Origin of the sequence: Pedobacter roseus (assembly GCF_014395225.1) — a bacterium.
In the GTDB taxonomy this organism is placed as follows: Bacteria; Bacteroidota; Bacteroidia; order Sphingobacteriales; family Sphingobacteriaceae; genus Pedobacter; species Pedobacter roseus.
The window spans coordinates 3402622-3460292 of sequence record NZ_CP060723.1 but is presented as its reverse complement, the minus strand read 5'-3'; the positions used below and the strand labels follow the sequence as shown (position 1 = coordinate 3460292).

Genomic DNA, 57671 nt, shown 5'->3' with positions numbered 1-57671 from the left:
CGAAAGCTATCCCTATAATTTTTTACAATATTAGTTTAACCTTCTCGCAAAAAAAAAGAAAAAAAGCTCTATTAGATTGAGAACTGTCGAATACATAAGTATTATAGAAACTATAAGCTTTCGTTTACATCCTCAGCATCAACTATTAAAACATCAATATCTTTCTTTATTGTTTTTCTTTTGTTTTTCTGATAATCAGTGTAGTCATGAGAAGCAAGGGTTTTCTCTTGAGAATTATAAGCTACTCGCAAGAACATTCTATCTTTTTTATTACGTATCTTTTGTTCGATATAATTCTTTGTGGATTTTGGAACTTTATTTGAAATAAAACTGAATCTTTCGTTAGAAGCTAAAAAAGATAAAAGGCTATGGCCTAACATCCCTGGAGTAAGGTGCTTTAAATATTCCAGAGCTATATAGCTGGAATGGTTCGATTCATCTAAGCTAAATCCTTCATCAACCGTAACTAAAGTTGAGTTTTCTAAAAGTTTATTTATTAAACTAATAGAATGCTCCTGATAATCTGAATCAGAATTGTTAGCATGGACTAAAGTGCATGTATCTAGAACAATATCTATCATTTTTTTCTCCTTTTAGACTGTTCTGTAGCAAGGGCAATTGATTCTTTTAATGTTTCTGCTAAAAAATCTTTTGGCCAGTCAATCGGGTTTATGTGCCCATTTTCTTGGAGTTTAATTTCTCTTATTTTAGACTCATTACCTTCTTTTTCTACAAAGTATATAGCAACATCTTCAGAATTCATTTTATCTTCAGCTATTAATCTTCTTAGTCTCAATAATAGATGCTCACTATGAGTTTCAACTATAACAGTTTGACCTTTTTTTGCCATTGAAACGAATAATTCAGCGAGGACGCACTGGATTTTTGGGTTTAGATGGATCTCCGGCTGTTCTGCTATTGTTATGCTTCTCTTAGGTGATACAAGAGCTTGTACTAGCAATGGCAATACCTGTGATGCGCCAAATCCTGCATTCGCAATACTTGTGTAGAAATCAGATTCATTATTTAAGAATCTTAATGAATAAGTGTTACTGTAGTGATGTTTTAATTCCAATTTATCTCCGAAACCAAACCTCTTAACCCATGAATTAAGTTCTTTGTCGTTATCACCAATCTTTTTTACAAGATTAGGCATATTTTCTCCTTTAGGTCCAACTGTGTTATAGGTTTCATTAGTTATTTCGTAAATCCGATGTGGATTTTCCCGAATTGGACCAATGAAACTTAAATCTCCTAAATACCTTTTAGCTCTAGAATTATTGAATGATATTGCCGAAAGAAATTGAGAGAAGCCTTTTGAAAATCTTTCATTTTTTCTTTTCTTTCTTTTTTTAACATTTTCCTCATGATCTTCTGTTGCTGTCTCTAAATCAGTTAATACAGTATTAGGAGAGAATAAAAAATTTGTGGGCTCACTATTAGTAATGGATTCTTTTTCAAATTCAGTTAGACTCTCACTGCCAATACCTGAATATTTATATTTGTTTTTAGCAGTACTAGTTAAGCTTAAAAACTTTCTTAAATGTATATCATATATGGTTTTTTCTTTAAGTTTTATCTCACTATTTTTGTCATCTACCTTGAAAGAAACTTCAAATGCTCCAGGTGGATATGAACCGATTTCTTCTAATTTTTGATCAGTTTCATGTATATGATATCTATATCCAAAATAAATATCTTTACTTACATCATAATCTTTTACTATTTCTTGAAAGTTTCCGCCATCATAAATATCTCCTTTCAGAATAAGTGGTGAAAATCTATCTCTAGAATTAATTGTTTGATTCATTAATAAAAATGGGGCCAAAAAACTTGTTTTTCCTGAGTTATTTGAGCCTAAGACAATGGTGATAGGCTTAATTTTTACCCATCCGGTATCTTTAAAACCCTTAAAATTTTTCCATCTAACTTCAATATGGTTTAAGTGCTTATCCATGCTGATTATTTTGTTTTTCTTATCATAAAAAGTTTAAACTAAAGACTTAGCTAAGATATACTTTCTATTGGTAATTGAATATACTTAAAATTAAGTATTAAAAAAGAGCATCTGTTTCCAAATGCTCTTTTATAAAATAATCCAAATCGTTTATCTACAACCCACCTTTTCTGTTCGATTTCGTTTGTACCGGCCAGGTTGATGGTTTTCCGGTACGCTCGTTAACTGGTAAATCTTTTGCTTTTTCGGTTGAGGTTTTTTCAGGATCTTCTGATGCCATATAAACCATAATAGCAGCTAAAATCACATTGCTTCTGATTTCGTCGAAAACCAGTTTATCATAACTATCGCGGTTGGTATGCCAGGTGTATGTGCCGTAATCCCAACTTGTAGAGCTTAAAGAATAACCTAATGCCCCGGCAGCTACAAACGACGCGAAATCTGATCCGCCTGCGCCCGGTGTTCCAGGGAAACTGGTTTTAATCTGATTTTTAATGGTATCAGGAACTGCAGCCAGCCAACGGGTGATGTAGTCTTTTGATTTAGCAAAACCCTGTCCGCCAATGTTAACCACACGGCCTGTTCCGTTATCCTGGTTAAACAAAGCCTGAAGATTACCAACAATCTCCGGATGATCTTCTACAAATGCCCGCGAACCATTTAAACCCTGCTCTTCACTTCCCCAATGCCCCACTAAGATGGTACGTTTTGGATTAGGATAAATTTTCTTTAAAATGCGCATGGCTTCCATCATCAAAATGGTTCCCGAACCATTATCGGTAGCACCACTTGCGCCATCCCACGAATCGAAATGTGCCGAGAGCATTACATATTCGTTTGGTTTTTGTGTGCCTTTAATTTCAGCGATGGTATTAAAAGTTGGTACAGCACCTAATTTTTTAGAATCTGCCTCTATTTTTAACTTTGGTTTGTCGCCATTTAAAGCCAAACGGTAAACCAGTCCATAATCTTCAACTGATAAATCCAAAGTCGGCACTTTTGTGGTATTTGCACCAAAAATTTTATCTACACCAAAACCCTGCGACCAGTTATTGATTACTACAGCCACGGCACCTGCATTTTCTAAAGCTACAGGAAGTGTTTTAGCGGTTAAACCCGTTTTGGCCAGACTGGCTGCCCATGTTTTTGCTGCTTCGGCTTTTTCTTTTTTAAACTTTTCGAAAAGATCTTTTGTGGCAAATTCTTCCCAGTTTTTTTCTGGCCGGCCAGAAAGCTGGTTCATGGAAATTAAAACAATTTTACCTTTTACGTTGGGTAACCATTTCTGGAAAGATACCGAATCGGTAATTTCTGGTAAGATAATCGCCTCTGCATTAATGGCTTTGCCATTGGTTGACGGACTCCAGGCCAATTGTGTGCCTTCTAATGTTCTTACCCGCGGACTAATTAAATCGATATGGGTAATGCCTCTTTCCCAACCTGCCCATTCACCCCATTTTTCATTTTTGGCAGAAATGCCCCAGTCGCTGTATTTTTTTACTGCCCAATCGTTAGCCTGTTTCATTTGTGGCGAGCCAACCAAACGCGGTCCAACAACATCAAGCAATTCGTGCGCAAGTTTCTCCAATTGAGAGTTTTCGTTTACTTCTTTAACAATATTGTCGATTACTTTCCTGTCTTGCGCAAAAGCACTGGCCGAAGCGCACAGGAATAGCGCAGAAAATAGTAGTTTTTTATTCATAATTAGTTAGGGTTGATTATTTGATGCGCTAATTTATGAAATGAGGGGTAGGATTGGGGTATGTTAATGGAAATGTTGCAAGAATAGGTGACACCAGCCCATTGTGGTGTCAGTTGTTACCAACTGACAATAGCTGAATCTTAAATGGTTAACAAAGCTAAAAGGTCAGATGGTAACATCTGACCTCACTATCATAACTTTTCCGTGTTTTCTGTGCATTCGTGGCTAAACAAACCTAAAAACTACTCTTCTGTATCTTATCATGAAATGACAGATATTCCGAAAGTGCAGCAGATCCGTACCAGTTGTATAATTCTGGTTCTAATAATTTAGCCTTAATTGCCGGGTCGCTTTCCAATAACTGTTTGGCTTCTTCGATCGATTTTGTATTTAAAATGAAAATACCACGGTAATTTTTATCGTTTTTGCCCATAGGACCAGCAACTACGAGTTTTTGCATCTCCACCATTTTACCCATGTTGGCTATATGGCCGGCAAATAAACTATCGGTTTTGGCTTTTGTTTCGGTGGTATTTGAGCCTGATTTTAAGATCACGAGCACATACATCTTCATTCCATAATTATCAGCGCCCAATTTTTTTGCCAAAACCTCATCATAAGGTGCCTTAGGCTTTTTCTCTTGTGCCTGAACAGAAATAGTGGTGGTAATTAAACAGATTAATACAAATAGCTTTTTCATCTGATTTTTAGTTTGGTTAAGCTAAAAATACGAAAAGTTGTGATATTCCCCTCCTTTGGAGGACTGCCCGCAGGACGGGGTGGTTATAACACTCGCTAGGAACTGCCATCCCAAAGAATTACAGGTCTGCAAAATATAAACCTGATTGCAGTGAAAAGCCCGTAGTGTAACGAGGACTTGAAACGAAAAGCAGGACTGAAATAACCGAAGTTCTCCAAGCCCTGCTTTTCTAAATATTATGAATCCATTTTTTTGCATCCAGCCCAATGAACCAATGCCTAATGAACTATTGAACCAATTTAATTATTCATCATTTTGATAAAAGCACCCAATTTAGCTTTCATTGCTCTTCTATCAACGATAAAATCAAGGAAACCATGTTCAAGGACGAATTCTGAAGTTTGGAAACCTTTCGGTAAATCTTTTTTAATGGTTTCTTTAATTACCCTCGGACCAGCAAAACCGATCAATGCACCTGGTTCTGCAATATTGATATCGCCAAGCATGGCATAAGATGCGGTTACACCACCGGTAGTTGGATCGGTTAATAAAGAAATGTATGGAACTTTAGCCTGAGCTAATAAAGCCAGTTTAGCCGATGTTTTAGCCATTTGCATCAATGAAAATGCGGCTTCCATCATCCTTGCGCCACCTGATTTTGAGATCATCAGGAAAGGAACTTTATGTTTGATGCTGTAATCGATTGAACGTGCAATTTTTTCGCCCACAACCGAGCCCATAGAACCGCCAATGAAAGCGAAATCCATACAGGCAATAACCAGATCCTGACCTTCAATTTTACCAATACCTGCACGGATAGCGTCTTTTAAGCCTGTTTTAGCCTGACTTTCTTTAATTCTATCGGTATAAGGTTTGTTATCGTTAAAGTTTAAGGGATCGCCTGATGTTAAATTAGGGAAAAGCTCTTTAAACTCGTTATTATCAAATAAAACCTCGAAATATTCTTTTGAGCCTACTCTCAAGTGGTAATCGCAGTAGTGGCAAACGTATTTGTTTTCCTGAAGTTCTGCCTGATGTAGCGGTTTCTTACAATTTGGACATTTATTCCACAAACCATCTGGTGCTTCTTTTTTCTCTTCAGTTGTGGTAATGATACCTTTATTCTCTCTTTTGAACCAAGCCATATAATTTTTTAAAGAATTGGATTGCAAAGAAACGAAAAATATAATTAAGATAAAGAATTACAATCATTAATAAGCAATGATCAAATCGCAATTATCAATCTCGCCTGGCGTTTACTATGGTTTGATAATTGATCATAGTGATTTGATTATTTCTCCTAGTGTGTCTTTTTTACACTAAGGATAATGTGTTTTTTACACTAAATAGGCCTTATTTTGCTGTTAGGCAAATAATTCTGTTGTTACAAAAGCTTGTAATGTTATTTTTTTTTATAACTTCGGACTTAATAAAATTAACAAGAAATGAGTTTAAAAGGCTACAAAGGCGTAATTTACGGAGATGCCGTTCAAGAATTGTTTGAGCAGGCTAAAAAACATCAGTTTGCTTTACCAGCAGTAAACGTAACCGGTACCAATACGGTTAACGCGGTATTGGAAACTGCAAAGGCAGTAAATTCGCCTGTTATGATTCAGTTATCAAATGGAGGTGCACAGTTTTATGCTGGTAAATCGTTAGATAATGAGAAATTGCAAGCATGTATCTTAGGAGCTGTATCGGCTGCTAAACATGTACATTTATTGGCAGAGCATTATGGTGTTGCCGTGGTTTTACATACCGACCACGCCGCTAAAAAATTATTGCCTTGGATTGACGGACTTTTAGACCACGGTGAAAAATTCTTCGCTGAAACCGGAAAACCTTTGTTTTCATCGCACATGCTTGATTTATCGGAAGAGCCGATTGAAGAAAACATGGAAATTTCTGCTAAATACTTAGCACGCATGGCTAAAATGAACATGACTATCGAAATCGAACTTGGTGTTACCGGTGGTGAAGAAGATGGTGTTGACAATAGCGATGTAGACAGCTCTAAATTATATACTCAGCCTAGCGAAGTGGCTTACGCTTACGAAGAATTAAGCAAAGTTTCTCCTCGTTTTACTGTTGCTGCTGCTTTTGGTAACGTACACGGTGTTTATAAACCAGGTAACGTAAAATTGCAACCGGTAATTTTGAAAAATTCTCAGGATTTCATCAAAGAAAAATTCAATTTAACTGCTGAAAAACCAATTAATTTCGTTTTCCACGGTGGTTCTGGTTCTTCTCAGGAAGAAATCAGGGAAGCAATTTCTTACGGTGCAATTAAAATGAATATTGATACTGACATGCAATGGGCATTTTGGGAAGGTATTTTAGAATATTATAAAAAGAATGAGGCTTATCTTCAAGGTCAGATCGGTAACCCTGATGGCGATGATAAACCAAACAAAAAATACTACGATCCACGCGTATGGTTACGTAAAGGTGAAGAAACTTTTGTTAAGCGTTTAACTACTGCTTTCGAAGATCTGAACTGTATTAACGTTAATGAAAAGCTTTAATTAGGTTGAAAAGTTGTAAGGTTGGAATGTTGCAACGTTGAACTTTTCAACCTTCCAACATTACAACCTCTTTAACATTACAACGAACAACAAAAGCGCCATGGGTTTAAAAACTTATGGCGTTTTTGTTTGTTTTATGGTTATATTTAAGCAAACAAATTGTGATGGCAAAATCTAAAAACGAAACCAGGAAAAATAATTTTTTTGAGAAATTCGCTAATGCGGCAACCAAGTTTACGGGCAGTTCTGTTGCATTTATTGCGGCAACCGCTATCGTAATTATTTGGGCAGTAACCGGGCCTTTGTTTAACTATTCTGAAACCTGGCAGTTGGTGATTAACACAGGGACAACAATTATTACATTTTTAATGGTTTTCCTGATCCAGAAAGCACAGAATAAAGACGGTAAGGCCATTCAGCTAAAACTGAATGAACTGATTGCAGCACAGCAGGGGGCAAGTAACCGGATGGTGGATATTGAAGACCTGAGTGAAAAAGAACTGGATCAGTTACATAAATTTTACGTTACGATTGCTACACTTGCCAAAAAAGAGGCCGATATTCATTGTTCGCATTCGATAGATGTAGCCAAAGAGCTTAACGAAATGAAATTAAAATCGAATAAACACTTTAAACACCACGATAATGAGTCTGCACGTTCAAAAAGTTAACCACCCTGAGGATTTAGATAAAGTATTTGCTATACGTAAAATTGTATTTGTAGACGAACAAAATTGTCCGCCGGAACTGGAGTGGGAGCATGAAGATGAATCCATACATTTTTTGGCCACCAATAACGGACAACCTTGTGGTGCCTGCAGATGGCGTAAAACTGATGCTGGCTATAAATTAGAGCGTTTTGCTGTTTTAAAAGATTTTAGAGGACAGGGGGTAGGTCGTGCATTAATCGCCGAAGCTTTATCCGACCTGCCTGAGGATGCGCATTATATTTACTTAAACTCGCAACTGGATGCCATGAGCTTGTACGCCAAATTTGGTTTTGTGGCTGAAGGAGATCAGTTTGAAGAAGCTGGTATACAGCATTTTAAAATGGTGAAAAAGGTGTAGTGATCAATTACATTTAGTTCCACCGTCATCTCTGCCGGAACGCAGTGGAGCGGAGAGATCTACCTTGAGATAGATTTCTCGGCTTCGTTTCACCCGATAGCTATCGGATCCGCTCGAAATGACGAACCTTAGGCAAAACAAAACTACCCAAATACCTTCCCCGATAATGCCATCGCCTCATTCCATTTACCCATATTTAAATTGAGGTTTTCGCCTTTTGCATTCAAATAGTCAATAACATCCTCAGTAGCGATGTTTCCTGTTAAATCATCAGCTGCCATAGGGCAGCCGCCAAAGCCTTTTAATGCTGAATCAATGCGTTTAACACCGGAAAGATATGCGGCTTCAATCTTTTCGAACCGCTCAGCGGGAGTGGAGTGTAAATGGATCCCAATTTCTGTATTACTAAATCTTGAAATTAGTTTAGGTAATATACTTTCAATCTTTTCTGGCGTAGAAACACCTACAGTATCAGCTAAAGATAAAATTTCTACGCCTTTGTCAACCAAAACATCCGCCCACTTCTCTACAATTTCATAATTCCACTCATCATCATAAGGGTTTCCAAAGCCCATGGATAGATAGACAACAGCCTTTTTATTGTTTTTTGCACAAACTGAAAGCATTTCTTCAACCGTATTTAATGATTGTGAGATACTCGAATTGGTATTGCGCTGTTGGAACGTCTCAGAGATCGAAAAAGGAAAACCTAAGTAATCAATCGCTCTGTGTTTAACTGCATCTTCTACGCCCCTTAAATTAGCTACAATGGCCAACAACTTAGTAGAAGTGTTGTTAAAATCCAATTGTGCTAAAACTTCTGCTGTATCGGCCATTTGCGGAATGGCTTTAGGTGAAACAAAACTTCCAAAATCAAGCGTATCAAAACCCACCTGAAGCAAAAGATTTAAATATTCGGCTTTAAGCGCTGTAGGCACAAAATCGTGTAATCCCTGCATCGCATCGCGTGGGCATTCTACTAATTTGAATTTATTATGGCTCATACTTTTGGTTTAACCGCAAAGTGCGCAAAGTTTTTCGTAAAGAAAAGAAGGATGCATTGTTTTATTGTTCGATGGTTATATTGTTGATAGTTCCTGGTGTTCATTGCCATGATGCTTAACCAGTTTGTCACTATTAACAATTAAGCAATTGAACAATTAGACATTTTACACCAATCAACCGATTAACCAATAATTCACTTCTCAATTGGCACTTTGCAGTTAACAATTGATCAATATAACAATTAAGCAATTGAACAATAGTAAGATTAGACATTTAGCATCAATTAACCGATTTAAACAATTAACCAGTTAACCATTAGAAAACGGACTAATGAACTTCATCCGGAACTTCCTCCCTGTAATCCACACTTCGGTCTTTCGCAAAGGTTCTGATAATTAAACGCGTTCCGCGGTCGTAGCTGAAATAACTCCAAAGCCAGTTTACGAAAACAATAATTTTATTACGGAAACCAACTAAGGTCATTAAATGCACAAACATCCATGTAAACCAGGCAAAAACGCCCTGAAAACGGATTTTACCAATATCTACCACTGCTTTGTTCCTGCCTACAGTAGCCATAGAGCCTTTATCGAAGTATTTAAATTTCTCTAAAGGTTTATTTTCTTTAATGTTGATCAGGTTTTTAGCAAGATGGTGTCCTTGCTGGATAGCTGCCGGCGCAACCCCAGGGTGACCGTTTGGTGTTTCTTCGTCGATGATGGCGGCCACATCACCAATTGCATAAATATTCTGATAACCTGCTACCAGATTTTGGGTATCGGTTTTTAATCTTCCTCCACGCACCACCTCAGCTTTATCTAAACCGGCTAAAACTTCACCTTTAACACCGGCACTCCAGATTACTGTTGAACTTAGAATGGCTGGTTTATCCTGTAAGTTAAGGGTGTGGCCATCATAACCAAGTACCCTGGTTTCATTCATCACCTGAACGCCCATATCAGTAAGGAAATCTTTGGCCTTTTTCTGCGCCTGTGGAGACATTACACCTAATAATTCAGGAGAATTTTCGACCAGATAAATATTCACTTTACTTAAATCCATTTCCGGATAATCATTGGGAATAACGTGTTTTTTAAGCTCTGCAATGGCCCCCGAAGTTTCAACACCTGTTGGACCGCCACCAACTACCACAAAATTTAGTAGTGCACTTTTTTTATCTGCATCTTTTTCAATCAGCGATTTTTCGAAATTTTGTAAAATCAAACTCCGTAAATCCAATGCTTCGGGGATCGATTTCATTGGCATCGAATTGGCTTCTATTTCTTTATTGCCGAAGAAATTACTGGTAGAGCCAGTGGCAATAACCAGGTAATCGTAATTAACCCTGCCTACATCGGTTTGTAAACAATTTTCTGCCGCATTTACTTCGGTAACTTTGGTTACACGGAAAATGAGATTCTTTTGTCCTTTAAAAATCTTACGTAGAGGAAAGGCGATAGAATCGGCTTCTAAACCACCCGTGGCTACCTGATAAAGTAATGGTTGAAAGGTATGATAGTTATGTTTATCGAGCATAACCACCTGAAAAGGTTTGTTTTTTAAGCGTTTAGCTAACTCAATCCCACCAAATCCGCCACCAACAATCACTACTCTAGGGTATTCGCTTTTAGGAAGTTGTAAATCCATTCTGTATCGGTTTATCTATTGCAATGTAACAAAAAGATAGCCAAAAGGTTTAAAAACTGAGGTTTTGGCCACTATTTCAGTTGATTGATTAATATATAACGCTGGTATGACGAAGGTGGGTTTTTGGAAGTGTTGAGCAGCTAACCGATGTTAAACAAACCTGATAGAAATGGAAATCCTTTTTAATTTGCAGCAACCCGAAAATCTTGTCATGCTGAGGCACGAAGCATCTGCAACCGATGAAACAGATGCTTCGTGCCTCAGCATGACAGTGCCAATTAAAAAGATTGGAATATATAGCAGGACTATGGGAACCGAAGAACCTCAGGATTTGCTTTTCAAAATAAATAAAAAGCTTTGTGTCTTTTAAACCTCGCAGGTTTTTAAAACCTACGAGGTTTGGCACAAAAAAAGCGCTCCGATAAATCGAAGCGCTTATATATTTTAAGATTTTTTGATCTTATTTTTTTTCAGCTGAACTACCCAAATCGATTACGATAGGAGTAGAGATACATAATGATGAATAGGTACCAATAATACGGCCGATTAACAATGCGAAGATGAATCCGCGGATGCTATCACCACCGAAAATAAAGATTACCAATAATACGAAGAATACAGTTAATGAAGTTAAAATGGTACGGCTTAAGGTACTGTTTAACGCGAAGTTGATTAAATTGTTACGCTCTTCGCCATGTAAATCTTCTTTACCAGCTTCTTTTAGTTTCTCACGGATACGGTCGAACACAACAACGGTTTCTGTCATGGTGTAACCCATTACTGTTAAAATTGCTGCGATAAAATCCTGACCGATTTCTAATGAGAATGGCATAATACCATCTAAAATAGTGTAGAAAGATAATACCATTAACACATCATGGAATAAGGCGATTACCGCACCTAAACCATACTGCCATTTTTTGAATCGTACAACGATGTAGATAAACATGAACAAACATGAGATCAATACCGCATAGAAAGCACCGTTTACGATATCGCTGGCGATAATCGGCGTTACTTTTTGTGAGCTTACGATTTCAAATTTAGAACCTGATAAACCTTTGTTTAAAGCATCTTCTACAACTTTATCAGTTTTAATGTCCTGATCTTCGATGTGGAAAGTAGTGGTAATTTTTACCTGACTGTCTTCACCTGCAGTTTTAACCTCTGGGGTTTCGTTACCGAAAACCGGAGTTAATTTTGATTTTAAATCTTCAGTGTTAACTGCTTTATCGAAGTGAACCAAATAAGTTCTACCACCTTTAAAGTCAACACCAAGGTTTAAACCACCGTTTTTGAAGTACATACCAATACCAGCCACAATAATGATGGTAGAAATGATGTAATAAATTTTACGACGGCCAACAAAGTTGAATGCTAAGTTTTTAAATGCATTACGGGTTAAGCTGTTATCGAAGTTGATTTCGATTTTACGTGTTAATAACGATTCGAAAACTACTCTTGAAATGGCTACAGCAGCAAATAATGATGAAAGGATACCAATACACAATGTAGTGGCGAAACCTTGAACCGGACCGCTACCAAAAGCATAAAGAATAGCTCCTAAGATGAATAAGGTAACGTTTGAGTCGATGATTGATGGCATTGCATGTTTGAAACCTTCTTTAATGGCAACACCAATGCTTTTACCATGTGCAAGTTCTTCACGTACACGTTCAAAAATCAGGATGTTCGCATCAACCGATAAACCTATGGTTAATACGATACCAGCGATACCAGGTAAAGTTAATACAGCGCCTAACGATACCAGAATACCGATTACGAAGAATAAGTTGATTAACAATGCAAAGTTAGCAACCCAACCTGCACGGTGATAATACAACGCCATGAAGATTAAGATTACAATAAACGCGATTACGAAAGAGATTAAACCATCGTGAATAGCTTGTGCTCCTAAAGTAGGACCAACAATGTAGCTACCCGCAATACGTGCAGGAGCAGGTAATTTACCAGCCTTTAAGATGTTTGATAAATCTTTTGTATCTGCCTGTGTAAAGTTACCAGTAATTGAAGATACACCACCAGCAATTTCGTTCTGAACGGTAGGAGCAGAATAAACCTGGTTATCTAATACAATAGCAATAGATTTTTTGTTGTTTGGATCAGCAGCAGCTTCAGCAGTAATTTTTTTCCATTTAGCAGAACCTTCACTGGTCATGTACATGGTTACTTCTGGTTTACCTTTTTGATCAAAGTCAGCACGCGAATCGCTTATTGCCTCGCCACCTAAATCTGGTTTACCATCAGCACTTACTACTTTAATGGCATACAATTCGAAAATTTTAGAACCTTCTCTTGGTTTAACACTCCACATAAATTTCATCGTAGATGGAATAGATGCAGCAACTTCAGGAAGTCTTAAATATGAGTTTACTTTAGCAGTATCTTTTTGTAACGACATACCAACAACTGCACCTGGCATTAATTGTTGTTGTCCGTTTTGTCCTTGGTAAATTGGAAGGTTAAGAACAGCATATAATGGGTTAGATTTTACTAACTCAGCCCTAACCGCTGTAGAATCTTTTTTACCTAAACCAGCAAGTTTACCGCCTTTAGCGGTACTATCTTTAGCTGCAGCTTTTTCTAAGCCCGCTAATTTACCGCCAGCTGCAGGAGCAGCAGTTGTATCTTTAGTTGCAGGAGCATCAGCTTTTAATGTTGCTGCTAAAGTTTTATTGATGTTTTCTAACAAAGGCGCAACTTCCTGTACCTGGTATACCTGCCAGAACTGTAATTCTGCAGATCCTTGTAAAAGTTTAGCAATACGCTCTTTATCCTGCACACCTGGCATTTCGATTAAGATACGGTTACTGCCTTCTTGTTTTTGCATGTTCGGACTTACTACCCCGAAACCATCAATACGCGAACGTAATACAGTAAACGAACGGTCGATAGCGCTGGTTGCTTCTTTTTCTAAGAAAGATTCAACATCGCCATTGCTTGCATTTGGTTTTAATTGCGAAGCATTATCCTGATTTGAAAAATAATCAGCAAGTTTTACACCCGGACTTAATTTTTCAAATTCGTTAACGAAAATCTTGATGTAGTCTTTACCGCCAGCGTTTAACTGGATCTGTGCGTTTTGAACTGCTTTGTTGAAGTTGGCATCAGTAGGGTTGCCCGCTAATGATTTAACCAGTTCAGCTAACGATATCTCCATCGTTACATTCATTCCGCCTTTTAAGTCTAAACCCAAATTGATTTCTTTGGCTTTTACTTCTTGATAAGTAAACCCAACAACTGGATAAACTTTCTCGGTACTCATCGAATCTAAGTAAGCCTTTTCTTTGGCTAAGTCACCTTTCGCATAGTTTTTTGCGTCTTTTTCTACCTTGGATGCTACCAAAGTAAAAGAAAGTGCATACGCACAAACGATAGCCAATACTATCGCTATAAACTTAATAAAACCTTTTCCTTGCATTGTTTGTTTAAAATAATTTGTCTTTCGCTGTTTTTTAACAAGTCGGCAAATCTAATTAAATTTTTAAATTATAGAACCCCTTAATTGATAAATTATTAACATTAATTTTTATCAGGCAATAATCCTCTAATATTCATTAAGCAGAATTCATTTCAAAGGGCCAGTTTTAGGTTCAAATTGATTTGGAAAGCAATTGTAGCATCTTTCCCTCTGTGAGCGCTAAGATATATTATAGATTTTTTATTGAAAAGCAATACCTGCGTTTCTTCGGTTCCGATAGTCCCGCTGTCCGTTTTATCCCGATGAAGAATCGGGATGCCCACTACCATCGGGTTTAGCTGGCAAGGGGAGAATCGGAATAGCTTATAAAATAAATTCTTCGCGTTATTTGCGGTTAATTTGAGCTAAATTCGTGCTAACACCTCAAATGTATAATCGTACTTATTCTTTTCGTCGGCTTTATGGGTTTCACTGCTGATTACTTTCCAATCATTCCCGTCAATTTCTGGGAAAAATGTATCAGCGTCGAAAGTATGGTGGATGGTGGTTAAATACAGTGTATCTGTTTTTGGCAAGGCCTGGCGATAAATCTCTGCACCACCAACAATAAACACTGGTTTTTCTTCGGTTTTGGTAAGCGCTAAGGCTTCATCCAGACTGTTTACCACTTCAACACCCTCGATCTTTAATTCAGTGTCTCTGGTTATTACAACGTTCCTGCGATTGGGCAATGGTTTGCCAACAGAATCGAAGGTTTTTCGCCCCATAATAACTGTATGGCCAGACGTAGTTTGTTTAAAAAACTTTAAATCGGCAGGCATGTGCCATAAAAGCTGGTTGTTTTTGCCTATTGCGTAATTTTTGCCAATTGCTACGGCTATTGAAAGCGAAGGGATTTTTGGTTCATTGGTCATTAGTCATTTGTTTATTGGTGTTTTGCAGGGCGTATTAAGCAAAGTTTGTTAGGCCAGATTCCGACATGCATAAACGACGAGTTAAAATTTATTTAGATTTTTGCCGATATACTTAATGTAAGCATTCAGTTTTAAGTGCATAGTTTGTAGTTCGGCATAAAGTTCTGAGTAACAATCTTCAGATATTAAATTCCTGTTTTTTGATTTCCTCAGAAATGATTTTACTTCCAAGATCGAGCCCCGGCTATAGTAACAAAAGTTTTTATTCTCTTTAAAATGATACCGGCCATATCCTTCGGCAATGTTTGCACTGATAGAATCAGCCGCCCGGCATATTTGTTTTCCTATGGTATCTTTTGCGAAATAATCCCATCCCATAACGATATCCCAGATTTTATCAGAAATCAGTTCTGAAAGATTATAGACTTCTAAATCCTCTAATTTATAATTCATTTTTTTCAATTTAAGTGAATTTATATATCGGGATGATTTATAAAAATCAGATGTTCTATTCTGCACCCAAACAAATGAACCAATGGCTAATGACCAATGAACAAATATTATACTGCTACAATACCTTTAATATGTGGATGAGCCTCGTAGTTCTCCAGTGTAAAATCTTCAAACTTGAAATCGAAGATGCTTTTTACATCGGGATTGATTTTCATAGTTGGAAGCGGTTTAGGCTCGCGGCTTAATTGTAGGTTGGCCTGTTCGATATGGTTATTGTATAAGTGCGCATCGCCAAGGGTGTGGATAAAATCTCCGGCCTGTAAACCGCAAACCTGTGCCACCATCATGGTAAGTAAGGCATAAGAGGCAATATTGAAAGGGACGCCCAGAAAAATATCGGCACTGCGCTGATACAGCTGGCAGCTTAATTTTCCATCTGCTACATAAAACTGAAAAAAAGCATGACAAGGAGGCAAGGCCATATTTTCGATTTCGGCAACATTCCATGCTGAAACAATGATCCTGCGCGAATCAGGATTGTTTTTGATCGTGTTGATAATATTTGTAATCTGATCAATGTGCTGGCCATCAGGTGTGGGCCAGCTTCTCCATTGCGAACCATAAACCGGTCCGAGGTTGCCGTTTTCATCCGCCCATTCGTCCCAGATACGTACACCATTATCTTTAAGGTATTTAATATTGGTATCGCCTGTTAAAAACCAGATCAGTTCATGAATAATAGATTTTAAATGCAGTTTCTTTGTGGTTACCATAGGGAAACCTTCCTGAAGGTTAAAACGCATTTGATAACCAAAAACGCTTATTGTTCCCGTGCCGGTACGATCGTGTTTTTGAGCGCCATGATCAAGCACATGCTGCATTAAATCTAAATATTGTTTCATACACCCCAAACCCCTTGAGGGGCTTTTAAATTGTAAATAATTAATAAAATACAAATATCTAAAATTTATCAGGTGTTATAAATCATTTTAATGTTTAATTGTTAACATCGGTTGTGCGTAATTGTGGCGTGCCATCCGGATGTTTAATTCCGGCGTGTAGTCACGGCGTGAAGCCGCGACCTACATAAAATTTGTATGTTTGCAAATGAGACGGCTGCTGGTTTCGGCACCATGGACTCAGGACTTATGACTCACGACTCAGGACTAAAATGCTATCTTTTCCCAACGCAAAAATAAACTTAGGCTTAAATATCACCGAAAAACGTGCTGATGGTTACCACAACCTCGAAACCATTTTTTATCCCATCAATATTAAAGATGCGGTCGAAATTACCGATGCGGATATAACCTCGTGCAAAATACATGGTGTCGATATTCCTGGTGATGCGAACGATAACCTCTGTTTTAAAGCCTATCAGTTGATAAAAAAGGATTTTGATATCCCTGCACAGCAGATCAATTTGTTAAAAAACATTCCGGTAGGTGCAGGATTGGGGGGGGGCTCGGCAGACTGTGCATTTGTGATCAAGTTGCTGAATGAGAAGTTCAGTTTAGGTTTGTCGGTTGAGAGAATGGAAGATTACGCCCGCCAGCTAGGTGCCGATTGTGCTTTTTTTATCGAGAACAAACCTGTTTACGCATTTAACAAGGGCGATGAATTTGAAAAATGTGAAATAGATTTGTCAGCCTGGTTTAAAGTTTTGGTAAAACCGCCCGTACATGTAAGTACAGCCGATGCTTATGCGCATGTAAAACCTCAGAAACCTTTGCAATCGTTAAAAGAAATCATACATTTGCATCCAACAACATGGAAATATAAGGTTATCAACGATTTCGAACCATCCGTTTTCGTTAAATATCCCCAAATTCGTCAAATAAAAACCAGTTTATACGATGCAGGCGCAACATTCGCTTTAATGAGTGGTAGCGGTTCGTCGGTTTTTGCATTGTTTAGCCATCCCGTTAAATTGCCAGAACTGGAAAAAAATAACTTAGTATTTTATGGTATTTAGGCAAAGCGTATGGCGCATGGCGTTTGAATAGCAGATAAGGTTGGAAGGTTGAAGGTTGGAAGGTTTTGGGCGCCTAATATGTCTTGTGCCTCAAATCTCACATCTGGATACAATTATAAATAAATTTAAATAGAGGTTGAAGATATAAGGTGAGTATAGTCTCAAATCTCATATCTAGCATCTCAATACTAAATAAGATGAACATTAATCTAATCCGCAAAAGCGGTAAATTTAATTTTGAAGCAGAAAACGAAAGCGGTTTTACCGTAGAGTTGGATGCAAAGGCTGCAATAGGCGGCGAAGGGAAAGGTTTCAGGCCAATGGAAATGTTATTGATTGGTTTAGGTGGCTGCAGTGGGATTGATATGGTAAATGTATTAACCAAACAGAAGGAACCCCTTGATGATGTTAAAATTGCCATAAACGCGACGCGTAAAGAAGAAGAAATGCCGCCGATTTTTGACGTAATCAACATTCATTTCGACCTTTTTGGCGATTTAAGCGTGCCAAAGGTAGAGCGTGCATTACAAATGACTTTCGATAAATATTGCTCGGTATCTAATATTTTAGGCCGGTCTGCAACAATTAACTTTACTTATAAAATAAATAAATAGAAAGGTAGAAGTATAACGGTATCAAGTATCTAGTATCAAAACGGAAAGACATTTTTGATACTCTACTCTTGATACTTGATACTAACAACTTGATACTAAATCTTGACACTAAAAAATGAAATCCGAAAATTTTGAAACCATAGCTATACGCACTCAAACAGAACGCAGCCTGCATAAAGAGCATTCATCGCCAATTTACCTTACTTCGAGTTATAAGTTCGAAGATGCTGAAGAAATGCGTGCTTTGTTTGCCAACGAAAAAGAGGGGAACGTTTATAGCCGTTATTCAAATCCAAATACCTCAGAGTTTATTGATAAAATGTGCCTTTTGGAAGGTGCTGAAGATGGTTTTGCAACTGCTACTGGTATGGCGGCCATTTTTACCACTTTTGGTGCTTTCTTAAAAAATGGCGACCACCTGGTTTCGAGCCGTTCGGTTTTTGGTTCAACGCATCAATTGCTGACCAATGTTTTTTCTAACTGGGGAGTAACTTTTGATTATGCAGATTTAGATAAACCACAGGACTGGGAAGCACTGATCAAACCAAACACCAAAATGATTTTTGTAGAGACGCCATCTAATCCGGGTATCGATATCATCGATCTTGAATTTTTAGGTGATTTAGCGAAAAAACACAATTTATTGCTGGTGGTTGATAATTGTTTTGCCACACCATATTTGCAACGTCCGATTGAACTTGGTGCACACATCTCTATTCATTCGGCTACCAAGTACATTGATGGACAAGGCCGTGTTTTAGGTGGTGTTATTTTAGGTACAAAAGAACTAATTGCTGATGTTATTGGTTTTGCCCGTCACAGTGGACCCGCACTTTCACCTTTTAATGCCTGGATTTTATCTAAAAGCCTAGAAACTTTGGCCATCCGTATGGACCGTCATTGCGAAAACGCCTTAAAAGTGGCCGAATATTTAGAAAAGCACCCAAAAATCAAACTGGTGAAATATCCGTTTTTGCCATCGCACCCACAGTATGAAATTGCCAAAAAGCAAATGAAACAGGGTGGAGGTATTGTAACCATTGTGGTTGATGGCGGTATAGATGCGGCACGTAAATTTATGGACCGTTTAGAAATGTTCTCTATTTCTGCAAACCTTGCCGATACACGTTCAATTGCTACACATCCTGCAACCAGCACTCACAGTAAACTAACCGAAGAGCAAAGAAATGAAGTAGGTATAGAACAGGGATCTATTCGTTTATCAATCGGTTTAGAGCATATTAACGATATTTTAGCTGATATTGAGCAGGCTTTAGCTTAAGGTATGCTATCGTCATTTCGACCGTAGTGGAGAAATCTTTGTACTACGTTAAAAGATTTCTCTCCCGAAAGTTCGGGACTGCGCTTCAGTCGAAATGACGACCTTTCTCAACTTGATGAATTCGGGATAGATTTAAATTACGATACAGCCTCTTTTTTATTTGATTATCGCTTCTATTCGTATTTCGAGAAATCAACTGCGAATATGCAACGGTTAACCTGACTGCCATTATTAGCACCAGCGTTGGGTTCGAATTCTGTTAAACTCCATAGGTATCCATATTGTGCTTCAAGATATAACGATTCGGAGCCATAAGGCCACCTGTACCTCACCGTATTGGTATCTCCATCGGTATACCTTGCCAAACGGGCGGTAGATCCGTACGATTCGCTGGGTGATCCCGTACAAGAAAGCCAGGTTCTGTTGCCTTTTCTGAAAACGCCCTGTATCCCATGGGCATGATCGGACGCAAACAGACTGTTTTTAGGGGTTACTGTTTGTATACCGGAGTTTTGCAATTCACCAGAGGCATTGATCGGAAATCCGAATATTTTGGGTACAATTGAGGCATCAGCACTGCCAGCATAATATTGGCCCGTCCATAGCTGGTTGTTTTCGTAATTTACCTGTACGGTAGAAAACGGACTAGCATCATTGATTTTATAATAACCTATCTGTGGGAGGATATACCTGTAATTAAAAGCATAAAGGTTACCACTGGCATCTTTGCCACATTTATTTTCGGTGCCGGTTCCAGCGCTTACTTCGATAATTTTATCTAAATCGAATACCCTTAAGCCTAAACTTGTGCTGCTTAAATAAATTTTGCCATTAAAATAAGCGATTCCGCCTGCATGTACATTTAATGGTGCATAAGAGCCGTATTGTGTATAATCTAACGTTCCGGTTGGCAGGGTAGGCTGTACCAGTAAAATGTGCCTATAAGTTAAGTAAGTGGCCGAACTTGGACTGATGTCGATAAGGCTTATCCTCGATCCTTTGCTCTCTGCAGCATCTTTAGCATACCAGCTCACCAGTAAATAACGCACACCATTCCTGGAGAAACCGGCAATACCTTGCGGGCGCCAGATAGAAGTGGTTTCATCATCTTCATTCCATCTGATACCCCTTACCCTGTTTTCTTCCGGCACGTTAAAGCCGTATACTTCAGTGTAAGAATTCCCGCCAATCGCCTGGCGGTTTTTATCCAGCTGTGTTGGGTTTAGAAAAGTAAAACCGGTGTTAATGTAAGCCGAAGTATTGGTATAGGCATTTACACTTACAGCCGCGCTCACTGCTGAAGTAGCCATTAGCATATTTTTGTTTTGAACCGTTGCGCTGCCCTGTTCTTCAGTTATAGTGTTCTTTTTGCACGAAAATGCGAACAGGCAGGAGGCTAATAGCATCCAGATGATGTTTTTTTGCATGAGTTTATAAGGTTGATTGTTCTGGTTAAATTGAAGCAAGTTTAATGTGTAGATATAAACTTAAAGCTGAAACCGTGTTAAGGATTGGTTATGTTTAGTGTTGTGGCTGATTTAAGTTATATGCCTGTCGATTAATGCCGAAAGGGGCTTCAATGTTATTTAAAAGTACCTCCGAAGACCAATTTGCTGTTCCGGAGGTACAAAAATGTACTTCTGAAGTAGAAAGAATAAGTTCGGAGGTACAAAAATGTACTTCGGAAGTAGAAAGAATAAGCTTAGAGGTACAAAAATGTACTTCGGAAGTAGAAGGAATAGGCCCGGAGGTACAAAAATGTACTTCGGAAGTAGAAAGAATAGGCCCGGAGGTACAAAAATGTACTTCGGAAGTAGAAAGAATAAGCTTGGAGGTATAAAAAGGCACTTCGGAAGTAGAAAGAATAGGCTTGGAGGTATAAAAAGGTATTTCGGAAGTAGTAAGAATAAGCTCGGAGGTACAAAAATGTACTTCGGAAGTAGAAAGAATAAGACCGGAGGTACAAAAATGTACTTCTGAAGTAGAAAGGATAAGCTCGGAGGTACAAAAAGGTACTTCGGAAGTAGAAAGAATAGGCCCGGAGGTACAAAGATGTACTTCGGAATTAGAAAGAATAGGCTCGGAGGTACAAAAATGTACTTCGGAAGTAGAAAGAATAGGTTTCATTCAATAAACAGGATCATTTGAAATAAATCCGTAGTGAAGCGGAGCAGAAAAACTAAATTCGAATCATGAAAGACATTGAATTTATCCTTTCCGAGCTGCAATCCATCAGTGAACCCGATTACCTGAAGAAAATGGCCCATTTTAGGATCGATATTTCAAAGGCTTTCGGTATTCGCGTGCCCAATATCCGGAAGTTGGCGAAACAGATCGGTAAAAATCAGGAGCTATCTTTATTGCTCTGGAAAACCGGATTTCACGAAGCCCGTCTTTTAGCCACATTCATTGGCGATTATAAACAAGTAACAGAAATGCAAATAAACACGTGGACGAAAGATTTTAGTTCATGGGATATATGTGATCAGGCTTGCGGAAATCTTTTCGTTAAAACGCCTTATTTTAAGTCGAAGGTTTTTGAATTTGCAGCGGCTGAAGCTGAATTTGTAAAACGTACCGGTTTTGTGTTGATGGCCGAGGCAGCTGTTCACCTTAAAAAAGAACCTGATACAACTTTTCTAGGTTTTCTTCCGGTAATTGAAAGAGAAGCTTATGATAACCGGAATTTTGTTAAAAAAGCAATCAACTGGGCGTTGAGGCAAACTGGCAAGCGTAATACTTTTCTGCATGGGCAGGCCATCCAAACTGCAAATAATATTCTTGCCCAGAAAAATAAAAAAGCAAACTGGGTAGCGTTAGATGCGTTAAGAGAACTTAACAGCGATGCTGTATTGGCTAAAGTTGGTTCTTAGGCCATATCAAGCGCTCTCCGCCAAACGCTCTATGCTCCACGCCCTCCGCCTAACGCTCTACGCCCTCCGCTTAACGCTCTCTCACTTCTTACCCTACATCAATGCACAGCAAGCCTTACAGTATTAACTTTGTATCATAAATAAGAAAGGAAATTTATGTCACAGTTCATTTTGCACAAAGAAAACACCCGCGGTCATGCTAATCATGGCTGGTTAAATGCACATCACTCATTCAGTTTTGCAAACTACTACAATCCTGAAAGGATGCACTTCGGGGTTTTAAGGGTTTTAAATGATGACTTGATTGATGGTGGTATGGGCTTTGGTAGTCACCCACACGATAACATGGAAATTATTACCATTCCATTGGCCGGTGCAATTGCACACAAAGATAGTATGGGAAATTCTGCGGTAATTAAAAATGGAGAAATCCAGGTAATGAGTGCCGGAACAGGAGTTAGTCATAGCGAGTTTAACGCAAATGCAGGCGAGCAATTGAATTTATTGCAGATCTGGTTGTTTCCGAACAAGAAAAACGTTACGCCACGTTATGATCAACAGACTTTAGATGTTGCTGCCCGTCACAATAACTTTCAGCAGATCTTATCGCCAAATGCAGATGATGCCGGCGTTTGGATCCATCAGGATGCCTGGTTTTCGTTAGGCAATTTTGATGAAGGTTTTGAAACCGAGTACAAAATCAAAAAAGCTGGTAATGGTGTGTATGCATTCGTTATCAGTGGAGAAGTAACCATTAACGGACAAGTGCTTAGTAAAAGAGACGGATTAGGGGTGTGGGATACTGATAGCATCAGTTTTAAAGCCAATACTGCAGGAGCAGAAGTTTTATTAATGGATATTCCAATGGAGTTGAACTAGAATAATTTAACCAAACCCCGAAGGTTTTAAAACCTCGGGGTTTTATTTATTTAAAAATTATGCAAACCAACATACTTTATATCGGCAGGGATACTGAAATTACCGTTGTAATGAACCGCCTGTTAAATGCCAGACCAGAATGGAAAGGAATCTGTGTATGCACGGATGATGAAGCTATTGAGATTTGCCAAAATCAGGAAATTGATTTGGTATTGCTGGGAAACGGCATTGATGCAGCATGTGAGGAAGTGCTAAGGGCAAAACTGACCGGGCTTAAACCAGACTTAAAAATTATTCAGCATTATGGTGGGGGTAGTGGACTATTGTACGGCGAAATCATGACTGCGCTTAGCCAGGATTTTTAAGATGATAGGATTTCAAGATCAGGGTTCATAATATTGCCTTTTAAAACATTTGATCTTATCATCCTTAAATCATACCAATCCTAGCTCTTGTTATCCGGGTGCTTTGTATTGTAAACTCTCTTGAAAGTCAAGCTCCGACTTCCAAAATTAATCAATAATCCTACCGGTAGTTTATAAGCTTCGAGGTAATTGATGGCTTGTGCGAGGTGGGCATCATTTAGTTCGGATACAGCTTTTAATTCGACCATGATTTCGTTTTCGACAAAAAAATCTACTCTTCTAAAACCGATTTTTATATCCCGATAAAAAATGGTCATTGTCATTTCTTCCTTATAGGTTAATTTGTCAATTCCCATTTCAATACCCAAAGCCCTTTGATAGATCTTTTCCTGAAAACCCGAACCTAAATAAGAATGGACTCTCATTGCACAGCCAATAATTCGCCCGGTTAAATCTCCGTATTTCATATTAATAAATTAAAATTTACTATAAGAAATAGGGATGTTATTTATAACTAAGTTAAACTATAAAATTTTGAAATCCAATAATAATGAAACATCATAATCCGGAAGCGCTGAAGCACCAGGATCCTAAAATCCAATAATCCTACTAATCCTGGCTTTAGCTAATGTACTCTCGATCCTCGTCGCTTAAAGTATTTTTCTTTTCTGTCGTTGGTTGATTCCTTTCGATCTCATCATCGTAACTGCTTACTGTTTTCCTCGGACGGCCTACCACGAAGCCGATGATAAAACCTACGATGATACAAACACCAATAACTATCAGCTTGGACACCTGAACGTCGTTTGCAACTATAAAGTTAAATGGCACCTCATCACTATTTAGAAATAAAAAGGCTGTCAGCAATGCGGTCAAAATAATAATCGAAATTGTTTTTGCGCTCATGGTTTTAAAAGCTATAATTAAATGAAAACTCTAATATCGGATTTTGATTGTAAATCTGGTTGACAAAAACCAATCTCGCCCCTAAATCTACAACAGGTTGATAGCGCAAAAGGTTTACGCTCGTGTTCAATTCTACGCCATAAGTTTTTGGATCGTTAAAGGTTGTGCCCTTGCCAATGTTCTCATAGTGGCAAAATAAGCCTGCCCTAAAATTTCTTACATAAGCCAGCGGACCCAACTCCCAATCGGGAAAGGCAAATGGAAAGCGGTAGTTAAAAAGTAAGCTATTCTGCAGTTTGCTTTTTGCTAAGATGTTGTTGTACCCATACACGGTTGCAATCTCTGTTGCATACTGGTTTACCCCGCTTGCTTTTTGGTAATTAAAGCTTGCCAGAAAGGAATGATTTTTAGCAAGCCCTGGAAAGTAAAGAAAACTTTCGAGCGCCAAAATTTCTCCTCCTAAATTTTTGTCGAATGGCTGGTGATCGTAACTTACCCTGAACACCTGCGCCCACTTTGGTGCAATGTCTCTTTCGGTTGTACGCACACTGTGGTTGAAAGTGAAATTATACTCCATCGGGAATTTGAGTTCGCGGATAAAATTGGTTGGCATGTTTTCGGGCATGTACCTTTGCGTAAAACTCGTTGCCGCATTTAGCGTAAAAGCATAGTTCTCATTGCGGGTATTAAACGATAACGGAAGCGATGCATTAAGCTTGATATAGTTCTCCCGCCAGTCGCCTTGCTGTATCACATTTTTAGCCCTGTAGAACGTTCTTTTCGGACGGTTGCGGTACAACACACTAAATACGGGATAGAGCGCCTTATAGCTGATGTCTGCGGTGTACTCGAAACGCTTTAAATCGCGGTGGTATTTTGCACCCGAGTAAAAGTCCATCGTGTTAAGCAGGTTGTTTGATTGCAACTCCAGACCAAAAACATATTCATTATCAATTACCGGAATAATGCTGTGGATGCTGAAAAGATTTAAAGCCTGATGGTAACGTTTAGATTGGTAAGTGCTATCCGGTATTTTGTCGAAAACATTCCCAACGTTTTCCTGCTTTTCTGCTGCGGCCGAAAAATCAACAAAGTTATTTTCTCCAACAGGTTTTTCGGTGATGTTGGTTTCGGCAATTTCGTAACCGTTGATTTTATAATCACTAAAAATGATTTTTCCATCACTGGTTTCGGTAGGATTAAAGGCGCCGTACTTAGATGCGCTGAGTGCGGTGATTTTTTTTGAAGCAGGATCAATCCCGTAAATATTATCGATGCCATTAAAGTGTGCATTGAAAATAATTTTATCATTAATAAAAACCGGGCGACTGAGTTGTTGTCTGCTGTTTGAAATCAATGCTGATTTTTTTTCTCCGTCAATCAACCATAAACTTTTTCCTTTTTCCGTTACACCGATATAAGCAATTTTGTTTCCGGTTTTATCGAAGGCTGGTGTTTGCAGGATTTCATTTTCCGGATTTGGATAGGCCTTTAAAATTTTCCCTGAAGCAGCATCGATCTCTACCAGGTTGAACTGGTTGTTGAGTTCAACTTTGGCTGCAATAATTTTCTTTCCATCCTCAGAAAGACTAGGGGAGAAGAGCCTGCTTTTGCTGCTTAGTTTATTGAATTTTTTTGTCTTTAAATTGTAAGAGCAAATTACGCTGTAACTTCTCTGTTTGTACCTCGGATCGTAACGGATTTCATCCCAAACCAGCAGGTCGTTTTTTAAGCTGAACCAGGGCTGTTCCTGATAGCCGATTCCGAATAATTTTTGCTCCGATTTATCTTCGTTAATGATCACAAAATAACGGGCATCAGTCTTGCTTTCTTTGAGTGCTAAAATCTGGTTTTGATTGATTCTGACTGGTAAGAAATAATTCGTGGCCAATGAGGTTTTTTTATTTAAACTTTCATAGTTTTCTGAAGCAGATTTTTCTTCCTGTATTTTCCATTTTTCGGCAAGCTTATTTTGGGTGGCTAGAAAATATTGTCGCGTATTTTCTCCGGTGTATTTTTTTAAACTTTTCGAAAAGGGGTAAGGTCTCACTGGTCTTTTTCTGATGTCGCCAAGTAAACTGTCGGAAATGAACTGACCATATTTTTCCTTCATGTCTGCCACCATCAAATATCCGGTTTGGTAGTAGCCTGGTGTTACATCTTTGTTCGAGCCAAAATAGGCTTTGCTGTAGGTGAATTTTTTGCCTTCCAGAATTGAGGCCCGGTAAGGCATAATCCAATTCGGCTGCCGACCCCTGCCCGAATAGGTTAGCGCCGTTTCGTTAACCACCGCATCACCTTCGAAAAACCATGTAGGTATACCTGCCCCAAAGTAGGCAAAGTAAACCAGCTCCGGAAAAGGGTGAGCCTGTGTTCCTGTCAATTTGTCAAACTGTGCGATGTGCCTGAGCTCATGTACAGCGAGGTTATTCAGCCAATCCTGACTGTCGAAAAATTGGGGTGGTGTGGCATAGAATTCCGACTTCTTCGGCCCTAGCTGAACAAAGCCGTTTGCTACCGTTCCGCGGTTCTGTAAGAGGAGTGGGATGGAAGTTTTTTGTTGCCTTAAACCCAACCCAATTTTGGTGTAGATGAAGGGTAGGGTATTGGCCATTCTTTGGGCTTCTTTCTCCAGTTCTACAGGATAGATGATTTTAAAGCCTCCTGATGAAATGTAGTTCCATTTTACACTAAGTGGGTTTTGTGCAGTGCTGAAAATTTGCCCAAAAACCGATGGTGAAACAAAACTTAAGGTAATCGCACTTAAGTACTTGATAATTAGTTTTTTGTTTGCTTGTTTTAAATTCATCTAAAATCTTTGCTAAAATATTTAGTTTTTTAAATTTTGTAGGTATTCTAAAAAGTGAATTTTTAATTTATATTAAATAACTTAAATAACTGATTTTTAAATATTAATGTAATTTATGTAAATTCATTAATTGTTTGTTTTATTATAATTTTTAACCTGATTTTACGTCTGGTTTAAGCACTTTGTTATATTTTTTATTGACTCAGCTTTATTGATTTAATTTACACTTATTAATCGATTTTCCCTGAAAATTTTTGCGGCTTTTTAAATTCTAACATGAATTTTTGAATGAGGTCTCAGTCCTTGAAGTTGAGCCTGAGGCTAGCGGATTTAAGCGTTCTTCCTTATGAATTATAGGAGTTGGGGATTATCCGGAATATTTAATTGCATAGTGAAAAACTTATGCTGTAAAATGGATTTTTTAACAGTTTGAAATTTGATTTTTAAAGCCCTTAACGCTGTAAATTTATACTGCCGAATTTCTAAATTGATGCAGATTTAAAATTCTGTTTTATTGAGGTGATGATATTTTTATGACAAATTGTCTTTACTTTTAATCGCTTAATTCAGGCTGGTTTTTTCATCATGAGGCCTGGATTTAACTTTCAAAATTTGTGATTTCCAAATCCAGATGGTTTCTGATGTTATCATTTAGCGTTTAAAAACTCAGTTTTTTATGATTTAAACCAAGGTTTTAGCATTAAAATTCACTTCTGAATTTACTTCAGGTGGTGAGATTTGTATGTTTTTTTAATGTTTTTAGGGCTTAAATCTCCAGTTTTTTGACTGGATAATGCGATTTCCTTGCGATATTCTCGGGTAAACAGCTTTTGGAAATCTTTTTTTGAAGAATTTGTTTTTAAGCTAAAAATAGCTTCTATTGTCGTTTAAAGGCGGTTTTTAATTCGTTTTGCTATTGTTTTTTTAAACAAGCGAATTGGTCAAATTTTACTGCTTTTTAAGCTATTTAGCCTAAACTTGAGTAAATAATTAGCTTGGTTTTTCGACTTTTTTTATAATTATCATGTCTGCAAAATCTAAATTTTTCAGTTGAAAATGGGTAGTTATATAAGTTGCTGATAAGCTGATTGAAGGTATTAACATTCGCCAGTTTGTGTTAATTATGGTTATCTGGTTTTCATGCTACTATGATAGTAATCTCTTTTTATCTGAAAATGTAAACTGGATTTTAGCTGGTTTATATTCCGATTTTATATTGGTATAGCTAGTAATTTTTAAAGCATTTTTGTAAAAATTTAACCTTAATTATTTGGTTTTTTTACATGCTTCATGTGGTACGTTTTATCTACTTTTTGTAAATATTTTTTATGCTGTTTTATAAACCTTATTCTGAGCTTTTTTTATTCTTAAATAGTGTTTTTTTTGATTTGATTTTTATTTAAAGTATTTGTTGTTTTTGTTGATTAATCACATGGATTTTTGTTATGATTTTATTCCATTTATCTGTTGGTTTTGATGTTGTTTTTAGGTTTTTAAATTCTGCTGTTTTTACAGGTGTTGGGATGTAGTTTTATTTTGATTTTTTATCCATTAATAAAGTGTTGTTACCGGTTTGGCTTAAGGCACTTGTTTATCATTACAAGGTGCTTCTCTTTTGCCTCATTTAGCCTCATTTTTTTTAAAATAAATCCCAATCTGCGTTTGATGGATTAATGAAAAAATAATCAATCTATATGGGCTTGTATTGATGTTTTTTACTTTGTTTAATTAGAGTTGTCGTCATTTCGAGCGGACCCGATAGCTATCGGGTGTAACGTAGTCGGGAACCCGAAGGCTCTGCGAAGAAAAATCTGCCTGGATAGATCGCTTCATTTCGCTACGCTACGCTCGAGGTGACGCTCCGTTTTTACCAGGTTGTTAGTGATAGTGTATTACAGATTCTTTGAATTTGTAAATGTTTGATGAAGCAAAATTAGTCTAAAGAGATCTCTTCACTTCGCGTTGATCCGGTCGATATGACGCCCCATTTTTATAATGGCTGTTGGTGGTAAAGGGTACAGATTCGTTGAGTTTCTGAATGCTTGATGAAGCAAAATTAGCCTGGATGGGTTTCTCCACTTCACCGTTGTTCCGGCCGAGATGAGGCCCCGTTTTGATGGAAGTTGTAGTATTATTGTTGTGTAGTTACTAATTGGATTCTACAGCTTATTCTTTCTCTTTTTGTAGATCGGATATAAGAATATCGAGCCTAAAATAATCGTTGCTCCGATATAAAAACCACCTGTCATCTGTTCTTTATTCTGAAAAAAAATGAAGGCCAATACAATGCCGTAAACAGGTTCCAGGTTTGTAATTAAAGCTACCCTGAAAGCAGATAACGTTCGCATAACAGCAACGCCTGCAACATAAGCAACCGATGTACAAAGCGTGCCCAGAAGCGCCAAATAGAACCAGTTTTTTGCACTCAGATTAAAGTGTGTGTGTAGCAAAGTTCCATCATATAAGCGGTATATGGTGATCCAGAAAAGCGCACCCACCAGCTCGTAAAAACCAATAATCGAAGGCTCACTTTTTTGCACTAACGTTGAATTGATGGTAGAGAAAAGACTTGATGCCACTGCTGCCAGCAATCCGAAAATTATCCCCAAAGTATATTGACCTTCGAATTTAAAGATCATATAGATGCCTAAAATAATCAATAAACCGATCAGGATATCGCCCATTTGTATAGGCTGTTTTTTAATCAACGGCTCTAAAATCGCAGTGAATAAAGTGAAAGAAGAAAGGCATACCAAGGTAACCGAAACGGTAGAGACTTTGATGGCATGAAAGAAAAATATCCAATGGATGGCGACAATTCCGCCTGTTAAAAAGAATTGCAAAAACTGTTTTTTCGTAACCTTAATATTCTTTTTAGTGATGAGGAACCAGGCGAAAAGAGTTGTAGATGCAATCAATACCCGGTACCAAACCATGGGCACGGCATCGATCGAAATTACTTTTCCAAGCACGCCTGTAAAGCCCCAAACAAATACCGTAAGATGAAGAATGAGCAGATTCTTTTTGGTAGCTTCCATTGCTATTTTGGTGCTTTCCTCAATAGATAAAATCCTAGCAGCCCAAAGAAGAGCGTAGGCATAATAACAGCTGCAAACGGAGGTAATCCACCTTTTGTAGAGAACATCTGTGTAAACTGATTAAACACGATATAAGCGAAGCTAATAAAGATTCCGATACCTAATGATACGCCGACACCTCCGCGAACTTTACGTGATGACAATGCCACACCGATAAGCGTTAATACGAAGGCCGAAAGTGGGTGCAGGTAGCGTTTATATTTTTCAAACTGAAGATCGTTCATTACACCTGTTCCACGGATTTTTTCTTTTCTGATTTTCTCCGTTAATTCCTTTGTGGTTAAATTTTGTACTATATTATCGTAGGCAGAAAAATCATCCGGACGCATATCCAGAATAGTATCTTTTAGTTTCCCGTTACCGTAAATCATCGTTTCTTTGAGCCCATCAATCTTACGGATCGAGTAATTAGTTAGTTGCCATTTACGCTTAAGCGAATCCCATTTAATATTCTCGGCAACGATTTTTTTAGTCAAAATATCACCGTTAAAATTGTCAAGAGAAAAGCGGTACCCCGAATTCGTTTTGTTGTCGAAATTATCAATGTAGATGTAAGTTTTGTCATCCAGTTTCATGTGGATATTCGACTTTGTGGAAGGGTCGTTACGTTTTACGTAGGTATTTTCGAAACTGTTTTTTAGGGTATTGGTATAAGGAAGGATATATAAATTAGATACCAGGTTAGCGGAGAAAATGATGGTAGCCGATACCAGGTAAGGAAATAAAAAGCGGTTAAAACTTACGCCTCCACTTAAAATCGGAACAATTTCTGTTTGATCGGCCATCTTCGCCGTAAAGAAAATTACCGCAATGAAATTGATCAGTGGCGAAAGCATGTTCACGTAAAAAGGAATAGAACCGGCATAATATTTAGAGAGGATTCCCCAAAAACTCAGTCCGCTTTTCATAAAATCATCCATCTTTTCAGATAGGTCGAACACCACAATAATGATTACGAAAATGGCCAGGGTATATATAAATGTACCCAGGTATTTACCGATAATGTACTGATCGATGATTTTTATCCTTCCTTTTAACAGACTCATTTTATAGCTTATTGCCTAATATTTTAACCATTTTGTTTTTCCACTCGTAAAATTCACCAGCAATAATCTTTTCTCTGGCCTGTTTTACCAGCCAAAGATAGAAATGTAGGTTATGTAAGGTAGCAATTTGTGCGCCAAGCATCTCCTTGCTGTGCACCAAATGCCTTAAATATGCTTTACTGGTTACCTGATCAGCATGTAAGTCGCTTTCTGCATCCAATGGAGAAAAATCGTTCTCCCATTTCTTGTTTCTGATGTTAATAATCCCGTTTCTGGTAAAAAGCATCCCGTTTCTTGCATTTCTTGTTGGCATTACACAATCAAACATATCAACACCTAATGCAATGTTTTCTAAAATATTGATCGGCGTACCTACACCCATTAAATAACGCGGTTTTTCTACTGGTAATATATCGCATACCACTTCTGTCATCGCGTACATCTCTTCTGCGGGCTCACCAACCGATAGTCCGCCTATGGCATTGCCTTCGCGGCCCATGCTGGCAATAAATTCTGCAGATTTAATACGCAGATCTTTATACACCGAACCCTGAACAATAGGGAATAACGTTTGGTCGAAACCATATTTAGGTTCTGTCGTATCAAAACGTTCACAGCAGCGTTTTAACCAACGGTGCGTCATTTTTATCGATTGCGCCGCATAAGTATAGTCGCAGGGGTAAGGTGTACATTCATCAAAGGCCATAATGATATCAGCACCTATGGTGCGCTGGATATCCATTGCATATTCAGGTGTGAAAAGGTGTTTTGAGCCATCAATGTGTGAGTGGAAAGTAACGCCTTCTTCCTTAATTTTACGAACTTTACTTAAAGAATACACCTGGTAACCACCACTATCTGTTAAAATTGGACGGTCCCAGCCAATAAATTTATGTAATCCACCTGCTTGTTCCAGGGTTTCTAAACCTGGTCTTAAATAAAGGTGGTAAGTGTTACCCAGAATGATTTTTGCGTCGATATCATCTTTAAGTTCGCGCTGATGTACGGCTTTTACCGTTCCGGCAGTGCCCACAGGCATAAAAATAGGGGTTTGTATTTCGCCATGGGCTGTTGTTACCGTCCCGGCCCTGGCTTTTGATAGTGGATCGTTAGCCTGTAAACTAAATTTCATAATGTGTTTTTTCTCGTCAAAAATCTGCCAAAAATAGCAAAAATTGAGGGCATTATTTTGTTTAATTTTTTATCCACATAAAAGTGTTTTACAGATTAAAAATGAGAAATTTGCGCCTATTTATTTTACCATCGTGATATTAACCCCGCTTGAAATTATCCTGCTCTCGATATTGGCTTTTTGCCTTTTGGTTCAGCTCTATTATGTCCTTTTTGTTCATTTAAAACTGGCCAGGGTTGGGATTGAAGAGGTACCAGTATCGGCACGTAAACCAATAAGTGTTATTGTATGTGCCCGGAATGAAATTGTAAATCTAGAGCAATATCTTCCTTCATTATTTAGTCAAAACTACCCTGAATTTGAAGTAGTTGTGGTTAATGATCGCTCCTGGGATGGTACAGAGGAGTTTTTAGAACAACTGGAGAAGAAATATTACAACCTCAAAGTTGTAAAGATTTTAGATAATGATAAGTTTATTGCGGGGAAAAAATTTGCTGTAACCATGGGTATAAAGGCTGCTAAATACGATTGGTTGGTTTTTACCGACGCCGATTGTATGCCTGCATCTGAACATTGGCTGATGGATATGCAGCAGCCGGCTGATGAAAATACTGAAATTGTATTGGGTTATTCTCCTTATATGAAAAAAAGAAGTCTTTTAAATGCACTGATCAGGTTTGAAACCTTTTTTACCGCAGTAAATTACCTTTCTTTCGCCTTAAAAGGAATGCCATATATGGGTGTTGGACGTAATATGGCTTACAAAAAAACACTTTTTTTTAAAAATAAAGGCTTCGCAGCGCACATGCATATCCCATCTGGTGACGATGATTTATTTGTAAATGCACATGCTACTAAATACAATACCGAAATTCGTTTACATCGTGATAGTCATGTTTGGAGCGAACCAAATAAAACCTGGAGGGGTTATTTGAGGCAGAAAAAGCGCCATTTCGGAGCAGGTAAACTGTATAAATCAAAACATAAGTTTATTTTGAGTCTTCAGATTGTGTTTCAGTTTTTGTTTTATGGCTTTTTTGCCGCATGTATGTTTTTTAGTCGCGAGGCACAATATGTAGCCCTGGGAATACTGGCACTAAGCATTATCATCAGGTGTTTTATCTATCCAAAATTGCTGAAACGATTAAACTATGGCGATTTGCGTTGGTGGTTCCCGATTTTAGATATACTTTTGTTTGTATTTTTAATGCTGAACGGATTTTTAGCCCTATTTGGTAAGAAAAAAGTAAACTGGAAATAATTCAATAATCCTTTAGAAATTACAATATGCTTGATGTAAAGCCCGATATCATTTTAAAATATTTTCCTGACTTAAGTGAAAAACAGATTGCCCAGTTTTCGCAACTGTTTGAGTTATATAGCTTTTGGAATGCACAGATCAATGTAATTTCGAGAAAAGATATTGAAGAATTATATGAACGCCATGTACTGCATTCGTTAGGGATAGCGAAGGTTTGTACGTTTAAAGCCGGCGAATCGGTTTTAGATGTGGGAACCGGTGGCGGTTTTCCAGGTATTCCGCTGGCAATTTTATTTCCTGAAACGCAATTCTATCTGGTAGATTCTATCGGGAAAAAAATTAAAGTGGTAAAAGAAGTGGCTTCGGCACTTGGACTGGATAATTTAAAAGCCGATCATTTAAGGGCAGAACAGGTTAAAGAAAAATTTAATTTCGTGGTTTCGCGGGCAGTTACCCGTTTGGGCGAGTTTTATCCATGGATACAGGGAAAATTTAAAAAAGATTCATTAAATGCCATTCCAAATGGGATTTTATATCTAAAAGGTGGCGATTTGGCTGATGAGATTAAGGAATCAAAACTGAAAGCAGAATTATATCCGCTTTCAGCTTATTTTGAGGAAGATTTCTTTGAGACCAAGTATGTTGTTTACGTGCCTCAGTAATTATTTTAAAGTGATTGTTCCTCTTATAACTTTTGTTTTTTTGCCTTTAGGCTGCAATATGGTGAGTTCATAATTATAATAATTGCTTGCATCGAGTTTTTTTTTAGTAAAGGCATTTAACTTTCCGTCCCAATCATTTTTATAGTCAGATGAAATGTAAACTTTCTCTCCTCGGTCGCTATAAATTGAAACCGTTTTTTTGCCCTGTTCCGATTCAGGAGCGATTAGTTTGTCACCTTTTGTCCGATCTAAATCTACATCGATATGGTAGACATCATTATTGGCGTCTTTATTTTTAATTGGTGGCGGTGGCGCTAAAAGAACCACTTTTTTAAGTTTATTATTATCCGTTTTTAGGGGAGGTGGAGGAGATATTTTAGGTGCATACTGTATATTATCGCCGGTAATTTCAATTGCTCCATTTTTACCCTTTTCTTTCCCATATTTCTTAATTGCCTCTAACTGGCTAAGGTAATTTACCGACTTTGTATTACGTACGCCATAAAAGGTACTGTTATCATCTACGGGCTGTCCATTAATTATTATATATCTTTTTTCGAGTTTTATTATTTCATTCGTTTTTCCATTATACTGTGTTCTTGGATAAAAAAATGTTTGCTCATCAGGTTTTACAATAGGTGGTGGAAATTTAATTTGATTAACTTTATAAGAAGATTTTTTCTGTTTAACAGTTGGTCTTGCTTCTATTGCAAGCGGCGCTGGTAATTTATTTTTATCGACTTTCATAATGGTATCCAGTTTTACAGATTGCTTACTAAATGAAGAGCCAAGCTCTACAAATCCGTAATCTTTCGTAAATGCTATAGTAGAAATACATAGTATCCCTACAGTTATTGGCAATACCAATAGCAGTTTGAGCCTTGCCCAGCGTGCTGATTTTTTTTGATTGAGCATACTAATTCGTTTTTTTAATATGGATGAACTAAATATTTGATTAGTGAGGGTTAAATTTTTTATGCCTGTTGAATTTTGGATAAGAAACATTGCGTAATGATACTTTTCAATATCGTTTTTAGTAGTTTCTTCGTCGGCCAGGTATTCGTGGATCAATTTAATATCCTTTTTAATTAGATAGGAAATAGGATTGAACCAATTAATAATCTGAATCATTTCGAATAAAAGTACATCCAAACTATGTTTTTGTTTAATATGAACCAGTTCGTGCTTCAAAATGGTGCTCTTCTCTGGTAATTGGGGATCAATGAAAAGCATATTGAAAAATGAAAAAGCAATTTTAGAATCCTTCAAATCGATCATTTTTACGCCATTTTCGAGTACAATTGATGGCAGTTTAAGCATTTTAATAATTTTAGATAAACTGAAAACCATTTTAAACAGGAAAGCAACGGTAACTAAAATGTAAATTGCTATGATAGCATTGTTAATGTTTAAAATACTAGGCTGATAATTATCTGGAGGCAAATTACCTGTAGCCACAACCTGATTAATTACCATGGTTGGTTCTATTGTAATCTGCGCGGTGAATGGTTCCTTTAAAAACCCCAATTGAAAAAATGGAAGCAAGAAAGCCAGTATCGAACTGAAAATCAGGTAGTATCTGTTTAATTCGTAAAAGGTTTCCCTGTGGAGAAATAATCTATAAAATCCATAAAACAGGATAAGGTATAGATTTGCTTCGAGTAAATAATATAGCCAGCTCATCACTTGTCTTTTTTAAGTTTTTCTGCCAATTGAATAATTTCGTTGAGCTCTTCGGTACTCATACTTTTTTCTTTGACCAGAAAGGAAACCAGGCTCTCATAAGAGTTTTCAAAGTAATTGTTCATTACCTTGTCGAAGGCAAAACGTTTATAATCAGTTTCTTTGATGATAGGGAAGTAGATGTGCGTATTGCCAATGGCTTTATGATCAACAAAACCTTTTCCCTCCAAAACCCTGATTACCGTAGAAACCGTATTGTAAGCGGGTTTGGGTTCATTCATTTTTTCAATAACGTCTTTTACCAGGGCTTCGCCCATTTCCCAAAGGATGAGCATCACCTGTTCTTCTGCTTTTGTGAGTTCTTTTATCATAGTAACTATTTTTGTAGTTCGGATATATGAAGTTACTACTATAAAAATAGTTTGCAAACTATTTTTATAGTTTTATTTTTAATTAATTGATAATCAGTGTTATATTTTTTATTTTTAAAAATAGAATGCATAAAAAAACCTGCCGGATAGAGCAGGGTTCAATTTATTTCATAATTTTTTAGAATCTTTCTGATTTTCTTGGATTGTCCATCATCCTCATTTTATCTTTTAGTAACAGCTGTAAGCCTGTTTGTTTATCGATGTTTTTAACCACATCTAATACAGCGCTTGCCGCATTGCTGAAAAATAATTTGGTAATGGTCGAATATTCGTCGGTTGCTTTGTGATAATCTTTGTGGTCTTCAACACCAAAATATAAAAAGGGGATATTTTTAGCATTAAATGCACCTTGATCACTTTGGTTGGTCCAATCGTCATGACCTTGCTTTGGGTCGTCGTGACCGAAAAGTACTTTGATATTGGTTTTTGCAGTATCTACGAATTTTTTTAAATCAGGATATTTGAATGTTCCGCATACATATAACTCACCCTTATCACTGTGGCTGATCATATCCATATTGAGGTCGATTGCAATGGTATTGATGTTCACAGGTGGATTACCTACAAATGCTTTTGCGCCTTGTAAACCCATTTCCTCTGCATCAAAAGAGGCGAAAATGATAGTGTTATTTGGCTTGTTCTTCGCAAAGTATGCCGCAATTTTCAACAAACCTGCAGTTCCTGATGCATTATCGTCGGCACCATTAAAAACTTCATCTTTTACCACGCCTAAATGATCGTAATGCGCTGATACCACAACAGCATTGGTACTTTTACCGGGAATGTATCCAATAATGTTGGTTCCGTTTACTTTTGCACCACTTCTACCGTTAAAAGTGAATTCCTGAGCATAGTTTACATGTTGAGGATATGATTTTAAGCCTAGTTTTTGAAAACGTTCAATAATATAAGCCCTGGCCATTTCTGCTCCTTTTGTGCCCGTTTTCCGGCCCTGGTAAGCATCTGATGATAGTACTTCTACATCTTTTAATAACTGAGTATCTAATTTGCCGGTATCGGTAGCTCCAGTTTGATTTTTTACTGATGAGCAGCAGCTTAGCATCATGGCTAAGGGAAGGATATAGAGGATTTTCATGATTATAAAGGGTTATTGCCAAAGCAATTTTAAAATATTTGCATAAAGTTTGAATTTTTCATCAGCAGATAGGAGCGTTGCTTCTTGTTGTATCGCAGAAGAGATTAGTAAGCGGTCGAATGGATCTCTGTGTTCATTCAACAATGGAATTTTATTGTAATTAAAAATTGCAGAATTTTCTATGTTTAAGAAAGTAAAGCCATCTAATAATGCTTGATTGTAAATATCTTCAGCAGTTACACTAAAATTGGGGAGTTTACCAAGAGCCTGCTTAATTGATATTTCAAATAAACTGATTTGACTGAAATAGATTATATTTTCTACATTTTGAAGAATATCTAATACTTTTTTAGGGATTTTTGGATTATTTTCCTGAAACCATATTAACCAGTGTGTATCTAAAAGGTAGTGATTAGATGCCATTACATATACTCTTTTAAATCATCTAAAGGATCGTTAAAATCATCTGGAATTGATATCTTGCCTTTAAGTGCACCTGGAATTCTTTTATCAAGAACCGGTTTATCTTCTGTTAAAAAAGTAACAATAACTTCCGTTTTTGTATGTACAGGCGCTTTTTCTTTGAGCGTTATTTTTCCTTTTTCGTAATATCCTTTAACTGTAGCTAACATATCTTTATCGTTATTAACAAATATACATTTTTCGTTACGCTATTCAAACGCTGTTTAGTTTACTGTATTGCGTTGCTAAACCTGATGGAAATGGAAATTCTTTTTATTTGCAGCAATCCTGAATATGCTGTCATGCTGAGGTACGAAGCATCTGTTTCGTAGGTTGTAGATGCTTCGTACCTCAGCATGACAAAAAATATAATGACTGAAACGATAGGTTTTGCTTAGCCTTTCTGCTTTTAACTTTCAGCTTTTACGCCGCTACTTCCCTTAAATCGACCGCTACAACCCTCGAAACGCCTTGTTCTACCATAGTTACGCCATAAATAATATCGGTACTGGCAATAGTGCGTTTGTTATGCGATACAATGATAAACTGTGATTGATCGGAGAATTTACGGATAATATTATTGAATTTATCGATGTTGGTATCGTCCAATGGCGCATCAACCTCATCGAAAATACAGAAAGGTGCAGGTTTTAACAGGTAAAGTGAAAATAACAGGGCAGTAGCCGTTAACGTTTTTTCTCCACCAGATAATTGATTGATGGATAAAGGTCTTTTACCTTTCGGACGGGCCACAATGTCGATATCAGCCTCTAAAGGATTATTAATATCTGATAAAATAAGGTCACAGCTATCTTCTTCATTAAATAAAGAACGGAAAACCACGATAAAATGTTCCCGAGCCTGGGTAAAGGCCTGCATAAATTTATCTTTCGCCGTATCGTCTATTTCTTTAATGGTTTGTAAAAGATCAGTTTTGGCTGCATTGAGATCCTTTTTCTGGTTCTGGATAAAGGTATAACGCTCTTCCATTTCTTTAAAAGCCTCCATAGCCATAGAGTTGATGGCACCAAACTCATCCAACTGACGCTTCATTTTTTCTACTTTCTGGCGCAGTTCGAACTCGCTTTCCAGCGCTTCAATTTCAGTCTCGGTTTCTAAAAGATCATTAATATCAATATTAAATTCGACAGCTAAGCGCTCTTTTAAGGCATTTAAATCGATTTTTAAAGCATTCTTTTTATCCTTGATCTCCGTTAACAGAAAATCGGTTTCTTCACGGTTTTTACGGATATTGGTCAGGTCGTTCTCCACTTCGTTGATACTTCCTTTACTCGTAAAATAAGCTTGTTCGGCTTCCGCAAGGCCTTTTTCCATTTCCTCACGTTGCTGGTACATCTCTAAAAGCGTATCATCATTCAGATCGGTATGTTGTAAAGTTGCGGTAATCTGGGTTAAAGCTTCCTGTAATTCTTTGTCGTTTTGGGCAATGCGTTTATTCAGCGCTTCTTCCTGTACGAAACGATAATCTAAATCTTTTTCCAGGCTTGAAAGTTTATTCTGTTGCTGGTGGAACCGGATATTGTCCTGATTATATTTACCCGCGCTTTCATTTACCTGGTCGGCAATTTCCTGATAGTTAAGCTGTTGCTCTTGTAAATTAACGTGCGCTTCCTGCTGGTTTTTTTGCAATTGAACCAAAGCAGGTAATTTTTCCGATAAAGCCTTTTCAATCGATACGATCTTTTGGGCGATATCGGTTTTGCGATTTTCGCTGGTGGTGATAAACTCCTGGTATTGATCGCGACGAGTCTGAACAGAAATGTGTTCGTTGTTTAAACGGTTCATTTCCTGTTGTAAAGCGTTGATCTGATTAATTTTTGACGCCTCTTTCAGGTTAAATATATTATCTGTTTCAGCTTTAATTGCGGCATCATACTGGTTAATCAATGAGTCTGAAACCTTGATTTCTTTGGCCAGGTTTTCTAAATTCTTTGCACGGCCAATTCTCTTACCCTCAAATAAGCCCACAGAACCACCGGCCAGGGTAAATTTAGTTTGCGCATATTTTCCATTTTTGGCCAAAATGGTTAAACTATCGGTTGGTGTTTCTTTGAAAAGATTTTCCTGCTCGGCTATTGCGATATATACATTTTGTAAAAGGAGGTTGCAGAGGTGCTGGTATTTTTTGTCGACTTCAATAACCGATAAAGCAGAAATGAGACCTTCATGCGAGCCAATAACCGGGTTTTTATCGGGAACATTCTCTAATATAAAGAAATTAGCTCTTCCACGGCTGGCATCTGTTAAAAGATTAATGGCCTGAACCGCATCGGCATATTTTTCTACTACGTAATGATTCATTACTGGTTCGAGGTAATTTTCTATGGCAATTCGGTAATCCTCATTACAGAATAAGATATCAGAAAGGAGTAAAGCGCTTTTGGCAAAAGCATTGTTTTTCTTTAAAAAACGGATCGACTCCGGAAAACCTTCTAAACTATCAACCAGCGATTTAGTCAGGTTATACTCGTTCTGCTTGGCATCTTTTTTACGGTTTTCGGTCGTTAATTTTTCCTTGTTCGAACTTAAGTTGCTTTCTGAAGCGGCTAATTTGTCTTTTAAGATTTCTTCAGCTTCCGTCAGGTTTTTAATATTGGCCTGTTTTTCCCTCACCTGGATATCCAACTCAGCCAAAGCATGGTCAAATGCTTTTAATTCTAAGGTTTTGGTTTCGGTATCATCAACATTTCTATTGCTTTCCTGTACCAGGGCATCTTTTTGGATGTTGAGGATATCAATTTCTTTTTGCGATTGATATACATTATTCTGCAGTTCATTAACCGATTTGATCAGGTTGTCAATCCTGTTTTTTTCGGTTTGCTGTTGTTCACGAAGGGTATCGAGTGTAGATTTTAAGCTTTTTAAATCAGATTCTAAACGGTTAAAAACCTCCGTTTCTGTTACCACTTCCTCATTTAAACGTTTAATGTTGTATTTGATGTGGTTAACCTGATTTTTATCTTTTTCGAGTTCGCCGGATAAGCGTGTTTCTTTTTCCTGTAAAAAGCGCATCTGCTCGTTTTTTACTTTTTTTTCACTTTCGTAAGCGCGGATTTTGGAAACAAACTCGTTTGTGGCCTTTTGTTGTATCGAAAGATTTTTTTCCTGACTAATGCTACCCAGCTTCAATTTTTGCAGTTCTGCTTCGCCAGTATCTATTTTAGTGTTAAGTTCTGTCCGGTTTACCTGCTGGTTTTGCTCCTGTATTTCTAAAGCATTTAAGTCGGTACGAAAGAACGCAATACGATGAGTAGCCAATTGTACGCTCAATTCGCGGTACTGCTCTTTTAATTTATAATAACGTTCTGCTTTACGGGCCTGATTTTCTAACGTTTTAAGGTTTTTTTCAATCTCAAAGAGTAAATCCTCAACCCGTTCTAAATCGGTTTCTGTATCTTTTAACTTGTTGAAAGTCTGCTTTTTACGTAATTTGTATTTCGAAATCCCAGAGGCTTCCTCAAATAAGGAACGGCGGCTATGTTCTTTATTGGTAATGATTTCATCAACCATTTTAAGCTCGATGATCGAATAACTATCTGAACCGATTCCGGTATCCAAAAACAGGTCGGTAATGTCTTTTAACCTGCACTGAACATCGTTTAAACGATATTCACTATCACCGTTTCTGTAAAGTTTACGGGTTACGGTAACCTGCGAGTATGCGGTCGGAAGAATGTTTTTGGTGTTATCAAAGCTTAACGAAACTTCGGCTAGCTGTGCTTGTTTACGGTTTTTTGTTCCATTGAAAATGATGTTCTCCATCTTCTCAGAACGTAAGGCTTTGGTGCTCTGCTCGCCCAAAACCCAGCGCATGGCATCAATTACATTGGATTTTCCGCAACCATTAGGCCCAACAATAGCCGTAACCCCCTCATTAAAATTGATGGTCACTTTATCGCCAAAGCTCTTAAAACCTTTAATTTCTAACCTGGTAAGTTGCATGGTTTGTAATCGGGAGAACCGACCCCAATATTAAGTATAATTTTGTGTTTTTTCAAGTGGTTTTAACCGCAAGGGTTGCAGAGAGAAAAGGGAAAAGGACGCAAAGTGAAAGGATAAATTATTCTATCATCCACATTACATTTTCCATAATTAACCACGAAGGCACAAAAACACAAAGTATAAATTAATGCTCTTCGTGACTTGGTGCCTTTGTGGTAAAAAACTTATTTCACAATCATCAGTTTCGCAAATTTAAGCAGTAACTGTTTGTTGCCTAATCCTTGAAAAAATACTGTTGCTTTTACATCGGGTAATGTTCCTTCTAAGCTGATGATTTTTCCAAAACCGAATTTTTCGTGTTCTACTTCCATACCACCTTGAAATTCATGGGGCTGCGATGGAGTAAAGCCTGGCGTTGGGATGTGTGCTTTAGCTAATAACGTAGTGGTTTTTGGTCGCGCTGGTGGGGCAGAGGCAGTTGCGCCAGCCGCTGGTTTTGGTTTGCTGAAGAAATCGCGTGGCTGCGAAGTCCATGTTTTGCGCTCATCATCAAAATTACCATCAAAAGAATTCGATTTAGCAGGTTTTACATCCAGCTCTAAAAATTTCGGGTTAATTTCATTAATGAAACGGCTTGGTTCGCAATTGGTTAGCGTTCCCCAGCGGTAACGCGAGGTTGCATAAGTAATGGTTAACTTAATTTCCGCGCGGGTAATGGCCACATAAAATAATCGACGTTCCTCTTCCAGGTCGGAGCGGGAGTTAACCGACATTTGAGAAGGGAAAAGGTTCTCTTCCAAACCTACAATAAACACGTTTTTAAACTCCAAACCTTTCGCCGAGTGGATCGTCATTAACGAAACTGTATCCTTGTTCTTATCACCATCCTTATCATCATTGGTTAACAGGGCGACATCCTGCATAAAGATATCAAGTCCTTTTTCCTCTATATCTTCACGCTCTGCAAATTCCTTAATACCGTTTAATAACTCCTGGATATTCTCGTAACGCGCACGTCCTTCAACACTGTCATCCGTATAAAGCTCTTTTAAAATGCCTGTATGCTGTGCAATAAACAATGCAGAGTCGTAAGCATCAAGTTTTTTCGCTTCAGCCTGAAAACTCTGTACCATCATTGAAAAATCGTTCAGTTGATTGGCCAAACGTCCGTCAACATATTCGTGTGCGTTCGAAATTACATCCCACATGGTTTTTCCATTCTGGTCTGCCGCAACAATTATTTTATCAATAGAAGTATCGCCAATGCCACGCTTAGGGTAATTAATTACCCGTTTAATGGCTTCTTCATCTTTCGGATTAAAGGTTAAACGGAAATAAGCAATTAAATCTTTAATCTCCTTACGCTGGTAAAAAGATGTTCCGCCATAAATTTTGTAAGGGATATTCAGTTTGCGCAAACCTTCCTCCATCGCCCTGCTTTGTGCATTGGTACGGTAAAGAATAGCAAAATCGTGATAAGTGTATCCTTTTAAGCCGCGCTCCTGGATAATCGATTCGGCAACCAGTTTACCTTCTTCATTATCGGTAAAAGCACGCGCAACCTTAATCCTGTCACCCTCAACATTTTCAGAAAATACATTTTTTTCCAATTGGTTTTTGTTGTTGGCAATAATGCTGCTTGCAGCATCAACAATATTTTGGGTAGAACGATAATTCTGTTCTAATTTATAAACCTTTAAATCAGGATAATCGCGTTCGAAATTTAAAATGTTCTGGATATTTGCTCCACGGAAAGCATAAATACTTTGCGCATCATCACCCACTACACAGATGTTTTGATAAGCAGCCGCCAGTTTTTTTACAATGGTATATTGTGAAAAGTTGGTATCCTGGTACTCATCTACCATCAGGTATCTAAATTTCTGCTGATATTTATTTAAAACTTCCGGATGTTCTTTTAACAGGATATTGGTTTTAAACAATAAATCGTCAAAATCCATTGCACCGGCCCTGAAACAACGTTTGGCATATTGTTCATAAATCTGCCCAATAAGCGGTCGTTTATTTTGAATGTCTTCTGCCTGGATCTGGTCATTGGATTGATATTCACCCCAGGAGATCAGGTTGTTTTTTGCAGATGAAATTCTACCAAAAACGAAATTTACCGCATAAAGTTTATCATCCAGTTGCATTTCTTTTAAAATGGCACGCAGTACACTTTTGCTATCGTCGGTATCGTAAATGGTAAAATTGTTCGGATAACCGATTTTTTCGGCCTCAACACGCAAAATTTTCGCAAAAACGGAGTGAAAGGTACCCATCCAGATGTTTTTCGCCTCAGCGCCAACCACTTTACTAATACGCTCGCGCATATCCTTACTCGCTTTATTGGTAAAGGTTAAAACCAGAATGTTAAATGGATCGGTACCGGTTTGAATCAGGTGGGCTACACGAAATGTAATTACCCTGGTTTTGCCCGAACCTGCACCCGCAACAATCATTACCGGTCCTTTTGTGTTTTCTACTGCTGCTCTTTGTTGTGGGTTTAATCCTTCTAAATAATTCAAATCGGCTCCTGTTTTTTTGAGGTTCAAAAATAACAATTATTGGGGTTTTTTGCCAAAGTTGTTAGTAATTAGTTAGGTGTTGTGAATTGAATTTTATTTTAATTGATTTTGAGGAAAGCCACATCCTCGTTTTATTAGCATCGTTACTCCTTTGCTTTGCTCATACGCCTTCAGGCCTTTTGCACTAGGCCGGTATCCGCTTCGCCAAGGTTTATTTTAAATGGGGTTTTGCTGCTATTGAGGGTTTAAACCCCTCATTATTCGACCAAAATGGCGGGATTTTGTATTAAATAAATGCAGTATGCTGTCAGAATTACACCTTAATGATTTGGGTATAGAATTTGATATGTTTTCATTATGGAAGAGAAAAAAATAAATAAGGATATTGAGCTTACCGATATCCCAGATGGGGATAACAAAGATATTTATGTGAATTTAAAAGAGAAATTGGAAAGTGTTGAAAAATTTCCAGGAGTTTACAATTTTAAATTTATCATTACTGGCGGCTTAGATAAAATACAGGACTTACGTGCCATTTTACCTGATGATGAGTTTATTGAGCAAGCTTCAAAAACCGGGAAATATGTTTCGATTACAGTTAAAAAAACAATGCAAAATGCTGATGAGGTGATTGCTGTTTATAAGAAAGCTGGAAACATCAAAGGAATTATGATTCTCTAGTTTTAAATGGTATAAAATTATTTTGCAAAATTAATGTTATGGTCTGCGGGATTGGCTTGCAGGCCTTATACTCGAAACAACTATCTCAATTTGCTAAGGTTCAGCTAGGTTAAGTCTGTGCTATTATTCAAAGGGATAAAATTCATAACTTTAAAATTTATGGTAAATGATGGTTCTTTGAAGCACGAACCACATAATACGCATAATTTACCCTTTCTACCTTCCACCTCGAAACCCTCCACCTTACCTACATCCAATCTTCATTTCCACTCTCTACCTGGTACAACCAATAATTAACCAGCTGTTTAATTTCTGTATAATTACCATATTTGAAATGGATCTGACCTGCGGCGGTATGTAAAGAAAGATGACCAACATCAACACCCTTATGCCATGGATACTGAAAAGTGGTAATCGCCTGAATTTTATTGGGTTGTACAATTTCATTCGAAATATCCCATATCCCGCTTGTTTTAATAATGAAATCCTGATTTACTGAAATGCGGTGCCTTCTGTAACTGATATAAATCATCAGTACACCAATAAGAAAGTAGGGAATTGCAATACCGATAAAAGGTTTCACCTCGGGGATATTTAAAGCCAGGATTAAAAAGATTGAAACGGGTAAAACCAGTTTGAAAAAAATCGGTAAGTTTAGAAAACGCCAGTCGGGAATAAAGGTTTTTCCCATTAAGGGTGCATCACCCAATATCATTTTTAATAACTCATCACGCTCAATAGGGTTACAGCCTGGTATTTCCAAAGTATTTCCTTGCAATTCATGTCCTTTTTTACTTTGCCCAAAATGCGCCTGCCTTAAACTCATATTCAGCATGTTCATCTTCTTTTGAAAATAATTCTGGCTGTATTTGGTAATCTGCACTTTATTTGGACTGATCAATGTATTTTTCTTGGCAATCAGTCCAGAAGAGAGGAGCATGGCATCTTTATGCTGACTGATCTGGAGTTCGAAATATTTATAAAAGGTCCTAACCAGATTGATAATCAGCAATACAATTAAAAGGCATGCAATTAAAATGAAAACCGTAACAATGGTCAGCATTCCTGTTAACGTGCTCTGAATTTCATCTTTGTTAATTTTAAAAGCATCAAGCAATTGCCGGCCTTCATAAATAACCGTATAAAAAAAAGCGGCAAGTAGAGCTAAACTTTGTCCGTAATTAGAAGTTAAGCCAACCTTAAATAAGGTAAAACCACTTATCCTTAAAAAGGGCGCTTCATCCTCCAAATGGTTTTCATGTACCTTTTCCGGTTGCACTCCATCTACAGCCTTTCTATTCAGCAGATGCGCCTGAAGGTTGTAAGCAGCAGTTTCGTTAATAGCTTTTATACTTACTTCTTCGCCATGTGCACCCGCAGTGTCGATTTTTAAACCATAAACACCGATAATTTTCTGCAGAATATTCTGGTTAATGTTAACCTGCTGAATTTTATCGAGTTGAATAATGACCTGGTCGCGATTGAATATGCCTTTATTTACTACAAATTCCTGCTTTTCTTTATCCAGGAAGAAGGTGAATTTTAAATACCATAAATAGGCAAATACGAAGCTAATTAAAATGATTGCCAGGATGCCCATTATCAGGTAGATAAATGAGGTACTCGACATTTTTACAAATGCTATAATAAATAAGAAAAAACTTGCCTTTACAATTTTAACCAGGGTATGCGCACCCATTATAATAATGCCAAAAGCCGATTCGCGTTGTGGTTTACTAAAATCGTTGTCCATCATATTTCTGTTTCAGTGCCTGGGTTTTCGAGCAGGTCTAATTTTTTCAAAAGTAAGTCCCTGATGCTTTTTGCTTCTTCTATTGCGATGCCTGATATGTGGATATGCCCGGTTTGGCCCCCGGCAGTAAATAGCTGTAGCGATCCTAATTTGTATATCCTTGAAAAAATACCTTCGTTTAATTCAATATGCTGAATCCTGTTTAAAGGAACAATTGTGGTCGATTCGGCTATAATTCCACTTTTATAAATTACATCATGTGTACGTACCGCGTAACCACGTTTTTTAAAACTTAAACGGAAAAGAATGAAAAAAATAACCGCCAGGATGAAATAAACAGGGACAATCCAAACTGCATTTGGTTGTATTTCATCAACAAACAATAAAAGCGAAGTAATGCCAACTCCCAGCAGCACAAAAAAAATCACCAGGTTGATACAGATAATTTTCCAATAACTGGAATGGGGTTGTTTTAGTGAAATTTCTTCATACTTCGGAAGATGATTAAGATCAATGGTTTCGTTCGTGAAAGATGTATCGGAGGACATAATTAAAATTATAACACGTATTAATCAAATATCTGACTAATATTTAATGCTTTTGTTACCTCGCTACAATAAACTTTTTCGCGGTATTGTACTGTCCTGAATCGGAAGAGATTTTAAAGAAATAAATGCCAGGTACAAAAGTAGAGGTATTAATCTCTAAGGTATGTTTACCCGTATTCAAATATTCATTTACCACTGTTTTAACCAGGCGGCCCATTAAATCGTAAATCTGAATGTTCAGTTTGTCCGATTCGGGCAAAACCACATCAATAAAAGTTTGCATTGCCGCAGGGTTTGGGTAGTTCTGAGAAACGGTAAACTTTAGGAATTTATCAAAAATAGCTTTGTTAATGGCATCAAAAATTACGTAACTTACTAATCTGTAGCCACGTGCATTTGGGTGAAAAGCATCCTGATACAGGGTAAAATCGCGCCTCATGGCTGCATTTACATCCGCAAGGTAAATCTTATATTCTGTGGCTAATTTTCTGTAAGCCGCATTAATATTCCTAATGTTGGTGTTTACGGCAACATAACCTTTATTAGTCCTGTCATCAACAAACTGAAGGGTGCATAAAATGGGTACTAATTTTTGTTTCAAGCTCGAAGTAATAAATACCCGCATGTTGGCCACTGTTTCTGCTACACTGCCTTTACCTGCAGCAATGGCAACTGCATCATTAATCCCCATATCAATCACAATAAAGCCTGTTCTGTTGGCTATTGCGTTATCAATCCGGAGTAAACCCTGAAAAGTAGTTTGTCCACCTATGCCGTGATTGGTAATATCGACTATTTTATTGGTGTAACAGTTTAAAAAATTATTCTGGAGCATGGTTTGGAAACCCACACCATTTACGCCTTCTACTGTACTGGCTCCAAAAGTTACAATGTTTATACTGTCTTTCGAGTAATATTGGGCTGCTTCGGGGCAACTTACACGGGTGGGGTTTGGCGTTTGAGCGAAAGAATAAATGCGAACAAACAGAAGCAGCAGCAGAGATAAAAATACTTTTGCGCTAAACTTCATTGTTAATATTCTTTCTTACAGGATTTAAGGATATCTGTTAAAGGCGCAATTTACAAAAAAGTAAATATAAATGATACTGTACCTTTCTCTTTTTTACAAACAATAAACTATTTTTTTGTATTCGTTAATAGACGTGCATAAATTTAAAAATCCAGTTTTGAGGCGGAGCGAAATTTTACTTATACAAAGTTATAATTTGTAGCTACTTAGTAGGCCATTTATTTGGTAAAGCCTATATTTGTCCAAATTCATTTTGTTATGCAAGAGATTAAAAATTATGTAGAAACGCACAAACAACGTTTTTTAGATGAGCTGTTTGAGTTGTTGCGTTTTCCGTCGGTTAGTGCTGATCCGAAATACAAAGGCGATGTTTTAAAAACTGCCGATTATGTTGCGCAGAAATTAAAGGATGCAGGTGCAGATAACGTTGAGATCTGTCCAACAGCCGGTTATCCGATTGTGTATGGTGAAAAAATTATAGATGCTTCTTTACCAACCGTTTTAATATATGGTCACTATGATGTTCAGCCTGCTGATCCATTAGAGCTTTGGCATACCCCACCTTTCGAACCAACTGTACGCGATGGCAAAATTTATGCCCGTGGAGCCTGCGATGATAAAGGCCAGTTTTACATGCACGTTAAAGCTTTCGAATTGATGGTGGAGACCAATACATTGGCCTGTAACGTTAAATTTATGATCGAAGGTGAAGAGGAGGTAGGTTCTGCAAACCTTGGTATCTTTGTAAAAGATAATGCCGAGCGTTTAAAAGCTGATGTAGTTCTAATTTCTGATACCTCTATGATCAGCATGGAACACCCGTCAATCGAAACCGGTTTACGTGGTTTAGCGTATATGGAAGTAGAAGTGGTTGGTCCAAACCGCGATTTACACTCTGGCGTTTATGGCGGTGCAGTGGCTAATCCAGCGACTATTCTGTGTAAAATGATTGCTTCATTGCATGATGAAAATAACCACATCACCATTCCTGCTTTTTATGATAAAGTGCTGGAATTAACCGATGAAGAGAAAAAAGCATTAAACGCTGCTCCTTACGATGAAGAAGAATACAAAAAAGACCTTGATATTGAAGAAGTTTGGGGCGAAAAAGGTTATTCTACCTTAGAGCGTACCGGAACACGTCCAACTTTAGAGGTTAACGGGATCTGGAGCGGTTACATTGGCGAAGGCGCAAAAACGGTATTGCCAAGTAAAGCCAATGCCAAAATCTCGATGCGTTTGGTGCCACACCAAAGCTCAGAAGAGATTGCCGAAATTTTTACCAGGCATTTCGAAAGCATTGCACCTAAAAATGTAAAAGTTAAAGTTACCCCTCACCATGGTGGCGAGCCGGTGGTAACCCCAACTGATAGTATCGCATACCAGGCTGCAGAAAAAGCAATTGAAGATAGTTTCGGCAAAAAAGCAATTCCTACGCGTGGTGGTGGTAGTATCCCGATTGTAGCTTTGTTCGAAGAGGCATTGGGCATCAAATCCGTACTTTTTGGTTTCGGTTTAGATAGTGATGCGTTGCACTCACCAAATGAAAAATACGATATTTACAATTATTATAAAGGAATAGAGACTTTGCCGCTGTTCCATAAATATTTCGCGGAATTGAGCAAATAAGTCATCTTATTTGTCAGTCTGATCCGAGTCAAAGATCATCCCTGCCTATTTTTATAAGCAGGGATTTTTTTTGCCATTTTTTGAAAATGAGCAGTTTGTTTTTCATAGATGCTGTAGTCCCGCCATTCGCTTCAATCTTTTGTGTTACTGTTGTGCTGAGTTTAAGAGCGGTGCAACAAAAAGTATTTTCGCTACTGTCAGGTTTATTTAACAGTGGTCTGTTTTTCAGCGCAAAACCTGTTCCTGCAATAGCATTAATGATGCACCTTAAAGCCCCAGATAGTACAGTTTGTCCTGCCAGCTAAACCCGACCGGAGTGTAAAACCCACAGCCCGAAGCATGAGGGCGAGGATTTGAAACGAAGGGCGGGACTGCTGAAACCGAAAAGCACTGTTACTGCTTTCCAAAACAGGATAAATAAATTTAAACTTAATTGTTAGTCTGAATGAAGTCGAAGATCATCCCTTCCTATTTTTATAAGCAGGGATTTTTTTTTGCCATTTTTTGAAAATGAGCAGTTTGTTTTTCATAGGTGCTGTAGTCCCGCCATTCGCTTCAATCTTTTTATGTTACTGTTGTGCTGAGTTTAAGAGCGGTGCAACAAAAAGTATTTTCGCTACTGTCGGGTTTATTTAACAGTGATCTGTTTTTCAGCGCAAAACCTTTTTCTGCAATAGCATTAATGATGCACCTTACAGCTCCAGATAGTACAGTTTGCCCTGCCAGCTAAACCCGACCGGAGTGTAAAACCCACAGCCCGAAGCATGAGGGCGAGGATTTGAAACGAAGGGCGGGACTGCTGAAACCGAAAAGCACTGTTACTGCTTTCCAAAACAGGATAAATAAAATTTAAACTTATTAGTTAATCTGAGTGAAGTATAAGACCGTTTATAAGTGCAAAATGATATTGTTAATTTTTAAAGCACAGATTTTTTTCTAAATTGGTACCATGAAACACCTCATCTCATCTCTTTTACTTTTATCGGGGCTCACTTCTTTTGCTCAAGATACTAAAACGATTAAGCAGTCTGGAAATCCAATTTTTCAGGGTTGGTATGCAGATCCTGACGCTGCTATTTTTAACAATAAATATTGGGTTTATCCAACCTATTCGGCAAAATATAAGGAACAGGTATTTTTGGATGCCTTCTCGTCTGACGATTTGGTAAAATGGAAAAAACATCCCCATATTTTAGATACTGCAGCCGTAAAATGGGCCAATAAAGCGATTTGGGCACCTGCAATTGTTCAAAAAGACAAAAAATATTACCTGTTTTTTGGTGCAAACGATATTCAGAGCGATAATGAAGTAGGTGGGATCGGTGTGGCCGTTGCCGATAAACCAGAAGGACCTTATAAAGATCATTTAGGGAAACCTTTGGTAGATAAATTTCATAATGGCGCGCAACCGATCGATCAGTTTGTGTTTAAAGATAAAGACGGACAGTATTATTTAATTTATGGAGGCTGGAAACATTGCAATATTGCCAAATTAAATAAAGATTTTAGCGGGTTTTTACCATTTGAAGATGGCACCATCTTTAAAGAAATTACACCCGATAATTACGTGGAAGGGCCATATATGTTTATCAGGAACGGTAAATATTATTTCATGTGGAGCGAAGGTGGCTGGACTGGTCCTGATTATTCAGTAGCTTATGCTGTTGGCGATTCGCCATTTGGTCCGTTTAAAAGAATAGGAAAAATATTAAAACAAGATGCTGCTATTGCAACTGGGGCAGGCCATCATTCTGTGATTATTAACGAGAAGAAAGGTCAATATTATATTGTTTATCACCGCAGACCATTAACCGAAACCGATGGAAACCACCGGGTTACCTGTATTGATGAAATGAAATTTGATGCAGATGGAAATATTCTTCCGGTAAAAATTACAAACGAAGGTGTAAAAGCCCAAAAAGTAAAATAATTGATGTTCTGCTGGAGATTTATTTGGTTTCCAGCAGCACTTCACTGCTTTCCAAAACCTTTTTTACCTGTGTTTTATTAAGGGTATTAAATCCAAATGTACATAATAGTAACATACAGGCAAGGCCTAACCAAAGCCAGTTATAACCAAGGTTTTCTGCCACTAAAAAGCCCAGATAGGGGCCGGCAAGTTGTGCGAACGACCAGCTTAAAGTGTAACCTGCAGCATATAAACCTCTATTGTGCTCATTACTTCTGCTAATAACGATTGTATTGATGAAAGGTAGAGTAAGCATCTCGCCACAGGTAAAAACAACAATGGTTAAAATGGCCATAACAACATGAAAACTTACCGGAGCACTTAATAAGATATAAGAAATCGAAAATAGAACAGCGCCTATGATGATGAAAAACATGGGCGATCTTTTTGCTTCAATTTTATTGATCATTACCATCTCGAACAGGGCAATTACGGCTCCGTTGATGCCTATTATAATGCCTATGGCAAATTCATCGATATGCCATTCCTGTTTAAAAAACACCGGCACAATCCTGAACATTAAAAAAGCGCAGGTAATAAATATGGTTGTGAGGAGAATAAACTTTACATAGAAAGCATCCTTCCATGGTTTCATAATGACCATACTATTGGCCGTTTCCTTTGCCTTTTTAATGAAACCTTTTACCTGTGGTAAAAATGTGAGGATCAATAAACCCACAATAATACTTACAACACCTTCAACAATAAAAAGTAGTCTATAATTGATGGATGCAATTATACCTGCAAAACTGATCCCTATAGACCAGCCCATATTTGTAGCCAACCTGTTTAAGGAGTACGATCTAGTTAAAGTACCTTCTGCGGAGTAGTAGGCAACTGCTGTAAAATTGGCAGGACGGAAAGCCTCAGAGAAAAAACTTATTACCACTGCCAAAATACATAAACTATAAAAGTGGGTTAAAGTAGAAAACAAGATAAATAGCAGGCCACTTATGATGGAAGATAAAACCTGTACAGGCCTGAAACCGATCATATCGGTTAATTTACCACCTGTTGCTGAGCCCAGCACCGAACCAACACCAAATAAAATGATGATTAAACCTGCATCTGTTACCGATCTATGCAAACTTTGGGTAACAAACAGGCCCATAAAAGGTACCGACATGCTTCCAAACCTGTTAAAGAGTATCACAAAGCTTAGTAACCAGGTTTCCCTGCTTAAACCGCTGAAAGAGGTTTTATAGGTATTGTAAATTGCGGTAATCATAGATAGTGGCGTAGCTCACCAAAAGTAAAACAATGTAGCTGCATTTGCCTTAATTTTTTGGTAATAGCTTGGCAATTTTTATCATAGATTTAATTAATTTTTATTAGAATTGCTATCAATAAGTTAACTATGCTCGCCTCAAACACTCAACAATTAACACCTTGCCCTTTCTTAAGTATCATAAGGGGATACCATGATCCAAAATCTCCGCAAAAGAATGTCGGAGAAGAATATATTTATCAGGAGAAAATCTTTCTCAATTTTTTTCAGATCGGGTTGTTCGAAACTTACCATTTTTTATACAACGAATGTATAGACGACGAACATTTTAAACAATGGATTATACAGTTAAAAGGTGCTGATTTTTACCGACAAGCTACCTTAAAATTTAACCATTGGTATGCGGATGCAGGTCATGTTACTAATAATCGTTTTGTGAGTGTGTTAAGTGAAACGCAGCATCAGTTCTGGGAAAAGAACGGGTATTTAAAAATTGATAAAATAATCGATGCACAACGCTGTAATGCTGTAATTGAACTGATAATCAAAACACTTGGTGTGGATATGGAGAAATCAGAAACCTGGTATAATGATCATCAATTATTGCAGGGGCTTATGCTCCAGCTTTATCAGCATAAAGCGCTTGATGATATCAGGAACGATGAGCAGGTAAAATCGGTTTTTGCAAGTTTGTACGATTCTGGTGCACTATTGCCTAACTGCGAAAAAGTAAGTTTTAATCCACCTGTAAATGGAGATTTTACTTTTAAAGGCAGTCCGCTTCATTGGGATATTGATTTTAATGTCGGCCCAACCTATTATATTCAGGGATTACTCTATTTAAATGATGTTCCGGTAAACCGTGGCCCATTTAGCCTGATTCCGGGTTATCATCGTCAGATTGAAGCAGAACTCCAGCGTAAAAATCCCGAACTATTAATTGAGGAATTGAAAGCGCAAAACCTTGCCGTTCCTGTTGCTGGTGAACAGGGTGATCTGATTTTATGGTTGCAATCTATTCCGCATGCTGCCACGCCCAATCTTTCTGATATACCCAGATTTGTGCAATACCTTAGTTTTAATAATTTTTAACCTATCCAAAAACCCCTCTAAATGGAAACAACGCAACTGAGAGAAGAATTACGCCGAATAAGTGATGAAATTTTGAAACCTGGAGATTTTCACGATAAACTTGCACCTGCTATAACTGACTATGTGACCTTATTATCCAAAATCGTAAAAATCGATAATGACGATGAATTGAATAGAAGACACATTCAAAGTGAAATGGGGCAGGCTATTGGGACATTTTGGGCAGCGCAATGTGTGAAGGAAATTTTAAGGACCCAGCGTTTTGTGAGGAGTTTATATGCTGCCATTAAGGAAAAACTGACTCAAAAAGCAGGTCCGGTTCAGGTGATGTATGCTGGTACAGGCCCATTTGCAGCCCTGGCTCTACCGGTAATGATGCATTTTAGTCCGGCTGAAGTTCAATTCACAATGTTGGAAATCAATCAGCAGACCTATGATATTTTACAACAGGTATTAGAAGCGTTTAATTTAAGGGATTATATAGCGAAGTGCGAAATTGCCGATGCCACAATTTATCAGTTAGAAAATACAAATATCGACATTGTTTTAAGCGAGACCATGAGCAGGGCACTTATAAAAGAGCCACAAGTTGCCATTATGCTTAATTTTGCAAAACAACTACCTTCAGATACTATTTTTATACCCGAAGAAATAAGCGTGGGATTGAGTACACAACAAAAAAGTGGAGCTGAACCCAAATTAATAAAGCCTTTGATTGAGTTTAATACCGCTTTAAGGCAAAAACTGGTCGATAACACGGTTGGTTTTAACTGGCAATTTGATGAAGTGATTGTCGAAAGCGATGTGGAAAAGGATGAACAACTCTATCTTTCTACTGAAATTAAAGTGTACAAGGATAATTTTTTAGGTTTTAATGATTGTTCGCTAAACATATTGGAAAGAATTAAAACAGATAAATTAGATCCAAAAAAAATAAAATTCAGATATGTTTTAAAGGAAACACCTGGCTTTATGGTTTATAATTAATGATTGAACAGCTTTAATTTTAATAACTTTGCTGCATCAGAACAAATATGCCGCCAGAGAAAAAAATCCCCAATAAAGCTCCAACTACCAGAAAACCTAGCCCTAGAAAACCAGCTGCTAGAAAACCTGCAACAAATAAAAAAAAGAAAGGTGTTTTATCAATTCAGCTCAAATTATTTATTGCAGGCTTACTATTGGTTTTACTTTCGCCATTTTATTACGGTTACGTGCTAAGAAGTTTTGTGGCCACCTGGCGATGGGTTAAAGATTGGGGGCAAGATCCTAATTATAAAACTTATGAAAGTTTTAATATCAAAATCCCCAAAAAATATACAGTACATGGCATTGATGTTTCTTACTATCAGGGCAAAATAAACTGGCCAAAGGTAAAGGAAATGAAAGAGGATGAGGTGAGTATCCGTTTTGCATTTATCAAAGCTACAGAAGGCTTATTATTGGTTGATCCATATTTTCAAAGAAACTGGCGCGAAGCACCAAAATCGGGAATTATCTGTGGTGCTTATCATTTTTTCAGGCCGAAAAAGGATGGTAAAACACAAGCTAAATTTTTTCTACAGGTCGTTAATGTCGAAAAAGGCGATTTACCACCTGTGGTGGATATAGAATCATTAGATGGTGTTTCTCCTTTAAAAATGAGGGCTGAACTGTCTGATTTTCTTAATTATGTAGAACTAAAGACTAAGGTTAGACCGATTATTTATACCGGACTAAAATTTTATGAAGATTATCTGGTCGATTTTTTTGATGATTATCCTCTATGGATTGCCCATTATTACCAGCCCAAATTGAGATTGGATAAAAGCCGCTGGAAATTTTGGCAACACTCTGATAAAGCCAAAATTAATGGCATTGGTCATGTAGTTGATTTTAATGCTTTTAATGGCGATAGTTTAGCACTGGATAGATTATTAGTTCGATAGTTGGTTAATTGGTTAATTGTTTGAATTGATTAACTGTACTAAGGGTTAATTGGTTAATTGTTTGAATTGGTTAACTGTAACTAATGGTTAATCGGTTAATTGTTTAAATTGGTTAATCGACTCCAAACGCCAAACTATCTAATTACCACTGTACCGGAAACTAATGAACCAATGACTAATGAACTATTAAACTAAACCGCCCAGCTTTCGCATTTTTCTAAGAAAAACTCATCCGCTTCGGCACCGATGCCTATTTCTTCGGGAATATCTAAAAAGTAGCCGTTGTAAGTGAGGCCGCCAACAACCGGATCAACAAGATGACCTAATAGTGCCGTATCAAGATCGAAAAACTCTACATTCGGGCTTGCAAGGGCGAAATGAAGATTAGCGCTCAAGGCAATCCTGCTTTCGAGCATACTGCCGATCATGCATTTAACACCCGTTTGCAAAGCTTCTTCATGGATTTTTTGCGCTTCTAAAATTCCCCCCGATTTTGAAAATTTAATATTTAAATAAGTCGTAGACTGACTATTGATCAGTTTACGTGCATCATGATGGTTGTAACAGCTCTCATCGGCCATTAATTTAACTGGCGAATTGACGTTCAATTCAGGAAGTTTATCATCATACCAGGTTCTCATGGGCTGTTCGCAGAATTCAATATTGTACTTTTCCAGTTCACCAAGCGCAAATAAGGCGTCGTCGAAACTCCATCCCTGATTGGCATCCAGGCGTAAGGTTAAATCTTTGCCCACTGCTTCGCGGATGTGTTTCACCCTTTCTATATCATCATGAACTTTTTTGCCCAACTTAATTTTTATAATCCTGCAACCCTGACTCTTATATTTCAAAGCTGTTGCCGCCATTCCTTCAGGCGTATCAATACCAATGGTCATATCGGTTTCGATGGTCCGTTTTTGTCCGCCGAGAAATTTATAAAGTGGTAAACCTGCATTTTTGGCTGCAATATCGAATAGTGCCATGTCAAAAGCACTTTTAATGGTATTATTATGGTCGGCATAACCTAAAAGGTCGTTCATTCGTTCGGGAATTTCCAAAGGGTCTTTCCCTTTTAAAATTGCGGCGAAATCTTTAGCCATGGCAATGCAGGTTTCTTGTGTTTCACCAACAATCATCGGGAAAGCAGAACATTCTCCAATACCATGAATACCTGCATCAGTATAAATCCTGATCAATACATTCTGTGCAAAATGCATGGTTCCGGTGGCAATCACAAAAGGTTCCATCGGTATGCTAAAGCGGTATATTTCGGTATGGGTAATTTTCATTTTTTTAAGGCTGAAGGTGTAAGGTTATGGGTTGTCTAATTCAAAA

Annotated in this window: 51 protein-coding genes (1 of these 51 running past the window's edge); 18 read left to right on the top strand and 33 right to left on the bottom strand. The window is 37.6% G+C overall.

The genetic code is table 11. The features are described 5' to 3' along the window. Positions 1–110: 110 nt before the first annotated feature. From H9L23_RS14360 to accD, 5 genes are all read right to left on the bottom strand, one after another. Positions 111–581 carry a hypothetical protein gene (locus tag H9L23_RS14360; protein WP_187591064.1) on the bottom strand — a complete coding sequence of 157 codons (471 nt, stop codon included), beginning with the start codon at positions 579–581 and terminating at the stop codon, positions 111–113. Then, a complete protein-coding gene (locus H9L23_RS14355; RefSeq protein WP_187591063.1) occupies positions 578–1957 on the bottom strand; it encodes an AAA family ATPase in 1380 nt (459 codons plus the stop codon). The genes H9L23_RS14360 and H9L23_RS14355 overlap by 4 nt, the downstream gene beginning before the upstream one ends. A 154-nt stretch (positions 1958–2111) precedes the next feature. Continuing rightward, positions 2112–3659 (bottom strand): M20/M25/M40 family metallo-hydrolase, encoded by a 1548-nt coding sequence (locus H9L23_RS14350; protein WP_187591062.1) that lies wholly within the window; start codon positions 3657–3659, stop codon positions 2112–2114. A gap of 235 nt (positions 3660–3894) precedes the next feature. Further along, positions 3895–4359, bottom strand: coding sequence for a YciI family protein (locus tag H9L23_RS14345; RefSeq protein ID WP_187591061.1), 465 nt, complete (start codon positions 4357–4359; stop codon positions 3895–3897). 299 nt (positions 4360–4658) lie between these two features. Continuing rightward, positions 4659–5504, bottom strand: coding sequence for an acetyl-CoA carboxylase, carboxyltransferase subunit beta (accD, locus tag H9L23_RS14340; RefSeq protein ID WP_187591060.1), 846 nt, complete (start codon positions 5502–5504; stop codon positions 4659–4661). Between the two features lie 300 nt (positions 5505–5804). Here accD and fbaA point away from each other — a divergent pair, with 300 nt between their 5' ends. From fbaA to H9L23_RS14325, 3 genes are all read left to right on the top strand, one after another. Then, on the top strand, positions 5805–6884 hold the full coding sequence (fbaA, locus tag H9L23_RS14335; RefSeq protein ID WP_187591059.1) for a class II fructose-bisphosphate aldolase: 1080 nt from the start codon (positions 5805–5807) through the stop codon (positions 6882–6884). Positions 6885–7048: 164 nt separating this feature from the next. Beyond that, complete coding sequence (locus tag H9L23_RS14330) at positions 7049–7555, top strand: low affinity iron permease family protein (RefSeq protein ID WP_187591058.1); 507 nt, start codon at positions 7049–7051, stop codon at positions 7553–7555. Beyond that, complete coding sequence (locus H9L23_RS14325) at positions 7530–7952, top strand: GNAT family N-acetyltransferase (protein WP_187591057.1); 423 nt, start codon at positions 7530–7532, stop codon at positions 7950–7952. Before H9L23_RS14330 ends, H9L23_RS14325 begins: the two co-directional genes overlap by 26 nt. Before the next feature lie 143 nt (positions 7953–8095). Here the strand turns inward: H9L23_RS14325 and H9L23_RS14320 are convergent, their stop codons facing one another. Together H9L23_RS14320 and H9L23_RS14315 are read right to left on the bottom strand one after the other, a co-directional pair. Further along, the gene (locus H9L23_RS14320) at positions 8096–8956 is read right to left on the bottom strand and encodes a hydroxymethylglutaryl-CoA lyase (protein ID WP_187591056.1); all 861 of its coding nucleotides are present in this window, start codon (positions 8954–8956) and stop codon (positions 8096–8098) included. A 328-nt stretch (positions 8957–9284) separates the two neighbouring features. Beyond that, the gene (locus H9L23_RS14315; RefSeq protein ID WP_187591055.1) at positions 9285–10604 is read right to left on the bottom strand and encodes an NAD(P)/FAD-dependent oxidoreductase; all 1320 of its coding nucleotides are present in this window, start codon (positions 10602–10604) and stop codon (positions 9285–9287) included. Between the two features lie 169 nt (positions 10605–10773). Between H9L23_RS14315 and H9L23_RS14310 the strand changes: the two genes are divergently transcribed. After that, positions 10774–10974: a hypothetical protein gene (locus tag H9L23_RS14310; RefSeq protein WP_187591054.1), complete on the top strand. Its 201-nt coding sequence runs from the start codon at positions 10774–10776 to the stop codon at positions 10972–10974. Positions 10975–11064: 90 nt separating this feature from the next. Here the strand turns inward: H9L23_RS14310 and secDF are convergent, their stop codons facing one another. The 4 genes from secDF to H9L23_RS14290 all read right to left on the bottom strand — a co-directional run bounded on the left by secDF (position 11065) and on the right by H9L23_RS14290 (position 16315). Continuing rightward, complete coding sequence (gene secDF / locus H9L23_RS14305) at positions 11065–14046, bottom strand: protein translocase subunit SecDF (RefSeq protein ID WP_187591053.1); 2982 nt, start codon at positions 14044–14046, stop codon at positions 11065–11067. Positions 14047–14450: 404 nt separating this feature from the next. Then, positions 14451–14960, bottom strand: a complete 510-nt coding sequence (locus H9L23_RS14300) for a dihydrofolate reductase (RefSeq protein ID WP_187591052.1) — start codon at positions 14958–14960, stop codon at positions 14451–14453. 81 nt (positions 14961–15041) lie between these two features. Then, positions 15042–15413: a four helix bundle protein gene (locus tag H9L23_RS14295; RefSeq protein ID WP_029985751.1), complete on the bottom strand. Its 372-nt coding sequence runs from the start codon at positions 15411–15413 to the stop codon at positions 15042–15044. A gap of 107 nt (positions 15414–15520) precedes the next feature. Further along, on the bottom strand, positions 15521–16315 hold the full coding sequence (locus tag H9L23_RS14290) for a thymidylate synthase (RefSeq protein WP_187591051.1): 795 nt from the start codon (positions 16313–16315) through the stop codon (positions 15521–15523). Between the two features lie 269 nt (positions 16316–16584). Between H9L23_RS14290 and ispE the strand changes: the two genes are divergently transcribed. The 3 genes from ispE to H9L23_RS14275 all read left to right on the top strand — a co-directional run bounded on the left by ispE (position 16585) and on the right by H9L23_RS14275 (position 19284). Continuing rightward, complete coding sequence (ispE, locus tag H9L23_RS14285; RefSeq protein WP_187591050.1) at positions 16585–17388, top strand: 4-(cytidine 5'-diphospho)-2-C-methyl-D-erythritol kinase; 804 nt, start codon at positions 16585–16587, stop codon at positions 17386–17388. A 197-nt stretch (positions 17389–17585) separates the two neighbouring features. Then, positions 17586–18002, top strand: a complete 417-nt coding sequence (locus H9L23_RS14280; protein WP_187591049.1) for an OsmC family protein — start codon at positions 17586–17588, stop codon at positions 18000–18002. A gap of 115 nt (positions 18003–18117) precedes the next feature. Then, complete coding sequence (locus H9L23_RS14275; RefSeq protein ID WP_187591048.1) at positions 18118–19284, top strand: trans-sulfuration enzyme family protein; 1167 nt, start codon at positions 18118–18120, stop codon at positions 19282–19284. Positions 19285–19457: 173 nt separating this feature from the next. On the opposite strand, the gene H9L23_RS14270 is transcribed toward H9L23_RS14275, so the two are convergent. Together H9L23_RS14270 and H9L23_RS14265 are read right to left on the bottom strand one after the other, a co-directional pair. Continuing rightward, complete coding sequence (locus H9L23_RS14270; RefSeq protein WP_187591047.1) at positions 19458–20711, bottom strand: hypothetical protein; 1254 nt, start codon at positions 20709–20711, stop codon at positions 19458–19460. A gap of 94 nt (positions 20712–20805) precedes the next feature. After that, entirely contained in the window at positions 20806–21411 is a 606-nt protein-coding gene (locus H9L23_RS14265) for a hypothetical protein (protein ID WP_187591046.1), read from the bottom strand. A gap of 65 nt (positions 21412–21476) precedes the next feature. Between H9L23_RS14265 and H9L23_RS14260 the strand changes: the two genes are divergently transcribed. The 3 genes from H9L23_RS14260 to H9L23_RS14250 all read left to right on the top strand — a co-directional run bounded on the left by H9L23_RS14260 (position 21477) and on the right by H9L23_RS14250 (position 23401). After that, positions 21477–22157 (top strand): DNA alkylation repair protein, encoded by a 681-nt coding sequence (locus H9L23_RS14260; RefSeq protein WP_187591045.1) that lies wholly within the window; start codon positions 21477–21479, stop codon positions 22155–22157. Positions 22158–22313: 156 nt separating this feature from the next. Then, positions 22314–23036 (top strand): pirin family protein, encoded by a 723-nt coding sequence (locus H9L23_RS14255; protein WP_025143887.1) that lies wholly within the window; start codon positions 22314–22316, stop codon positions 23034–23036. A gap of 59 nt (positions 23037–23095) precedes the next feature. Further along, complete coding sequence (locus H9L23_RS14250) at positions 23096–23401, top strand: response regulator (protein WP_187591044.1); 306 nt, start codon at positions 23096–23098, stop codon at positions 23399–23401. Between the two features lie 80 nt (positions 23402–23481). On the opposite strand, the gene H9L23_RS14245 is transcribed toward H9L23_RS14250, so the two are convergent. From H9L23_RS14245 to tgt, 6 genes are all read right to left on the bottom strand, one after another. Beyond that, positions 23482–23868, bottom strand: a complete 387-nt coding sequence (locus H9L23_RS14245) for a GxxExxY protein (protein ID WP_187591043.1) — start codon at positions 23866–23868, stop codon at positions 23482–23484. Between the two features lie 154 nt (positions 23869–24022). After that, positions 24023–24307, bottom strand: a complete 285-nt coding sequence (locus H9L23_RS14240) for a LapA family protein (protein ID WP_187591042.1) — start codon at positions 24305–24307, stop codon at positions 24023–24025. Between the two features lie 4 nt (positions 24308–24311). Then, positions 24312–27116 (bottom strand): hypothetical protein, encoded by a 2805-nt coding sequence (locus H9L23_RS14235; RefSeq protein ID WP_187591041.1) that lies wholly within the window; start codon positions 27114–27116, stop codon positions 24312–24314. A 2159-nt stretch (positions 27117–29275) separates the two neighbouring features. Then, a complete protein-coding gene (locus H9L23_RS14230; RefSeq protein WP_187591040.1) occupies positions 29276–30154 on the bottom strand; it encodes a DMT family transporter in 879 nt (292 codons plus the stop codon). 2 nt (positions 30155–30156) lie between these two features. Beyond that, complete coding sequence (locus H9L23_RS14225) at positions 30157–31260, bottom strand: LptF/LptG family permease (protein WP_025143892.1); 1104 nt, start codon at positions 31258–31260, stop codon at positions 30157–30159. A 1-nt stretch (position 31261) separates the two neighbouring features. Then, positions 31262–32392: a tRNA guanosine(34) transglycosylase Tgt gene (gene tgt, locus H9L23_RS14220; RefSeq protein WP_025143893.1), complete on the bottom strand. Its 1131-nt coding sequence runs from the start codon at positions 32390–32392 to the stop codon at positions 31262–31264. A gap of 43 nt (positions 32393–32435) precedes the next feature. On the opposite strand from tgt, the gene H9L23_RS14215 reads away from it, so the two are divergent. Continuing rightward, positions 32436–33653, top strand: coding sequence for a glycosyltransferase (locus H9L23_RS14215; protein WP_317175260.1), 1218 nt, complete (start codon positions 32436–32438; stop codon positions 33651–33653). Positions 33654–33679: 26 nt separating this feature from the next. Continuing rightward, the gene (rsmG, locus tag H9L23_RS14210; protein WP_025143895.1) at positions 33680–34315 is read left to right on the top strand and encodes a 16S rRNA (guanine(527)-N(7))-methyltransferase RsmG; all 636 of its coding nucleotides are present in this window, start codon (positions 33680–33682) and stop codon (positions 34313–34315) included. On the opposite strand, the gene H9L23_RS14205 is transcribed toward rsmG, so the two are convergent. From H9L23_RS14205 to H9L23_RS14175, 8 genes are all read right to left on the bottom strand, one after another. After that, positions 34316–35593 carry a M56 family metallopeptidase gene (locus H9L23_RS14205; protein ID WP_187591039.1) on the bottom strand — a complete coding sequence of 426 codons (1278 nt, stop codon included), beginning with the start codon at positions 35591–35593 and terminating at the stop codon, positions 34316–34318. It abuts the gene before it with no gap. Between the two features lie 404 nt (positions 35594–35997). Beyond that, positions 35998–36369 (bottom strand): BlaI/MecI/CopY family transcriptional regulator, encoded by a 372-nt coding sequence (locus H9L23_RS14200; RefSeq protein WP_187591038.1) that lies wholly within the window; start codon positions 36367–36369, stop codon positions 35998–36000. Positions 36370–36547: 178 nt separating this feature from the next. Then, a complete protein-coding gene (locus tag H9L23_RS14195; protein ID WP_187591037.1) occupies positions 36548–37525 on the bottom strand; it encodes a M28 family peptidase in 978 nt (325 codons plus the stop codon). 12 nt (positions 37526–37537) lie between these two features. After that, the gene (locus H9L23_RS14190) at positions 37538–37948 is read right to left on the bottom strand and encodes a type II toxin-antitoxin system VapC family toxin (protein WP_187591036.1); all 411 of its coding nucleotides are present in this window, start codon (positions 37946–37948) and stop codon (positions 37538–37540) included. Then, a complete protein-coding gene (locus H9L23_RS14185) occupies positions 37948–38157 on the bottom strand; it encodes a DUF2281 domain-containing protein (protein ID WP_187591035.1) in 210 nt (69 codons plus the stop codon). Before H9L23_RS14185 ends, H9L23_RS14190 begins: the two co-directional genes overlap by 1 nt. Before the next feature lie 59 nt (positions 38158–38216). Then, entirely contained in the window at positions 38217–38345 is a 129-nt protein-coding gene (locus tag H9L23_RS26885; protein ID WP_262892368.1) for a hypothetical protein, read from the bottom strand. A 65-nt stretch (positions 38346–38410) separates the two neighbouring features. Next, positions 38411–41950 (bottom strand): chromosome segregation protein SMC, encoded by a 3540-nt coding sequence (smc, locus tag H9L23_RS14180; protein ID WP_187591034.1) that lies wholly within the window; start codon positions 41948–41950, stop codon positions 38411–38413. Between the two features lie 224 nt (positions 41951–42174). Then, positions 42175–44478, bottom strand: coding sequence for an ATP-dependent helicase (locus tag H9L23_RS14175; RefSeq protein WP_187595491.1), 2304 nt, complete (start codon positions 44476–44478; stop codon positions 42175–42177). A 357-nt stretch (positions 44479–44835) separates the two neighbouring features. On the opposite strand from H9L23_RS14175, the gene H9L23_RS14170 reads away from it, so the two are divergent. Next, positions 44836–45159, top strand: a complete 324-nt coding sequence (locus H9L23_RS14170) for a DUF493 family protein (RefSeq protein WP_187591033.1) — start codon at positions 44836–44838, stop codon at positions 45157–45159. Between the two features lie 247 nt (positions 45160–45406). On the opposite strand, the gene H9L23_RS14165 is transcribed toward H9L23_RS14170, so the two are convergent. Genes H9L23_RS14165 through H9L23_RS14155 form a run of 3 tightly spaced genes read right to left on the bottom strand, consistent with a single transcriptional unit; the run spans position 45407 to position 48490 of the window. After that, complete coding sequence (locus tag H9L23_RS14165; protein WP_187591032.1) at positions 45407–46915, bottom strand: PH domain-containing protein; 1509 nt, start codon at positions 46913–46915, stop codon at positions 45407–45409. Continuing rightward, the gene (locus tag H9L23_RS14160) at positions 46912–47460 is read right to left on the bottom strand and encodes a PH domain-containing protein (RefSeq protein ID WP_187591031.1); all 549 of its coding nucleotides are present in this window, start codon (positions 47458–47460) and stop codon (positions 46912–46914) included. The genes H9L23_RS14165 and H9L23_RS14160 overlap by 4 nt, the downstream gene beginning before the upstream one ends. A 55-nt stretch (positions 47461–47515) precedes the next feature. Next, the gene (locus H9L23_RS14155) at positions 47516–48490 is read right to left on the bottom strand and encodes an SGNH/GDSL hydrolase family protein (protein ID WP_187591030.1); all 975 of its coding nucleotides are present in this window, start codon (positions 48488–48490) and stop codon (positions 47516–47518) included. 258 nt (positions 48491–48748) lie between these two features. On the opposite strand from H9L23_RS14155, the gene H9L23_RS14150 reads away from it, so the two are divergent. Both H9L23_RS14150 and H9L23_RS14145 read left to right on the top strand, forming a co-directional pair. Then, positions 48749–50119 (top strand): dipeptidase, encoded by a 1371-nt coding sequence (locus H9L23_RS14150; protein WP_187591029.1) that lies wholly within the window; start codon positions 48749–48751, stop codon positions 50117–50119. A gap of 949 nt (positions 50120–51068) precedes the next feature. Beyond that, positions 51069–52049, top strand: coding sequence for a glycoside hydrolase family 43 protein (locus H9L23_RS14145; RefSeq protein WP_187591028.1), 981 nt, complete (start codon positions 51069–51071; stop codon positions 52047–52049). A 19-nt stretch (positions 52050–52068) separates the two neighbouring features. Here the strand turns inward: H9L23_RS14145 and H9L23_RS14140 are convergent, their stop codons facing one another. Beyond that, positions 52069–53316, bottom strand: coding sequence for an MFS transporter (locus H9L23_RS14140; protein ID WP_187591027.1), 1248 nt, complete (start codon positions 53314–53316; stop codon positions 52069–52071). Between the two features lie 129 nt (positions 53317–53445). On the opposite strand from H9L23_RS14140, the gene H9L23_RS14135 reads away from it, so the two are divergent. From H9L23_RS14135 to H9L23_RS14125, 3 genes are read left to right on the top strand one after another with little or no spacing between them, the layout of a single operon-like run. Next, complete coding sequence (locus H9L23_RS14135; RefSeq protein ID WP_187591026.1) at positions 53446–54408, top strand: phytanoyl-CoA dioxygenase family protein; 963 nt, start codon at positions 53446–53448, stop codon at positions 54406–54408. A gap of 21 nt (positions 54409–54429) precedes the next feature. Beyond that, a complete protein-coding gene (locus H9L23_RS14130) occupies positions 54430–55395 on the top strand; it encodes an SAM-dependent methyltransferase (RefSeq protein ID WP_187591025.1) in 966 nt (321 codons plus the stop codon). A gap of 47 nt (positions 55396–55442) precedes the next feature. Further along, positions 55443–56336: a glycoside hydrolase family 25 protein gene (locus H9L23_RS14125; RefSeq protein ID WP_187591024.1), complete on the top strand. Its 894-nt coding sequence runs from the start codon at positions 55443–55445 to the stop codon at positions 56334–56336. A gap of 191 nt (positions 56337–56527) precedes the next feature. On the opposite strand, the gene H9L23_RS14120 is transcribed toward H9L23_RS14125, so the two are convergent. Continuing rightward, the gene (locus H9L23_RS14120; RefSeq protein ID WP_187591023.1) at positions 56528–57625 is read right to left on the bottom strand and encodes a mandelate racemase/muconate lactonizing enzyme family protein; all 1098 of its coding nucleotides are present in this window, start codon (positions 57623–57625) and stop codon (positions 56528–56530) included. A gap of 24 nt (positions 57626–57649) precedes the next feature. Continuing rightward, positions 57650–57671, bottom strand: the 3' portion of a protein-coding gene (locus tag H9L23_RS14115) for a PDDEXK nuclease domain-containing protein (RefSeq protein ID WP_187591021.1). It continues 962 nt past the right edge of the window; 22 of the gene's 984 nt are visible here — the last part of the coding sequence; the start codon falls outside the window, past its right edge; the stop codon is at positions 57650–57652.

Coding starts and splice junctions, on each gene's coding strand:
- H9L23_RS14205 (WP_187591039.1), bottom strand. CDS start 35,593: ATGATCGATTTGAAGGATTCTAAAATTGCTTTTTCATTTTTCAATATG.
- H9L23_RS14250 (WP_187591044.1), top strand. CDS start 23,096: ATGCAAACCAACATACTTTATATCGGCAGGGATACTGAAATTACCGTT.
- rsmG (WP_025143895.1), top strand. CDS start 33,680: ATGCTTGATGTAAAGCCCGATATCATTTTAAAATATTTTCCTGACTTA.
- H9L23_RS14255 (WP_025143887.1), top strand. CDS start 22,314: ATGTCACAGTTCATTTTGCACAAAGAAAACACCCGCGGTCATGCTAAT.
- H9L23_RS14165 (WP_187591032.1), bottom strand. CDS start 46,915: ATGATGGACAACGATTTTAGTAAACCACAACGCGAATCGGCTTTTGGC.
- H9L23_RS14345 (WP_187591061.1), bottom strand. CDS start 4,359: ATGAAAAAGCTATTTGTATTAATCTGTTTAATTACCACCACTATTTCT.
- H9L23_RS14270 (WP_187591047.1), bottom strand. CDS start 20,711: ATGCAAAAAAACATCATCTGGATGCTATTAGCCTCCTGCCTGTTCGCA.
- H9L23_RS14190 (WP_187591036.1), bottom strand. CDS start 37,948: ATGGCATCTAATCACTACCTTTTAGATACACACTGGTTAATATGGTTT.
- H9L23_RS14185 (WP_187591035.1), bottom strand. CDS start 38,157: ATGTTAGCTACAGTTAAAGGATATTACGAAAAAGGAAAAATAACGCTC.
- H9L23_RS14330 (WP_187591058.1), top strand. CDS start 7,049: ATGGCAAAATCTAAAAACGAAACCAGGAAAAATAATTTTTTTGAGAAA.
- H9L23_RS14235 (WP_187591041.1), bottom strand. CDS start 27,116: ATGAATTTAAAACAAGCAAACAAAAAACTAATTATCAAGTACTTAAGT.
- H9L23_RS14355 (WP_187591063.1), bottom strand. CDS start 1,957: ATGGATAAGCACTTAAACCATATTGAAGTTAGATGGAAAAATTTTAAG.
- H9L23_RS14300 (WP_187591052.1), bottom strand. CDS start 14,960: ATGACCAATGAACCAAAAATCCCTTCGCTTTCAATAGCCGTAGCAATT.
- H9L23_RS26885 (WP_262892368.1), bottom strand. CDS start 38,345: ATGCTGAGGTACGAAGCATCTACAACCTACGAAACAGATGCTTCGTAC.
- H9L23_RS14160 (WP_187591031.1), bottom strand. CDS start 47,460: ATGTCCTCCGATACATCTTTCACGAACGAAACCATTGATCTTAATCAT.
- H9L23_RS14325 (WP_187591057.1), top strand. CDS start 7,530: ATGAGTCTGCACGTTCAAAAAGTTAACCACCCTGAGGATTTAGATAAA.
- smc (WP_187591034.1), bottom strand. CDS start 41,950: ATGCAACTTACCAGGTTAGAAATTAAAGGTTTTAAGAGCTTTGGCGAT.
- H9L23_RS14245 (WP_187591043.1), bottom strand. CDS start 23,868: ATGAAATACGGAGATTTAACCGGGCGAATTATTGGCTGTGCAATGAGA.
- H9L23_RS14265 (WP_187591046.1), bottom strand. CDS start 21,411: ATGAAACCTATTCTTTCTACTTCCGAAGTACATTTTTGTACCTCCGAG.
- H9L23_RS14260 (WP_187591045.1), top strand. CDS start 21,477: ATGAAAGACATTGAATTTATCCTTTCCGAGCTGCAATCCATCAGTGAA.
- H9L23_RS14170 (WP_187591033.1), top strand. CDS start 44,836: ATGGAAGAGAAAAAAATAAATAAGGATATTGAGCTTACCGATATCCCA.
- H9L23_RS14295 (WP_029985751.1), bottom strand. CDS start 15,413: ATGAATTATAAATTAGAGGATTTAGAAGTCTATAATCTTTCAGAACTG.
- secDF (WP_187591053.1), bottom strand. CDS start 14,046: ATGCAAGGAAAAGGTTTTATTAAGTTTATAGCGATAGTATTGGCTATC.
- H9L23_RS14290 (WP_187591051.1), bottom strand. CDS start 16,315: ATGAAACAATATTTAGATTTAATGCAGCATGTGCTTGATCATGGCGCT.
- H9L23_RS14145 (WP_187591028.1), top strand. CDS start 51,069: ATGAAACACCTCATCTCATCTCTTTTACTTTTATCGGGGCTCACTTCT.
- H9L23_RS14155 (WP_187591030.1), bottom strand. CDS start 48,490: ATGAAGTTTAGCGCAAAAGTATTTTTATCTCTGCTGCTGCTTCTGTTT.
- H9L23_RS14200 (WP_187591038.1), bottom strand. CDS start 36,369: ATGATAAAAGAACTCACAAAAGCAGAAGAACAGGTGATGCTCATCCTT.
- H9L23_RS14230 (WP_187591040.1), bottom strand. CDS start 30,154: ATGGAAGCTACCAAAAAGAATCTGCTCATTCTTCATCTTACGGTATTT.
- tgt (WP_025143893.1), bottom strand. CDS start 32,392: ATGAAATTTAGTTTACAGGCTAACGATCCACTATCAAAAGCCAGGGCC.
- H9L23_RS14125 (WP_187591024.1), top strand. CDS start 55,443: ATGCCGCCAGAGAAAAAAATCCCCAATAAAGCTCCAACTACCAGAAAA.
- ispE (WP_187591050.1), top strand. CDS start 16,585: ATGCTATCTTTTCCCAACGCAAAAATAAACTTAGGCTTAAATATCACC.
- H9L23_RS14150 (WP_187591029.1), top strand. CDS start 48,749: ATGCAAGAGATTAAAAATTATGTAGAAACGCACAAACAACGTTTTTTA.
- H9L23_RS14135 (WP_187591026.1), top strand. CDS start 53,446: ATGCTCGCCTCAAACACTCAACAATTAACACCTTGCCCTTTCTTAAGT.
- H9L23_RS14240 (WP_187591042.1), bottom strand. CDS start 24,307: ATGAGCGCAAAAACAATTTCGATTATTATTTTGACCGCATTGCTGACA.
- H9L23_RS14130 (WP_187591025.1), top strand. CDS start 54,430: ATGGAAACAACGCAACTGAGAGAAGAATTACGCCGAATAAGTGATGAA.
- H9L23_RS14350 (WP_187591062.1), bottom strand. CDS start 3,659: ATGAATAAAAAACTACTATTTTCTGCGCTATTCCTGTGCGCTTCGGCC.
- H9L23_RS14280 (WP_187591049.1), top strand. CDS start 17,586: ATGAACATTAATCTAATCCGCAAAAGCGGTAAATTTAATTTTGAAGCA.
- accD (WP_187591060.1), bottom strand. CDS start 5,504: ATGGCTTGGTTCAAAAGAGAGAATAAAGGTATCATTACCACAACTGAA.
- H9L23_RS14315 (WP_187591055.1), bottom strand. CDS start 10,604: ATGGATTTACAACTTCCTAAAAGCGAATACCCTAGAGTAGTGATTGTT.
- H9L23_RS14360 (WP_187591064.1), bottom strand. CDS start 581: ATGATAGATATTGTTCTAGATACATGCACTTTAGTCCATGCTAACAAT.
- H9L23_RS14140 (WP_187591027.1), bottom strand. CDS start 53,316: ATGATTACCGCAATTTACAATACCTATAAAACCTCTTTCAGCGGTTTA.
- H9L23_RS14275 (WP_187591048.1), top strand. CDS start 18,118: ATGAAATCCGAAAATTTTGAAACCATAGCTATACGCACTCAAACAGAA.
- H9L23_RS14120 (WP_187591023.1), bottom strand. CDS start 57,625: ATGAAAATTACCCATACCGAAATATACCGCTTTAGCATACCGATGGAA.
- H9L23_RS14225 (WP_025143892.1), bottom strand. CDS start 31,260: ATGAGTCTGTTAAAAGGAAGGATAAAAATCATCGATCAGTACATTATC.
- H9L23_RS14320 (WP_187591056.1), bottom strand. CDS start 8,956: ATGAGCCATAATAAATTCAAATTAGTAGAATGCCCACGCGATGCGATG.
- fbaA (WP_187591059.1), top strand. CDS start 5,805: ATGAGTTTAAAAGGCTACAAAGGCGTAATTTACGGAGATGCCGTTCAA.
- H9L23_RS14310 (WP_187591054.1), top strand. CDS start 10,774: ATGGAAATCCTTTTTAATTTGCAGCAACCCGAAAATCTTGTCATGCTG.
- H9L23_RS14195 (WP_187591037.1), bottom strand. CDS start 37,525: ATGAAAATCCTCTATATCCTTCCCTTAGCCATGATGCTAAGCTGCTGC.